Annotated in this window: 51 protein-coding genes and 3 pseudogenes (1 of these 54 running past the window's edge); 31 read left to right on the top strand and 23 right to left on the bottom strand. The window is 65.5% G+C overall.

Translation table 11 applies throughout. The features are described 5' to 3' along the window. The 3 genes in view from trpB to TFC3_RS16075 are tightly spaced (each overlapping or abutting the next) and all read left to right on the top strand, a layout consistent with a single transcriptional unit that may run on beyond the window. A protein-coding gene (gene trpB / locus TFC3_RS16085) for a tryptophan synthase subunit beta (RefSeq protein ID WP_369819626.1) crosses the window boundary here: on the top strand, positions 1–933 show its 3' portion. The gene continues 231 nt to the left of window position 1, outside the view; 933 of the gene's 1,164 nt are visible here — the last part of the coding sequence; the start codon falls outside the window, past its left edge; its stop codon occupies positions 931–933. Further along, entirely contained in the window at positions 930–1,730 is an 801-nt protein-coding gene (trpA, locus tag TFC3_RS16080) for a tryptophan synthase subunit alpha (protein WP_067500497.1), read from the top strand. The genes trpB and trpA overlap by 4 nt, the downstream gene beginning before the upstream one ends. After that, on the top strand, positions 1,717–2,436 hold the full coding sequence (locus TFC3_RS16075; RefSeq protein WP_082772095.1) for a GntR family transcriptional regulator: 720 nt from the start codon (positions 1,717–1,719) through the stop codon (positions 2,434–2,436). The genes trpA and TFC3_RS16075 overlap by 14 nt, the downstream gene beginning before the upstream one ends. Positions 2,437–2,564: 128 nt before the next feature. Here the strand turns inward: TFC3_RS16075 and TFC3_RS16070 are convergent, their stop codons facing one another. Beyond that, the gene (locus TFC3_RS16070; RefSeq protein WP_067500495.1) at positions 2,565–3,098 is read right to left on the bottom strand and encodes a GNAT family N-acetyltransferase; all 534 of its coding nucleotides are present in this window, start codon (positions 3,096–3,098) and stop codon (positions 2,565–2,567) included. A 54-nt stretch (positions 3,099–3,152) separates the two neighbouring features. On the opposite strand from TFC3_RS16070, the gene TFC3_RS16065 reads away from it, so the two are divergent. Next, the gene (locus TFC3_RS16065; RefSeq protein WP_067500493.1) at positions 3,153–3,704 is read left to right on the top strand and encodes a helix-turn-helix domain-containing protein; all 552 of its coding nucleotides are present in this window, start codon (positions 3,153–3,155) and stop codon (positions 3,702–3,704) included. On the opposite strand, the gene TFC3_RS16060 is transcribed toward TFC3_RS16065, so the two are convergent. From TFC3_RS16060 to TFC3_RS16050, 3 genes are read right to left on the bottom strand one after another with little or no spacing between them, the layout of a single operon-like run. Then, the gene (locus TFC3_RS16060) at positions 3,641–4,489 is read right to left on the bottom strand and encodes an ABC transporter permease (RefSeq protein WP_067500487.1); all 849 of its coding nucleotides are present in this window, start codon (positions 4,487–4,489) and stop codon (positions 3,641–3,643) included. The genes TFC3_RS16065 and TFC3_RS16060 overlap by 64 nt on opposite strands. Continuing rightward, positions 4,476–5,408 carry an ATP-binding cassette domain-containing protein gene (locus TFC3_RS16055; RefSeq protein WP_067500485.1) on the bottom strand — a complete coding sequence of 311 codons (933 nt, stop codon included), beginning with the start codon at positions 5,406–5,408 and terminating at the stop codon, positions 4,476–4,478. The genes TFC3_RS16060 and TFC3_RS16055 overlap by 14 nt, the downstream gene beginning before the upstream one ends. After that, positions 5,405–6,553 carry an outer membrane lipoprotein carrier protein LolA gene (locus TFC3_RS16050; RefSeq protein WP_067506833.1) on the bottom strand — a complete coding sequence of 383 codons (1,149 nt, stop codon included), beginning with the start codon at positions 6,551–6,553 and terminating at the stop codon, positions 5,405–5,407. The genes TFC3_RS16055 and TFC3_RS16050 overlap by 4 nt, the downstream gene beginning before the upstream one ends. Before the next feature lie 184 nt (positions 6,554–6,737). Here TFC3_RS16050 and TFC3_RS16045 point away from each other — a divergent pair, with 184 nt between their 5' ends. Genes TFC3_RS16045 through TFC3_RS16030 form a run of 4 tightly spaced genes read left to right on the top strand, consistent with a single transcriptional unit; the run spans position 6,738 to position 10,138 of the window. Further along, positions 6,738–7,403: a response regulator transcription factor gene (locus TFC3_RS16045; RefSeq protein WP_067500483.1), complete on the top strand. Its 666-nt coding sequence runs from the start codon at positions 6,738–6,740 to the stop codon at positions 7,401–7,403. A gap of 1 nt (position 7,404) precedes the next feature. Beyond that, the gene (locus TFC3_RS16040; RefSeq protein WP_067500481.1) at positions 7,405–8,805 is read left to right on the top strand and encodes a cell wall metabolism sensor histidine kinase WalK; all 1,401 of its coding nucleotides are present in this window, start codon (positions 7,405–7,407) and stop codon (positions 8,803–8,805) included. Between the two features lie 59 nt (positions 8,806–8,864). Further along, positions 8,865–9,599 carry a YcnI family protein gene (locus TFC3_RS16035; protein WP_067506829.1) on the top strand — a complete coding sequence of 245 codons (735 nt, stop codon included), beginning with the start codon at positions 8,865–8,867 and terminating at the stop codon, positions 9,597–9,599. Next, positions 9,596–10,138, top strand: coding sequence for a sigma-70 family RNA polymerase sigma factor (locus tag TFC3_RS16030; protein WP_067500479.1), 543 nt, complete (start codon positions 9,596–9,598; stop codon positions 10,136–10,138). Before TFC3_RS16035 ends, TFC3_RS16030 begins: the two co-directional genes overlap by 4 nt. A 3-nt stretch (positions 10,139–10,141) precedes the next feature. On the opposite strand, the gene TFC3_RS16025 is transcribed toward TFC3_RS16030, so the two are convergent. From TFC3_RS16025 to TFC3_RS16015, 3 genes are all read right to left on the bottom strand, one after another. Then, complete coding sequence (locus TFC3_RS16025; protein ID WP_067500477.1) at positions 10,142–10,777, bottom strand: SRPBCC family protein; 636 nt, start codon at positions 10,775–10,777, stop codon at positions 10,142–10,144. Further along, a complete protein-coding gene (locus TFC3_RS16020) occupies positions 10,767–11,129 on the bottom strand; it encodes a helix-turn-helix transcriptional regulator (protein ID WP_067500475.1) in 363 nt (120 codons plus the stop codon). Before TFC3_RS16020 ends, TFC3_RS16025 begins: the two co-directional genes overlap by 11 nt. Before the next feature lie 152 nt (positions 11,130–11,281). After that, on the bottom strand, positions 11,282–11,551 hold the full coding sequence (locus TFC3_RS16015; protein WP_067500473.1) for a DUF2277 domain-containing protein: 270 nt from the start codon (positions 11,549–11,551) through the stop codon (positions 11,282–11,284). A gap of 70 nt (positions 11,552–11,621) precedes the next feature. Here TFC3_RS16015 and TFC3_RS16010 point away from each other — a divergent pair, with 70 nt between their 5' ends. After that, the gene (locus TFC3_RS16010; protein WP_067500471.1) at positions 11,622–13,304 is read left to right on the top strand and encodes a glycosyltransferase family 39 protein; all 1,683 of its coding nucleotides are present in this window, start codon (positions 11,622–11,624) and stop codon (positions 13,302–13,304) included. Between the two features lie 617 nt (positions 13,305–13,921). Next, positions 13,922–14,140, top strand: a complete 219-nt coding sequence (locus TFC3_RS16005; protein WP_153040255.1) for a hypothetical protein — start codon at positions 13,922–13,924, stop codon at positions 14,138–14,140. Between the two features lie 144 nt (positions 14,141–14,284). Here TFC3_RS16005 and TFC3_RS16000 read toward each other — a convergent pair whose 3' ends face one another. Beyond that, a complete protein-coding gene (locus TFC3_RS16000) occupies positions 14,285–15,061 on the bottom strand; it encodes a SigB/SigF/SigG family RNA polymerase sigma factor (RefSeq protein ID WP_067500467.1) in 777 nt (258 codons plus the stop codon). Positions 15,062–15,215: 154 nt separating this feature from the next. On the opposite strand from TFC3_RS16000, the gene TFC3_RS15995 reads away from it, so the two are divergent. The 3 genes from TFC3_RS15995 (at position 15,216) to TFC3_RS15985 (ending at position 19,223) form a co-directional block, all read left to right on the top strand. Then, positions 15,216–16,019 carry an MBL fold metallo-hydrolase gene (locus tag TFC3_RS15995; RefSeq protein WP_067500465.1) on the top strand — a complete coding sequence of 268 codons (804 nt, stop codon included), beginning with the start codon at positions 15,216–15,218 and terminating at the stop codon, positions 16,017–16,019. Positions 16,020–16,096: 77 nt separating this feature from the next. Beyond that, on the top strand, positions 16,097–17,803 hold the full coding sequence (locus tag TFC3_RS15990) for a YncE family protein (RefSeq protein WP_067500463.1): 1,707 nt from the start codon (positions 16,097–16,099) through the stop codon (positions 17,801–17,803). A 4-nt stretch (positions 17,804–17,807) separates the two neighbouring features. After that, positions 17,808–19,223 carry a hypothetical protein gene (locus TFC3_RS15985; RefSeq protein WP_201787171.1) on the top strand — a complete coding sequence of 472 codons (1,416 nt, stop codon included), beginning with the start codon at positions 17,808–17,810 and terminating at the stop codon, positions 19,221–19,223. Here TFC3_RS15985 and TFC3_RS15980 read toward each other — a convergent pair. Beyond that, the gene (locus TFC3_RS15980; RefSeq protein ID WP_067500462.1) at positions 19,207–19,584 is read right to left on the bottom strand and encodes a DUF427 domain-containing protein; all 378 of its coding nucleotides are present in this window, start codon (positions 19,582–19,584) and stop codon (positions 19,207–19,209) included. The two genes, TFC3_RS15985 and TFC3_RS15980, sit on opposite strands and share 17 nt — an antisense overlap. A gap of 63 nt (positions 19,585–19,647) precedes the next feature. Between TFC3_RS15980 and TFC3_RS15975 the strand changes: the two genes are divergently transcribed. Next, entirely contained in the window at positions 19,648–20,106 is a 459-nt protein-coding gene (locus TFC3_RS15975; protein ID WP_067500460.1) for an aminoacyl-tRNA deacylase, read from the top strand. Here TFC3_RS15975 and TFC3_RS15970 read toward each other — a convergent pair. Continuing rightward, entirely contained in the window at positions 20,103–21,146 is a 1,044-nt protein-coding gene (locus TFC3_RS15970) for an NAD(P)-dependent alcohol dehydrogenase (protein ID WP_067500457.1), read from the bottom strand. The two genes, TFC3_RS15975 and TFC3_RS15970, sit on opposite strands and share 4 nt — an antisense overlap. 98 nt (positions 21,147–21,244) lie before the next feature. Here TFC3_RS15970 and TFC3_RS15965 point away from each other — a divergent pair, with 98 nt between their 5' ends. Beyond that, positions 21,245–21,823 carry a TetR family transcriptional regulator gene (locus tag TFC3_RS15965; protein WP_067500455.1) on the top strand — a complete coding sequence of 193 codons (579 nt, stop codon included), beginning with the start codon at positions 21,245–21,247 and terminating at the stop codon, positions 21,821–21,823. Positions 21,824–22,011: 188 nt separating this feature from the next. Here the strand turns inward: TFC3_RS15965 and TFC3_RS39340 are convergent, their stop codons facing one another. From TFC3_RS39340 to TFC3_RS15945, 7 genes and pseudogenes are all read right to left on the bottom strand, one after another. Next, on the bottom strand, positions 22,012–22,356 hold the full coding sequence (locus tag TFC3_RS39340; RefSeq protein ID WP_067500453.1) for a hypothetical protein: 345 nt from the start codon (positions 22,354–22,356) through the stop codon (positions 22,012–22,014). Positions 22,357–22,419: 63 nt separating this feature from the next. Further along, positions 22,420–22,605: pseudogene (locus tag TFC3_RS40475) on the bottom strand (TetR family transcriptional regulator); the annotation flags it as partial. A 288-nt stretch (positions 22,606–22,893) separates the two neighbouring features. Continuing rightward, positions 22,894–23,916, bottom strand: a complete 1,023-nt coding sequence (locus TFC3_RS35890; protein ID WP_236718402.1) for a trypsin-like serine protease — start codon at positions 23,914–23,916, stop codon at positions 22,894–22,896. A gap of 453 nt (positions 23,917–24,369) precedes the next feature. Further along, entirely contained in the window at positions 24,370–24,966 is a 597-nt protein-coding gene (locus TFC3_RS15955; protein WP_067500452.1) for a VanZ family protein, read from the bottom strand. A gap of 443 nt (positions 24,967–25,409) precedes the next feature. Then, positions 25,410–25,544, bottom strand: coding sequence for an NAD(P)H-dependent oxidoreductase (locus TFC3_RS40015; protein ID WP_161952601.1), 135 nt, complete (start codon positions 25,542–25,544; stop codon positions 25,410–25,412). Continuing rightward, positions 25,541–26,290, bottom strand: coding sequence for an alpha/beta fold hydrolase (locus TFC3_RS15950; RefSeq protein WP_201787170.1), 750 nt, complete (start codon positions 26,288–26,290; stop codon positions 25,541–25,543). Before TFC3_RS15950 ends, TFC3_RS40015 begins: the two co-directional genes overlap by 4 nt. Positions 26,291–26,321: 31 nt before the next feature. Beyond that, positions 26,322–27,452, bottom strand: a complete 1,131-nt coding sequence (locus TFC3_RS15945) for an NAD(P)/FAD-dependent oxidoreductase (protein ID WP_067500450.1) — start codon at positions 27,450–27,452, stop codon at positions 26,322–26,324. 656 nt (positions 27,453–28,108) lie between these two features. Between TFC3_RS15945 and TFC3_RS15940 the strand changes: the two genes are divergently transcribed. The 3 genes from TFC3_RS15940 to TFC3_RS15930 all read left to right on the top strand — a co-directional run bounded on the left by TFC3_RS15940 (position 28,109) and on the right by TFC3_RS15930 (position 31,733). Beyond that, positions 28,109–29,572 carry an MDR family MFS transporter gene (locus tag TFC3_RS15940; RefSeq protein WP_153040253.1) on the top strand — a complete coding sequence of 488 codons (1,464 nt, stop codon included), beginning with the start codon at positions 28,109–28,111 and terminating at the stop codon, positions 29,570–29,572. A gap of 413 nt (positions 29,573–29,985) precedes the next feature. Beyond that, on the top strand, positions 29,986–30,909 hold the full coding sequence (locus TFC3_RS15935) for an ABC transporter ATP-binding protein (RefSeq protein WP_067500446.1): 924 nt from the start codon (positions 29,986–29,988) through the stop codon (positions 30,907–30,909). Continuing rightward, positions 30,906–31,733, top strand: coding sequence for an ABC transporter permease subunit (locus tag TFC3_RS15930; RefSeq protein ID WP_067500444.1), 828 nt, complete (start codon positions 30,906–30,908; stop codon positions 31,731–31,733). The genes TFC3_RS15935 and TFC3_RS15930 overlap by 4 nt, the downstream gene beginning before the upstream one ends. Before the next feature lie 152 nt (positions 31,734–31,885). Here the strand turns inward: TFC3_RS15930 and TFC3_RS15925 are convergent, their stop codons facing one another. Then, positions 31,886–32,356: a hypothetical protein gene (locus TFC3_RS15925; RefSeq protein ID WP_153040252.1), complete on the bottom strand. Its 471-nt coding sequence runs from the start codon at positions 32,354–32,356 to the stop codon at positions 31,886–31,888. Here TFC3_RS15925 and pcp point away from each other — a divergent pair. From pcp to TFC3_RS15905, 4 genes are all read left to right on the top strand, one after another. Continuing rightward, entirely contained in the window at positions 32,337–32,984 is a 648-nt protein-coding gene (gene pcp, locus TFC3_RS15920; protein WP_067500441.1) for a pyroglutamyl-peptidase I, read from the top strand. The two genes, TFC3_RS15925 and pcp, sit on opposite strands and share 20 nt — an antisense overlap. 287 nt (positions 32,985–33,271) lie before the next feature. Next, positions 33,272–33,883 carry a TetR/AcrR family transcriptional regulator gene (locus TFC3_RS15915; protein ID WP_236718148.1) on the top strand — a complete coding sequence of 204 codons (612 nt, stop codon included), beginning with the start codon at positions 33,272–33,274 and terminating at the stop codon, positions 33,881–33,883. A 355-nt stretch (positions 33,884–34,238) separates the two neighbouring features. Continuing rightward, a complete protein-coding gene (locus TFC3_RS15910; RefSeq protein WP_067500439.1) occupies positions 34,239–35,270 on the top strand; it encodes a cyclopropane-fatty-acyl-phospholipid synthase family protein in 1,032 nt (343 codons plus the stop codon). Between the two features lie 1,015 nt (positions 35,271–36,285). Beyond that, positions 36,286–37,857, top strand: coding sequence for a bifunctional 3-(3-hydroxy-phenyl)propionate/3-hydroxycinnamic acid hydroxylase (locus TFC3_RS15905; RefSeq protein ID WP_067506820.1), 1,572 nt, complete (start codon positions 36,286–36,288; stop codon positions 37,855–37,857). A 286-nt stretch (positions 37,858–38,143) separates the two neighbouring features. Here TFC3_RS15905 and TFC3_RS15900 read toward each other — a convergent pair whose 3' ends face one another. Then, a complete protein-coding gene (locus TFC3_RS15900) occupies positions 38,144–40,825 on the bottom strand; it encodes a S8 family serine peptidase (RefSeq protein WP_082772091.1) in 2,682 nt (893 codons plus the stop codon). Positions 40,826–41,172: 347 nt separating this feature from the next. Here TFC3_RS15900 and TFC3_RS15895 point away from each other — a divergent pair, with 347 nt between their 5' ends. Next, positions 41,173–41,745, top strand: a complete 573-nt coding sequence (locus TFC3_RS15895) for a VanZ family protein (RefSeq protein ID WP_067500435.1) — start codon at positions 41,173–41,175, stop codon at positions 41,743–41,745. A 63-nt stretch (positions 41,746–41,808) separates the two neighbouring features. On the opposite strand, the gene TFC3_RS15890 is transcribed toward TFC3_RS15895, so the two are convergent. Both TFC3_RS15890 and TFC3_RS15885 read right to left on the bottom strand, forming a co-directional pair. Then, on the bottom strand, positions 41,809–43,335 hold the full coding sequence (locus TFC3_RS15890; protein WP_067500433.1) for a methyl-accepting chemotaxis protein: 1,527 nt from the start codon (positions 43,333–43,335) through the stop codon (positions 41,809–41,811). Between the two features lie 328 nt (positions 43,336–43,663). After that, positions 43,664–44,938: a GGDEF domain-containing protein gene (locus TFC3_RS15885; protein WP_153040251.1), complete on the bottom strand. Its 1,275-nt coding sequence runs from the start codon at positions 44,936–44,938 to the stop codon at positions 43,664–43,666. A gap of 1,293 nt (positions 44,939–46,231) precedes the next feature. Here TFC3_RS15885 and TFC3_RS15880 point away from each other — a divergent pair. From TFC3_RS15880 to TFC3_RS15870, 4 genes are all read left to right on the top strand, one after another. Further along, positions 46,232–46,954, top strand: coding sequence for a hypothetical protein (locus tag TFC3_RS15880; protein WP_153040250.1), 723 nt, complete (start codon positions 46,232–46,234; stop codon positions 46,952–46,954). A gap of 4 nt (positions 46,955–46,958) precedes the next feature. Continuing rightward, the gene (locus tag TFC3_RS35885; RefSeq protein ID WP_153040249.1) at positions 46,959–47,495 is read left to right on the top strand and encodes a histidine kinase; all 537 of its coding nucleotides are present in this window, start codon (positions 46,959–46,961) and stop codon (positions 47,493–47,495) included. 323 nt (positions 47,496–47,818) lie between these two features. Then, on the top strand, positions 47,819–48,145 hold the full coding sequence (locus TFC3_RS15875; protein WP_067500427.1) for a PadR family transcriptional regulator: 327 nt from the start codon (positions 47,819–47,821) through the stop codon (positions 48,143–48,145). A gap of 194 nt (positions 48,146–48,339) precedes the next feature. Next, positions 48,340–49,146, top strand: coding sequence for a hypothetical protein (locus tag TFC3_RS15870; protein WP_153040248.1), 807 nt, complete (start codon positions 48,340–48,342; stop codon positions 49,144–49,146). Between the two features lie 40 nt (positions 49,147–49,186). On the opposite strand, the gene TFC3_RS35880 is transcribed toward TFC3_RS15870, so the two are convergent. Continuing rightward, positions 49,187–49,717, bottom strand: coding sequence for a LytR C-terminal domain-containing protein (locus tag TFC3_RS35880; protein WP_161952600.1), 531 nt, complete (start codon positions 49,715–49,717; stop codon positions 49,187–49,189). 424 nt (positions 49,718–50,141) lie between these two features. Here TFC3_RS35880 and TFC3_RS15860 point away from each other — a divergent pair. Together TFC3_RS15860 and TFC3_RS15855 are read left to right on the top strand one after the other, a co-directional pair. Next, positions 50,142–51,394 (top strand): annotated as a pseudogene (locus TFC3_RS15860) (IS256 family transposase). A gap of 42 nt (positions 51,395–51,436) precedes the next feature. Further along, positions 51,437–51,979 carry a 2'-5' RNA ligase family protein gene (locus tag TFC3_RS15855; RefSeq protein WP_067500421.1) on the top strand — a complete coding sequence of 181 codons (543 nt, stop codon included), beginning with the start codon at positions 51,437–51,439 and terminating at the stop codon, positions 51,977–51,979. A 764-nt stretch (positions 51,980–52,743) separates the two neighbouring features. Here TFC3_RS15855 and TFC3_RS35875 read toward each other — a convergent pair. Beyond that, complete coding sequence (locus TFC3_RS35875; protein ID WP_153040246.1) at positions 52,744–54,027, bottom strand: sensor histidine kinase; 1,284 nt, start codon at positions 54,025–54,027, stop codon at positions 52,744–52,746. 638 nt (positions 54,028–54,665) lie between these two features. On the opposite strand from TFC3_RS35875, the gene TFC3_RS15850 reads away from it, so the two are divergent. Both TFC3_RS15850 and TFC3_RS15845 read left to right on the top strand, forming a co-directional pair. Then, a complete protein-coding gene (locus tag TFC3_RS15850; protein WP_067500419.1) occupies positions 54,666–55,322 on the top strand; it encodes a response regulator transcription factor in 657 nt (218 codons plus the stop codon). Positions 55,323–55,938: 616 nt separating this feature from the next. Beyond that, a pseudogene (locus TFC3_RS15845) lies at positions 55,939–56,140 on the top strand (ABC transporter substrate-binding protein); the annotation flags it as partial.

Here is a 56,140-nt window from a genome sequence, read left to right as displayed (position 1 = left end):
CGTGAGGACCTGGCCCACACCGGCTCCCACAAGATCAACAACGTGCTCGGTCAGGCGCTGCTCGCCCGGCGGATGGGCAAGACCCGGCTGATCGCCGAGACGGGCGCCGGGTCGCACGGCGTTGCGACCGCCACGGCCGCCGCGCTTTTTGGCCTGCAGGCCACGGTGTACATGGGCGAGCGCGACATGCAGCGGCAAGCGCTCAACGTCTTCCGGATGGAGTTGCTCGGCGCCGAAGTGGTTCCGGTGACCAGTGGCAGCCGCACGTTGAAGGACGCCACGAACGAGGCGATGCGCCAATGGGTCGCGGCGGTCGACGACTCACACTTCTGCCTCGGCTCGGTTGCCGGGCCCCACCCGTACCCGTGGATGGTCCGGGAATTCCAGCGGGTGATCGGCGAAGAGGCGCGGCGGCAGGTCGCGGCGGAACTGAGCACCGGCGTGCCGGACGTGGTGGTGGCCTGCGTCGGCGGTGGCTCCAACGCGGCGGGCACGTTCGCCGGTTTTGCGGACACGGCGGCCCGGCTCATCGGCGTGGAGGCGGCCGGGGGTGCGGCATTGACGAACGGTACGCCCGGCGTGGTGCACGGTTCCCGCTCGCTGGTCCTGCAGGACGAGCACGGGCAGATCGCCGAGGCGCATTCGGTAGCGGCCGGGCTCGACTATCCCGGCGTCGGACCCGAGCACGCCCAGCTCAACCGGTCGCGGCGGGCCACCTACGTGACGGTCACCGACGAGGAAGTGGTCGAGGCGGTACGCAGGCTGGCGCGCACCGAAGGAATTATCTGCGCCCTGGAATCGGCGCACGCGGTGGCCTGGGTGCTGCGTGCGGCGGGCACGGATGAGCTGCCCAGGGGCTCGACGGTGCTGCTCACCCTGTCCGGTCGTGGGGACAAAGACGTGATGCAGCTGCGGGCGGGGGTGACGGCATGACGCTGCGGCTTGCCACGGATCGGCCCCTGCTCATCCCGTACGTCACCGGCGGCCTCACCCCCGACTGGACCGGCTATCTGCTGGCCTACCAGGACGCCGGCGCCGACGCCATCGAGGTTGGCCTGCCGTTCTCCGATCCCATGCTGGACGGCACGACGATTCAGCAGGCCTCCGACCGGGCGCTGCAGCGAGGTGCGACCCCCGGCGCGATCCTCGACGACCTCGCCGCGATGCGCGACCGGCTGCACGTACCGATCATCGTGATGACCTACGCCAACCTTGCCCTGAAACTCGGTGTGGCCCGTTTCGCCGCGGTCGGCGTCACCGGCTTGATCGTGCCTGACCTGCCCTTGGAGGAGAGTGCACCGCTGGAGGCGGAGACCGAAGCGGCCGGCATCGACCTCATCCTGTTGGCCGCGCCCTCGACCCCTGACGACCGGCTGGCCGAGATCTGCCGCAGGAGCAGAGGATTCGTGTACGCCGTGAGCGTCATGGGCGTCACCGGCGAGCGCACCACCCTGGCACCGGCAGCGTTCTCCCTCGCCCGCCGGCTGAAGGACGAACTCCAAGCCCGGCTGCCGGTCCTCATCGGCTTCGGCGTCTCCACCCCCGAGCAAGCAGCGGCCGGGGGACGCGCCGGGGACGGAGTTGTGGTCGCCTCCGCGCTCATGCGTAGGGTTTTGGACGGGGCCAATCCCAGCGACGTCCGCCTCGACGTCGTGGCCCTGCGCGCCGCACTTGACGGAGGAGAGTCCGCTGCCCAGCCGTACGCCGAAATATCAGGTGATCGCCGATGACCTGACCACCAAGATCCGTGCCGGGGAACTGGCTCCGGGTTCGATGCTGCCTCCGCAAAAAGTGCTGAGCTCCCGGTACGGCGTGACGCTCGTGACGCTGCGCCAGGCGTTGCAACAACTGGAGAACGAGGGCCTTGTGTCCCAGGAACCCGGGCGTGGCACGTTCATCGCCTCACCGCGCTCGACGTACCACCTCAACTCGCTGCGGGGTCTCGCCGAGGACCTCAAGGCCCAGGGGCAAACGGTGACCACGCTGATCGTCGGGCAGAGCACCCAGCGCCCGCCGGTCTGGGCCGCGACAGCCCTGGCAATTCCGGCTACCCGGCGGATTCTGCGGCTGGAACGTGTGCGTCTGCTGTCCGGGCGGCCCGCGGTGCACCAGCTGTCGTGGGCACCGCAACCACCCGGACTTGCCCTGGCCGACGAGGACTTCAGCAACGCGTCGCTTTACGCCGCGTTCGCCGAGCACGGCATCGTGGTGCACCGCGCCACCGAGGTTCTGCGGCCAGGTGTGCTCGACGAGCACATAGCGGCGGTGATGCACCAAGAGGTGGGCGTCCCGGTGTTCGTGTCCGAGCGGGTCACGTACGGCCTGGACAACCGCCCGATCCTGGTGGACCGGGCAACGATCCTGGGCACCATGATGGAGATCCGCACCGAACGCGGTGCGGCGGGCATGTCGATGCAGTGGTCGCGCCAGCCCTAGCTGTTCTGACCACCTAGTCCGGGGCTGGCCGGCGTTCAGCGTTGCGGAGGTGCGGCGGCACGCTGAACCATCAGGTGCGACGAGCGTCCGTTCGGGGACTGCCTGATCCTTGACGTCTACCACGCCTGTCAGGGCATCGGCAGCGCTGAGAAGCTGGCCCTGCTTGCGAGCCTCTGTTCGAGTACCTGACCGGGCCAGTCGCCTCGGCGGAATGTGGTCGTACGCGTGAACCCCTGTCCTTCGTAGTAACGCACCAGCTTCTGGTCGTCACCGGCGTAGCAGTCGACGCGCAGTAACCCGGCACCGGCTGAGAGGGCCAGCCGGCGAGCATGATCAAGCAGGGCCGTGCCGATTCCCGAGCCCCCGCGGGTACGGTCGGTGACCAGGAGCCGGATGAACAGCTCAGGCTCCTCGACCGGCGGGATGCCCGAGCCGGCCGCGCCGACGGCCAGCGCCCCTGTCACCGCGTCGGCGTCGGCGGCGATCCACAGGCCATCGTGAGTCACATAGCCCTGCACCTGCGCGATGCGACGGGGGTCGGTCGACTGCGCCTGGGTACCCCACTGGCCGGTGCGGCCCTGCGAGCTCAGCCACGCGGTCGCCATGTCGAGCAGCCGCAGGACGGCGGTGACGTCCGCGTCGGTTCCCGGCCTGATCATCATGGGAAGCCATGAAAGCACCGATTGTAGAATGCAAGCAGCAAGGGGGAGGGTGACGTGCCGCAGGAACATCGGTCGGGGTGCCCGATCAATCTGTCGCTGGAGGTCTTGGGCGACAAGTGGTCGCTGCTGATCATCCGGGACATGATGTTCGGTAACCGGCGGCACTTCCGGTCGTTGCTGACGAACTCCGAGGAGGGGATCGCCACCAACATTCTGGCCGACCGGCTGCAGCGCCTCACCGAGCAGGGCATGATCACCTCGGTGGCGGATCCGCGGCACAAGCAGCGCATCCTGCTGAGCCTGACCGAGCCGGCCATTCAGCTCGTGCCGGTGCTGGCCCACCTCGGCGCGTGGGGGCGCCGGCACCTACCGGTCACCCCCGAGCTGGCCATCCGCGCCGAACTGCTCGAACGCGGCGGCCCGCAGCTCTGGGACGAGTTCATGGACGAGCTGCGCGAACTGCACCTGGGCCTTACGCGCTCGGCCGGTACGCCGTCGGTGCTGGAGCGGTTGACCGAGGCGTACCTGAAGGAAACGCAGGCTCAGCTCGTGATGTCCTTGCCGGCGAAGCGAGCCCACGCCGCGGACAAGAAAACCACCATGTAGCTCAGCGCCACCAGCACCCCCGGGCGCAGCGCCCCCAGCGACACCGGATCTCGCAGGAACTCGCCGAAGTCCGTCCAGTGCTGGGTCAGCAGGTACGGGTGCAGCCAGTCGAGCTGCGGGACCTGCCCCAGCACCGCGCTGGCCACCGAGAGCATCGCCAGCGCAATTGTGGCCCCCATCGGCTGCTCGGTGAGCGTGGACAGGAACAGGCCGACCGCACCCAGCGCCGCCAGGCACAACCCCAGATATAGGCACACCCCCAGCAACCGCAGCAGCGCCTCGCCGAAGCCGATCTGCGTGCCCGACAGCGTGGTGACATCGCCACCGCCGAACAGGATCAGCCCGGCGATGATGCCGGTGCCGGCCACGACCAGCGGAGCGAGGAACGCGCCGGCCACGATGCCGGCGTACTTGACCGCCAGCAGGCGCACCCGCCCGACCGGCACGGTGAGCAGGTAGCGCAGGGTGCCCTGGTTCGCCTCGCCGGCCACCGCGTCGCCGGCCAGCATGGCGATCGCGATCGGCAGGAACAGGGTCAGCTCGGCGCCCAGCGCGGCCAGGGCCACGAAGAAGCCGTTGCCGAGGATCTGGGCGAAGAAGTCGGGGCCACCGCCGCGCCGCTCACCGGTGCCGGGGGCGGCCACCTTCATGGCGATGGCCAGCACGATCGGGACCGCGGCCAGCGCCGCCAGACCGGCCTGGTTGCGCCGGCGTACCGCGATCAGCCGCAGCTCCGAGCGCAGGAAGCGCAGCGAGAAAGCCGGGCGCACGTCAACCTGAGACATCGAACCCCTGCCCGGTGAGCTGCACGAACACGTCTTCGAGAGAGGGTGCCTGGAGGCTGAAGCCGCGCACCGGCACGCCGTCGTGCACCAGCGCTGCTACCACCTTCTCCGGAGCCACCGCGCCGATCTTGCCGGTCACCTCGGCCGCGCTGCCGGTCACCTCGGTCAGGCCCAGCTTGCGCAGCACGTCCGCCGCCGCTTGCGGCTGGTCGGTGAGCACCACGGCCTGCGGGGTGGCATCCTCGCGCAGCTTGCCAAGCTGTTCCTGGGCGACCAGCTTGCCGCGGTGCATCACCCCGACATGCGTGCAGACCTGTTCGACCTCGGCCAGCAGGTGCGTGCTGAGCAGCACGGTTGCGCCCTCGGCGGCCAGTGCGCCGACCAGTGTGCGGACCTCGCGGGTGCCCTGCGGGTCCAGGCCGTTCGTCGGTTCGTCGAGGATGAGCAGGTCGCGGGGGACCAGCAGCGCCGCGGCGATGGCCAGGCGCTGCTTCATGCCCAGCGAGTAGGTGCGGTAGCGCTTGCCGGCCGCCGCGGACAGGCCAACCCGATCCAACGCGGCGGCTGTGCGGGCGGCTGAGGTCCGGGCTTCGGCCGTACGATCACAAGCGTCGATCCTGCGCAGATTGTCAGCGCCCGACAGGTACGGATGGAACCCCGGTCCCTCCACCAGCGCCCCCACCCGTGGCAGCGCCTCCGCGGCCCGGTCCGGCATGCCGCGCCCGAGCAGTTCGTGCCTGCCGGCCGTGGGACTGATCAGCCCGAGCAGCATCCGGATCGTGGTGGTCTTGCCCGAGCCGTTGGGGCCCAGGAAACCGTAGACCGCCCCGCGGGGGACAACCAGGTCGACGGCGTCCACCGCGACCTGGCTGCCGAACCGCTTGGTCAGCCCCTGTGAGGCGACCGCGAGGTCAGTCACTTGCCCGCTGCCTCGTACAACTTCTCCGGCGCCACGGCGCCCACCAGAACCCGGCCGTCATCGGTCAGCAGGGCGCTGAACAGGTTGCTCTGCAGCAGCCGGCCCTTACCCCACGCGCCGCTGACCTCGGGCAACGCGCCGGTCACGGCGTCGAGCTGAGCCCTCTCGCTGCCCTTTGCGCTCTCCTGCGGCAGCTTGGCCACCAGCACCGAGGTCCAGCCCTTGCCGACCACCTTGGTGCCCTCGGGTGCCTTGTCGGTGGGAGCCTTGCCCAGCGGACCCTTGCCCAGCGGGCCCTTGCCGATCGGCGTCTTGCTGATCGGGCCCTTGTCCGCGTCGGCGGAGTTCTGCTCGGTCACCTCGGTGCCGGGCGGGGCCTTGAACGCGAACTGCTCGGCGTCCGGAGTGTCAAAGCTGATCTGCTGGAACGCGATCCGCACGGCCGGCTTGGTGGCGTCCTTGGCGTACACGTCCACGCCCAGCGGGATGTGCTTCTCACCGTCGATGGCCAGGCGCACCTGACCGATCAGCGACGCGGTGTCGCGCGGCTGCAGGACCAGCTCGTACGCGTCACGCCCGGCCACCTTGGCCGCACCGGTCGTGGTGACCTGCGTGGTCGGGTCGATCGCGGCGAGCGCGGCGTCAGCGGCCTCCTGCGGCGTCGACGGCACGCCCTGCGGCAACGTCGTCGCGGGCCGCTCGTGCTGCCGACCGGCCGGGATGCTGTAGTGCGCCGCCTGGTTCTGGGCGCTGCGCCACAGCCACACGTCCGAGCCGTTGCGGATCACGTCGGTCTCGCCGAGCTTGCTCATCAGCGCCAGCCGGACCTTGTCGTCACCGGCGTACCAGACCCGGGCGGTGTTGCTGCCCGCCACCAGGTTCATCAGCTCCGCGCCGTTCGCGCCCCCGGTCACCCCGGGCAGCGACGGCAACCCGAGGTCGGCGGTCTGCACGACCGTGCCGGAGAACCCGTCCACCTTCGCGCTCTGCAGATCCACCAGCAACTGAGCGGCGCTGCGCGGCTCCAGCGTCGGGTCGGCGCTCGCCACGATCGTGCCGGCCGCGGCACCGCCCCCGATCACCACCACCGCTGCTGCGGTCGGCACCAGCCAGCGCAGCGCGGGCCGCGACTTGAAGACACTCACGATGTCCACCTCCCGTTGTTGTGAACCCATCGTGCGCGACAGCGCCTGTGACGGCGCTGAGAAGCTCCCCTAAGGGTCTCAACCCCGAGCGGCCGGGCGGACGACAATCTCGTTCACGTCGGCCTCGCTGAGGGCATGCTGAGATCGGATTCGCTTAGTGGGGCGCGCATGCCAAGGTGGAACAGTGCGGGTTCTGGTGGTGGAGGACGAGGAACGGCTGGCGATCGCGCTGCGGCGGGGTCTGCAGGCCGAGGGGTTCGCCGTGGACATCGCCGGCGACGGGCAGGACGGGCTGGAACTGGCCCGCCACGGCGACTACGACGCGATGATCCTCGACGTGATGCTGCCCCGGCTGTCGGGCTACCGGGTCGTGCGGCAGTTGCGGGCCGAGCACAAGTGGCTGCCGGTGCTCATGCTCTCGGCCAAGGACGGCGAATACGACCAGGCCGACGGGCTCGACTGCGGGGCCGATGACTATCTGACAAAGCCTTTCTCGTACGTCGTGCTGCTCGCCCGTCTGCGCGCGCTGCTGCGCCGCGGCACTCCCGAGCGACCCACAGTGCTCTCGCACGGCGATGTCGAACTCGATCCGGCGTTGCGCAAGGTGACGGTGGCCGGCGAGGAAGTGGTGCTCACCGCCCGCGAGTTCGCGCTGCTGGAATACCTGATCCGGCGTCCGGGTGAGGTGGTCAGCAAGACCGAGCTGCTCGATCACGTGTGGGACGCGGCGCTGGAGACCGCGGCCAACGCCGTCGAGGTCTACGTCGGCTACCTGCGCCGCAAGATCGGCCGCGAGCGGCTGGAGACCGTGCGGGGGGCCGGCTACCGGCTGGCCGTTGCGGGAGCCTGAGATGCGCTGGTTCCGGCGGCTCAGCCTGCGGGCGCGGCTGCTGCTCGTCTCGGTGGTCACACTGTTCGCCGGGCTGGCCGGAGGCGGTGTGGTGCTGGTCGCCACGATGCACTTCACACTGCAGCGCACCGCCACCGACGAAGCCCTGGACACGGCCAACGCGGTCGCCGGGCTGGTGAACGACGGGTCACTGTCGGATCCGGTGCCGGCCGCTCCCACGGTACGGGTCCAAGTGCTCGATCGCGCCGACGGCATCATCTCCGCGTCGCCCGGGGCGGACCGCCTCGTACCGATCCTCTACCCCGGCGAACGAGCCGGGCTGGCCGACCACGAGGGCACGTTCATCCCCGGCGACCGCATCGGGCTGCAGGGTCAGGCCCGGGTGGTGCTGGTGCGGGCCGGGCCGGCCAACGCGCCCGTCACGGTGCTGGTCGCCCGGCCGATCGGGGATCTCACGCAGAGCGTGCACCTGCTGCGGACCACGCTGCTCGTGACGTTCCTGCCGCTGGTGGCGCTGCTGGCGCTGGTGTCGTGGCGGCTGGTCGGCGCGGCCCTGCGACCGGTGGAGTCGCTGCGCTCCGGCGCCGAGGACATCACCGGTGGGGCGAAGCCGGGGCGGCTGCCCGTACCGGATTCCCGCGATGAGATCCACCGCCTGGCCGTGACCCTCAACGACATGCTGCACCGCCTGGAAACCGCCCGGGCCCGGCAACGCTCCTTCGTCGCCGACGCGGCGCACGAGTTGCGCAGCCCACTGACCAACATGCGCACCGAGCTTGAGGTAGCGCAGTTGCTGCCCGGCACCACCGACTGGCCCGCGCTCGCCGGTGACCTGCTCACCGACGTGGAACGGCTGAGCCGGCTGGTCAACGACCTGCTCCTGCTGGCCCGCGCGGACGACGCAGCACCGCGGTCAGCAGCCCCGGCCGGCGGGACAGCCGGTGAAGAGGTCGAGCTCGGCCAGTTGCTTGCCGAGGTGTCGGCCCGCTACCCCAGCGTCGACTACGAACGCCCCGCCGTGCCGCTGCGGGTCACCGCCGACCGTGACGCCCTCGCCCGGGTGGTGGCCAACCTGCTCGACAACGCGGTGCGCCACGCCCGCTCCAGCGTGCGCCTGGCCGTTTCCCCCGACGGGGCGTACGGCAAGATCACCGTGACCGATGACGGACCGGGTATCCCCGCGGCCGATCGCGACCGCGTCTTCGACCGGTTCACCCGGCTCGACGACGCCCGCGCCCGCGACGCCGGCGGCTCCGGGCTGGGCCTGGCCATCGTGCGCGAACTGGTCCGCCGCCACCACGGCACGGTGACGCTGACCGGCACGGTCCCGCCGCCCGGGCTGCAGGCCGAGGTGCGGTTGCCGGCCGCCAGAAACTCGCGGGAACTATCCGGGACGCTGTGACGACCAATGAGGCGAGCCCGGCGCAGATGCCGGGCCGGCCCGAGTCGGAAGGTTCCCTGATGTCCCTGCTGAAGCGTTCGGGAGTGGTCGGCGGCCTGGTTGCCGTCTTCACCCTCGCCCTCGCTGTGCCCGCGTCCGCGCACGTGACCGTGAACCCCAGCACGGCCACCAAGGGCGGCTACGCCAAGGTCACGTTCCGGGTGCCGAACGAGATGGACAGCGCGAACACCACCAAGCTCGAGGTCACCCTGCCGGCGGAGACGCCGTTCGCGTCGGTGTCGCTCAAGCCGCTCAACGGCTGGACCGCGGTGGCCGCCACGGCGAAGCTGGCCAAGCCCATCGAGGCCCACGGCAGCCAGATCACCGAGGCCGTCAACAAGATCACCTGGACCGCCGCCGGCGACGCCGCGATCAAGCCGGGGCAGTTCCAGGAGTTCGACGTGTCGCTGGGCCCCATGCCCGAGGCCGACCAGGTCGTCTTCAAGGCGCTGCAGTTCTACTCCGACGGCACCATCGTGCGCTGGATCGACGAGCCCACCACCGATGGCACCGAGCCGGAGAAGCCCGCGCCGGTGCTCAAGCTGACCGCGGCCGCCGCCACCGGCACCGCCGCCGCGGCGACCGGCTCGTCGGCCGCCCCGGCCCTGACCGCCACCTCGTCGGATGCCGGCAAGGGCGACGGCAACGGCACCTGGGCCGGCGTGATCGGCATCGTGCTGGGCCTGGCCGCGCTGGTGCTCGGACTGCTCGCGTACCGCCGCTCGGCCGGCCCGGCCGCTGCCGCCGGTAAGTGACAGATGATCAGGTGACCCGCTGGGCGCTCGCCGCCGGCCGTGGCGACACGGACGCGGCGGCAGCGTTCATCAGGGCCACCCAGCGCGAGGTGTGGCGCTTCCTGCACCACCTCGCCGCGCCGGGTGAGGTGGAGGACCTGGCGCAGGAGACCTACCTGCGGGCGCTGCGCAGCCTGCCCGCGTTCGCCGCCCGATCCTCGGCCCGCACCTGGCTGTTCACGATCGCCCGCCGGGTGGCCGCCGACCAGGTGCGCTCGGCGATCAGCCGGCCGCGCGTGGCCGCTGTCGAGGACTGGCAGGCCGCCGCGGACGCCAGCGGGCACCGGCCCCGCTTCGAGGACGAGATGGCGCTGCGGGATCTGCGCGGCGGGCTGGCCCCCGAGCGGCGGGAAGCCTTCGTGGCCACCCAACTGCTCGGGTTGTCCTACGCCGAGGCCGCCGAGGTGTGCGCCTGCCCGGTCGGCACGATCCGCTCGCGGGTGGCCCGGGCGCGCGAGGAGCTGATGGGCGCCCTGGCCGACCGCGGCATCGCCGTGTGACCCTCAGCCGCCCGTGTAGGCGCCGTACGTGCGATCGGCGCCGGCCCGGGCGGCTTGCGGGTCGTCCCCGCCCGCGATCGCAGCCTCGGCCCACGAGTCGGCCGACAGACGCATGAACCGCTTGCCGTCCTCCGAAACCGTCCACGCGGCGGCCACGGCCGGGTCGAGTTCGGGGCGCTTGTCGCTGCTCATGTAGTTGGCCAGGCCCATCAGCCCCATGTCCCAGCCGATCCCGGTGGCCGACGGGCCGTACTGCTCCCACAGTTCGGCGCTGACGTGCGCAACATGCTCCAGCTCGAAGCGGGTGCGCCCCGCCCCCTCGCTCGACAGCCGCACGGTCACCCAGCTGACCTCGTTGTTGTACTCCCAGGTCGCCTCGAAGCTGGTCGGCGCGTCACAGCGGGTGATCGTGCCTCCGGCGTTGCCCTCGAACTGGTAGTGCCCGCCCTGCTTCAAGTCCCCGGAGATCGGCAGGAACCAGCGCGGGATCCGCTCGGCGGTGGTCACCGCATCCCACAAATCCTCCAGGTCGGTGTCATAGACCTGACTGATGGTCGCGACGCGTGCCTCCCCGGCTTCCACCAGGCGGCTTGCGACCGTACGGCGAACCGCCCGGACCTGCTCATCTTCATTGACCATCGGTGTCTCCCTCGTGGATTCGGTCCAGTCGGCGCTGACGTTTTCCGCGCGCCACCTCGGTGGCCAGGGCGTCCAGCCGGGGCTTCCAGAACTGGCGAAACCGGCTCAGCCAGGCGTCGGCCTCTCGCAGCGCCGTGTCGTCGACCGCGTACAGCCGCCGCGTCCCGTCGGCGCGCACGGTCGCGAAGCCGTTGTCCCGCAACACCCGCAGGTGCTGGGAGACCGCCGGCTGCGAGATCCCGAACTCGGCCCGGATGACCTCGGTGACGGATCCGGAGGCCCGCTCGCCGCCGGCCAGCAGCTCCAGGATGCGCCGCCGGACCGGGTCGCCGAGCACGTCAAACGCGTGCATGCGGGCAAAGGTATCAGGTGCGGCTTATATAAGCCAGAAGTGAATATGGAGGGCGCGCTGGACTCCAAGCCGCCCTCTGTGCTGCCTGCCGCGCTGCCTTCTGGTCTGCCGCCCGCAGTGCCGGTTTCCGCCGGCGCGAGCTCGAGGGTCGGCTAGGAGGCGTAGCGCTCGCGGGATCGTTCGCGTGCCTTCGCGGCCTCGACCTCCCGATCCTTGGGCGGCGCCGCGGTGACAAGCTCGTCGAGCAGCGCCGAGGTCGCAGCGGCCACCGCGGCCACCGCCTTGTCGTAGGCCGCCTGGTTGCGCTGCGACGGCTTGGCGGCACCGCCGACCTTGCGCACATATTGCAGCGCGGCGGCGTGCACCTCCTCGGGCGTCGCGGGCGGTTCGAAGTTGTGCAGCTGACGGATGTTCCGGCACATGCGGGTGAGCGTAGCGCCCGGCGGCTTGCTGCCATAGCTGATCGGCGGGGCGCCGGGTAGGTTCGCTGCCGTGACCGTGCAGCTGCAGGAACCCTCGACCGGCGCGGCGGCCCTCCCGCAGCGGCCCCAGCGCCGCCGCTGGGTGGTGGCGCTGCTGGTGGTGGTGCTGCTTGCTCAGATGGCGGGGGCGATGGTGGTCACCGCGGTGCAGCAGACGCCCACCATCGACGAGCCGGTGTACGTGGGCACCGCCGTCACCTACCTGGAGCAGCACAGCCTGCGCTACAACCCGGAGCACCCGCCGGTCGGCAAGCTGATCATGGCGGCCGGGCTGGCGTTCGCCCACCCGCACCTCGATCCGGGGTTCCGGGGCAACCAGAGCGAACTCGGCCGGCATGTGCTGTACGAGGCCGGCAACGATCCGTACCGGCTGATGTTCCTGGCCCGGTTGCCGATCATCCTGCTGACCTTGCTGTTCGCTCTGGTGGTGTTCGCGTTCGCCCGGGAGCTGACCGGGGCCGGCGGGGGAGTGCTGGCGCTGGCGTTGTACGCGTTCTCCCCGGATGTGATCACCCATGGGTCGTTGGCTACTTTGGACGTACCGGCGATCGGGTTTCTCCTGACCACGGTGTGGCTGTGCTGGCGGGCCCGCAGTTCCCGGCCGATCCTGCATCTTGCCCTGGCCGGGGTGGCGCTCGGCGCGGCGATCGGGACGCGGATGAGCGTGCTGCCCGCCGTGCCGGTCGTGATGCTGCTGGCGTTCCTGGCCGCTCGGCGGGGTGGCTCCGCCGCGCCCCCGGAAGGCGCGGCCCCTCGTAGCGATCGGTGGGTGCGGGCGGCTGCGGTGGCGGTCGGGGTGGCCGGGGTTGCGGTGGCGGTCGTGTGGCTGAGCTATCTCGCCGTTGACCCGTGGCTGCGCTGGCATGAGCCGACCGGCATGCCGCAGATCCACGGGGTACGGGCCCTGTTCGTCGATCTGCTGCCGCTGCCCGAGCCATACCGTGACGGAATGCGGATCCAGTTCGGGTTCGAGGACTCCACTTTCAGCGGGTTCCTGTTCGGGCGGCTCTATCAGGGGTCGCTCTGGTACTACCTGCCGGCGGCGCTGCTGGTGAAGACGCCGCTGGCCATGATGGTGCTGTGGATCGCGGGAGCCGCTGCGGTGCTGGCCGTGCCCCGGCTGCGCGCCGCGGCGCTGTACCTGCTGGTGCCGCCCGTGTTGCTGCTGGCGATCGCGATGACCGGGGCCCGCGACTTCGGCAGCCGCTACGCGATCTTCATGCCGATCTTCCTGGCCGTTGCCGCGGCGGCGGTGGTCACCGTGCGCTGGCGGTGGGCGCCGCTGACAGCCGGGGTGCTGGCCGCCACGGTCGCGGTCAGCTCGGTGCGGACGTTCCCGCTCTATCTGCCGTACTCCAACGAGGCGTTCGGCGGGCCCTCCAAGACCCACCTGCGCCTGCACGACTCGAACGTCGACTGGGGGCAGGACCTCGGGCGCCTGGCCGATCACCTGCGCGAACGTTATCCCGGTGAGCAGGTGTGGCTGGTGTACAAGGGTGCCGGGGTGCCCTCGGCGTACGGCATCGACTCGAAGTATCCGCTCAGCGTCCCCGCGTCGCAGGTGCACGGTCTGCTTGTTGTCTCCGACAGTTCGGTGGCCAAGGCGACCGGGCGGTTGCAGGCGCTGCTCGCGACCAGTGGCGACCCCATCGACGAGGTCGGCCACTCGATCAGCATCTACCGCCGCCCCTGAGACTCTCAGGCGGTCGGCGCCCACGGGTGGGTACCCAGGATCAGCAGCCGCGGCGCATTCACGCGCGCCGGTCCAGCCCACAACGACCGAGCGGCAAGAACATGATCCGACCCTGTTTCGCGTACGGCCAAAGCGTGCGCCTGTCGAGCGAAAGGCGTCCACCCCGCCAGGCACACCGCGAGCACCACCGACGGCAGACCCGGCCGAGCGGCGCAGCCGGCACGGGCAGCCACGTCGCGCCCCGGTTGATCGGTGCCGAGCCAGTGCTCTCCTGACGGCAAGGCCAGGAGGGCGTCGAAGTGCGTCGTCAACGGGTCAGGCAGCACGGCACGGCAGCGCAATCAGCACGGCCGCGAGGGTGAGCAGCCCGCCCGCGAAGCCGTAGCCCCGCTTCACGGCCCGCTGCCGTGCCGGGTGAACGGGTCGAGCCGGAGGCGCGGCCGATCCGCGCCGAGCCCGGCCCATCGTGGGTGAGGCGTTTGAGCCAAGCCGGAGAAGCGCGAGCCTGCTTCATTCGCCGCGAAGAATCGGATCACGGCGGGTTTGCTCACTTCGTGCAGATAAGGGTTGGCTCACTGCGCGATTGACCCGGGTGCGGCGGGGTATCGAAGGCGCCCATGAATCATGAGCACGACCGGATGCGCGAGAAGGCCTCGGATCTGATGCAGATCAATGCGATGGCCCTGGAGGAGACCGAGCAGAGCCTGCACGCCAGCGCCGACTGCCGCCAGGACCCCCGGGCCGGAATCCGCCTGCACCGCCTCGCCGACGAAATCACCCGCACTGCCGCCGGCATAGCCTCCCGCGCCCGCCGTCTCACCTCTCGCCACGGCTGAGTCTCTACTGCCGTCGCCTTCTCGCCGTGGCTGAGTCGATCTGGCCGTCCCACCTGTCGCCGCAGCTGAGCCGCGTCTTCCGTTTCTCTTCTCGCCGCGGCTGGGCCGCGTCTTCCGTCTCCCTTCTCGCCGCGGCCCGAGCGCTCAGCCGGCGTCGAGCTGGGCCCGCAGCTTGGCCAGCGACCGCGTGATCAACCGCGAGATGTGCATCTGCGAGACGCCGATCTTCTCCGCGATCTCCGACTGGGTCAGGTTCCCGAAGAAGCGCAGCGACAGGATCGTACGTTCCCGCTCGTCCAGCGTCGCCAGGGCCGGCCCCAGCGCCACGCGCATCTCCGCCAGCTCCAGGTCGTGGTCCGCTCCACCCAGCGTGTCAGCCAGCGTGGTCGACCCGTCCTCGGTCACCGGGGTGGACAGGCTGCGGGCGCTGTAGGCCCGGGCGCCTTCGAGGCCTTCGAGCACCTCTTCTTCGGTCGTACCCAAATGATCGGCGATGTCGGCGACTGTGGGGGAGCGGCCCAGTGACTGGGTGAGCTTGTTGCTCGCCTCGGTGATCGAGATGCGCAGCTCCTGCAGGCGCCGGGGCACCCGCACCGACCACGTGCGGTCGCGGAAGTGCCGGCGGATTTCGCCCAGGATCGTCGGGATCGCGAAGCCGGCGAACTCGATGCCGCGGGTCGGGTCGAAGCGGTCGATGGACTTGATCAAACCGAGGGTGGCGATCTGCAGCAGGTCGTCGTCCGGCTCGCCGCGGCCGGTGTAGCGGTGGGCGAGGTGGCGGGCCAGCGGCAGCCAGGTGCGGATCGCCTCGTCGCGCAGGGCTGTGCGGTGCGGGCCGGCGGGCGTCTCGTGCAGCGTACGGAGCAGCACGGAGCCGCTCTCGGGAACCCGGGTGGCCGGGATCGTGCTGGTCAAAGTCATGACGCATTCCTCTCGACGAAGCGCATGCTCACTACCCCTCGTCCCGCAGCCTAAACGACGCAGAAACCGACGCAACCCGTGGGGGTGCCTCCGGCGTGGCTTCGCCGGGTTCGGTGCTGACATGAAAGGGCCTGGCAGGGGTACGCGCGGGGCCATGACCGTGAACGCAAGCGTCACCTTCGTCGGCAACGCCACCACCGTGCTGCATCTGGGCGAGTTCACGCTGCTCACCGACCCGGCGTTCGGACCCGCGGGCAGCCGGGTGTACCTCGGCAAGGGGGCCTGGACGCGGCGGCTGAAGGACCCGGCGCTCGAAGTGGTCGACCTCGACGCGCTGGACGGCATCGTGCTGTCGCACCTGCACAGCGATCACTTCGACCGCTTCGCGCGCCGTGACCTGCCCAAGGATCTGCCGATCATCACCACGCCGGTCGCCGCGCGCACCCTGGCCAAGCGCTCCACGTTCTCCGCGGCCGACGGGCTGGCGACCTGGGACAACCGGGAATGGACGCGCGGGGAGCAGCGGCTGATCATGACCTCGGTGCCGGGCAGGCATGGTCCGGGACTCATCGAGAAGGTGATGCCCGACGTCATGGGCACAGTGCTGGAGCTGATCGTCGCCGGCCGCCGTGCGCTGCGGTTGTACATCACCGGTGACACGCTCTATGGGCCGTACCTGTCGGAAATCCCCCGGCGCTGCGGTGAGATCGACGCCATGCTGATCCATCTCGGAGGGACCCGGCTGCTCGGTGTGCTGCTCACCATGGACGACAAACAGGGCGTGGAAACGACGCACCTGATCCGGCCCGGGCTCACAATTCCGATCCACAACGACGACTACAAGGTGCAGAAGTCGCCACTGTCGGCGTTCCTGAACCGCGCCAGCCGGCAGGGATTGACCGGTGTCAAGCCGATCACCCGTGGCGGCACCCTGGAGTTACCGGTCCGGGTGCCTTGAAGCAACGGTAGGTGTCAATTCTTCGCTGACACTTCCCAAGCGCCCCCTCGTCACCCCATAGTGATCGGGGGGGCACTATGAGTGAGAACCTTCTTCCGAACGACGTGCTTATCGAGATCGGCAGTCCGGTGCGGGAGTCCCGGCTCACCGTGGTGGACGAGCTGGCCCGGCTGGCCCTCGCCGCCGATCTCGCCATGGCGGCCGCTGCGCGCCAGGCCCTGCTGCGCCTGGCCGAGGACGACAGCCGCAGTGTCTCGACGGCCGCGGTGGCCGCGCTGGAACGTACCGCCATCCGCTTGACCCCGGATCGGGTCGACTTCGGACAGGTCGCACCGGGGGCGTCGCAGCTGATCGCCGATGTGCTGGTCGGCGAGCCGGCGCTGGCCGCGGTGTCCCCGACGGTAACGGTCTCCGGCCCCGGACTGCGGGCCATGATGGTCGGGCGCCGGCTGCGGGTGGTGTGGAACCCCGAATCGGACTGGCTGGATGGTTCGGTCACGGTCCGCGGCCCCGCCGGATGGGCCGACGTGCGGGTGACGGGTGCGGTGTCCACCGAGGATGCCGCGATCAGGGGGTACGAGAACCTGCCCGCCGACCGCCTCGCCGTGATCACCGACCCGGAACCGCCACCGGTGAAGAAGCCCCCCAACCGCCGGCGCCGCGCCCGGGTCACCGCGCTGACCGCCGGCCTGGTCGCGTTCGTCCTGCTCGGTGGGGCCGGGGTCGCATACGCGATGAACCAGGGCGGCGACGAGACCCCGGTGGCCGCGCCGGTTGCCGAGCATTCGCATCCAGCCGCCGAGCAAGCGCCGCTGATCCCGCAGACCGCAATTCCCGTGCCCCCGGCTATCGAACGGGTGCCCCTGGCCCGGGGCGTCAAGAGCGTCGCCAAGCCCGCCGTAGTCGCCACGGTGAAGGTGGGTAGGGAGCCTGAAGGCGTAGCTGTCTCCCCGGACAACCGCACGGTGTACGTCGCCAACCAGAACTCCCACGAGCTGTCGGTGGTGGACGCGCGCAGCCGCAAGGTGACCCCGGTGCAACTGCGTGCCACGCCGCGCTTCGTGGCCCTGTCCGGCGACGGGCACACCGCGTTCGTGTCGATGTACGAGAACGACAAGAGCGGCAGTGGAGTGGCAGTGGTGGACACCGCGAGCCGCAAGGTCGTGCGCTACCTGAGCACGGGGGTGCAGCCGTACGCGCTGGCGGTCGGCCCGGACAACCGGGTGTGGGTGCCGATCCACAGCAAGCAGATGGTCGAGCTGTACGCGGTCAGCGACCAGCGCCCGGACGGCCGGATCATGGTGCCGCCCAACCCGCACGCGGTCGCGTTCTCCACCACGTACATGCGCGCCTTCACGCCCAACCACGAGTCCAACGAGGTCGGCGTCATCGACATGAAGACCGACAAGGTCGTGGGCACCGTGCCGGTCAGCAAGGCGCCGCACAGCGTTGCGGTGTCGCCGGACGGCGCTCGGGTGCTGGTCGCCGGTTACGACGCGGGCAGCGCCGACCTGATCGATGCGCGCACACTTCGCCGTACCGGTCCCTTCCAGGTCGGAAACAAGCCGCAGAGCGTGACGTTCGCGGTGGATGGCGCCCACGCGTACGTGGTCAACGAGGGCGACGGCACCGTCTCGGTCCTGGACGGCCGGACCGGCGCCGTCACCGCGACCGTGCGCGTCGGAGGCAGCCCCCGCTCGATCGCGGTCTCCCCGGACGGCGCCATGGCGTATGTGTCCAACGGCGACGACAACACGGTCTCCGTGCTGCGGGTGGGGGAGTGACCCGATGAACTCCGCCGCCTCGATCGCCCTGGCCATCACCATCTTCGGAGCTTTCGCGTACGCCGCCGCCTCGATCCTGCAAGCAGTGGGCGCCCGCCGCACCGTCGACACGGTCCACACTCTCGGCCACCCGTTGTACCTGTTGGGGGCGGGCCTGGATATCGCGGCCTGGGTCGGCTCCATGGTCGCCCTGGGCACGCTGGCGGTGTACCTGGTCGAATCGGTCCTGGCCGGATCGCTGGCGCTCACGGTCCTCGGCGCCCGGATCTTCCTCCAGTCCCACCTGCGCCGCCGTGACGCGGCAGCCGTGGGCATCTCCATCGCGGCGCTCACCGTGCTCGCCATGTCGGCCGGTCCGCAGGAGAACGTGCCGGCAACCACTGACCTGCGCATCGGCTTCTGCTTAGCAGCGGTGCTGCTCGTAGCGCTCGGCATAACCGCAGCGCGCACAGCAACCCCCGGCATCGTCGCAGCAATCGCCGGCCTGTCGCTGGGCGGCGCTGCTGTGACGGGCCGAGCGCTGCCGATACCCAGCTCGGGCGGCGCCGGCTCGATGATCGTGGCCGTGCTCACCGAACCCCTGACCTGGGCCCTGGTGATGTTCGGCATCTCCGGCATGCTGCTGTACGCCCACGCGCTGCAGAAAGGCCAGGTCGGCCCGGTTACCGCGGTGCTATGGATCGCCGAAGTCACCGCACCCTCAGCCGTAGCCCTGACCCTGCTGGGCGATACGGTCCGCCCCGGCTGGGAGTACGCTGCCGGTGGCGCCGCCCTGGTCACCGTGGTGGCTGCCGTGGTCCTCGCCACCGCCCCGGCCGCCGATGACACCGCCCGCATCCAGGAGGAGATCCTGGCCACGGTCCGCCCGGTCTGGACCAAGGTCACCACCTCCGCCAACCGCCGCTTCATCTGGTGGGGAGCCCCGCCGGTCTGGACCCCACCCCCTCGACCTGGCGTCCTGGCCCTGACGGCCGGCCCGGCAACACCGGTGGCTGAGCTGACATGGAGTCCTCCGCAGGTTGAGCCGTTGTGGGCCGAGCCGCAGTCGATGGATCCGGATGCTCTGGCTGATCTGATCAGGGCGCAGGGTGCGCGGGCGACTGACCGGTGGGCGTCGAACGCTTCGCCCGCGGCCGGGGCGCCTGCTTGGGCCTCACCTCACTCGGCTGAGAGGCCGGCGCCTGTTCGGGCCGATGCCGCACTTGACCCGTCTGCCGAGTCCGACGCGTCTGCTGGCTCGCTCGCGCCCTCCGTTCTGGTAACGCCCACCGCGCCGACCGCGCCCGCTTGGGGCGAGGAGAGCGCGCCGGCTCCGGTAGGACGCGCGCAGCCCTCGTCGGCTCCGGTGGGGGTGGCGCCCGGCGAGCCGGTGCCGGTGCCGCGCCACCCCTGGGAAATTCCGGTCAGCCGCCAACCCTGATCTCGTCGACCCGGTCCGGGTAGAACGCTACGTAGTCCTTGATCGCGGCTACCGCTTTGCGGGGCTGCTCATAGACCCAGATCGCGTCCACCGCGCGATCAGCGCCGGCGGTGATCGAGTAGTAGCTGGCGTCACCCTTGTACGGGCAGTACGACTCGGTGTCGCTGCGCTGCAGCAACGACGTGTCGACGTCGCTCATCGGGATGTACTGCACCGCCGGGTATGACGACTCCTGCAGCGTCAGCGCATCGGTCGAGTCGGCGACAACCTTGCCGGCGACGGTGACAACGACCCGTTGGTTGGTCGGGGTCACGGTGATGGGGTGGTCCGGACCTGGCTCCAGACGAGGCTTCTCTGTCATTGTGGTTCCTCCTCCGGCTTCGCTCTTGTGCTGCTCATTATTGCGCCGCGTTACTGTGATCTTGTGTCCGCAGCCCTTACCGCAGTCTCCTTGCTCGGCATCGACCACCGGGTCATCAGGCACGGTGCGGTGGCCAGCGTCGAGCAAGCCGCCGAGGCCCAGGGCGTCGAGGTCCGCGACCTGGTCAAGACCCTGGTCGTGCGTCGCAGCGACGACCACTACCTGTTCGTCCTCGTTCCCGGCGACCGGCAGATCTCCTGGCCCAAGCTGCGCACCCTGCTCGGTGCCAACCGCCTGTCCATGCCCAGCGCGTCCGTCGCCAAGGACGTCACTGGGTACGAACGCGGCACCATCACCCCCTTCGGTTCCCTGCGAGCCTGGCCAGTGATCGCCGACGAGCGCCTGCAGGGCCGCACGATCAACCTCGGCGCCGGCGAGCGCGGCATCGGCCTTCAGGTTGCCGCTGACGAGGCGGTAGCGGCGTTGCAGGCCATCTGGGCCGACGTCACCGAGCCGAACTAGTCGAGATCGGCCAGGTCGAGCACGAATCGGTAGCGCACATCACCCTTTTCGAGCCGGCCGAGCGCCTCCTCGACCTGCGTCGACGGCAGCAGCTCGATGTCGGCGGTGATGTCGTGCTCCGCGCAGAATGTCAACAGCTCCGCTGTGAGCCGGGTGCCGCCGGTGCCCGACGAGCTCAGGTTCTTGCGTCCGAAGGTCAGCTCCATGAGCGGCACCTCGGTCGGCAGCGGCAGGCCAAGCACGCTGAGAGTGCCTTCGAACGCGAGCAGGCGCAACAGCTGCGTGAGGTCGTGCGGCGCGGCGATCGTGTCCAGGATCAGGTCGAAGCGGCCGGACGCCTGCTTGAGCTGCTGCTCATCGGTGGTGACCACCAGATCGGTGGCGCCGAGGCGGGCCGCGTCGTCGGCCTTGCCGGGCGTGCGGCTCAACACCGTGACCTCGGCCCCCAGCGCAGCGGCTAGCTTCACGCCCAGGTGCCCGAGCCCGCCGAGACCCGCGACCGCCACCTTGCTACCCGCCCCGACTCCGGCGGTGCGCATCGGCTCCCACATGGTGATGCCGGCACACATGAGCGGTGCTGCGGCAGCTGGATCGAGGGCGGCGGGCAGGTGGTATGCGAACTTGTCCCGCAGCACATACTCCCTGCTGTACCCACCTTTGGTGACCGAGCCGTCGACGCGGTCCTTGCCGCCGTAGGTGTAGGTGGCCACCTCGTAACAGAAGTTCTCCTGGCCGCCCTGGCACATGGCGCATTCACCGCAGGAGTCGACGATGGTGCCGGCGGCCACGCGGTCGCCGGGCACGAAGCGGGTCACTGCAGAACCGACGGCTGTGACGATGCCGGTGAACTCGTGGCCAGGCACGAGCCCTTCGGTGGGCTTGCCGGTCGACCCATGGATGGCGTGTAGGTCACTGTGGCAAACACCGCAGTAGTCGATGCGAATGGTGATGTCGTCGTTGCGCGGGTCGCGGCGCTCGATGGTCGTCTTCTCCAACGCCGTCGAGGTGCCGTTGCTTTGCCATGCCTGTGTAGTGTGCATTGCCGTCCCTTCGAGACAGACTATTCGGTCTGCGCTTGACCGTAGCTCCTGCCCGGCGGAAAAACAAACCAACCCGTCTGTCTGCTAGGGTTGGAGGCATGCCAGCCCTGCCCACATCGCTGAAGGGTGCCGCCACCAGCAGGCGCATCCTCGAAGCGGCTGCCGAGGAGTTCGCGGCCCGCGGCATCGCTGGCGCCCGGGTCGACCGCATCATCGCCGCTGCGCAGACCAACAAGGCCCAGCTCTACAGCTATTTCGGCAGCAAGGACGGACTGTTCGACGCGGTGGTGGCCGACCGCGCCGACCGCTTGCTCAGCACGATCGGCTTCGATGCCACCGACTTGGCCGGATTCGCCGTGGCCGTCTACGACGAGAACCTGCACCGCCCCGACCTGATCCGGCTGACCGCCTGGCTGCGCCTCGAACGGCGTCCCGGTGGTTACCTGACCGACAACCCCGAACACGAGCCGAAGTTCACCGCGATCGCTCGGGCCCAGGCGGCGGGCCACATCCGCGACGGCGACCCGAACGAACTGTTCGCGCTGGTCCTCGCGATGGCCTGCGCCTGGTCACCGGCGTCGGGTTTCTACGCCGCCACCCTCGACGACCCGGCCACCGATCATGACCGTCGCCGGGCCCTGTTGCGCGAGAGTGTCGAGCGGGCCCTTGCGCCCTGAGGCGGCATCCACGTCTCACCCACTACCTGCCGATGACCTCGAAAGCCACCCCTGTCAAGAGCAAGACACGGAGTCGGCGGCGACGGAGGACGGCTGGGTGGATGCGAAAGGGGCGGCGCGATCGCTGAGGCGCCAGCCATACGAGTGGGAAGGCGCCGGCGAGCATACCCGGCGTCGGGTGCTCACCCTCAGCGGCGGCGATCGCGCAGTACCGCCATGACGTTTGCCACGATTCGCCGGATGTCCGGGTCATCGATCGGCACCGTCTCGTTTTTGGGTAGCGCCGACAGCAGACCCCACATCAGTACGGGCGCGAGAACAAGTTCGAAGACGTCCAGGGTGTTGAGTTCGGTGACGCCGGCGGCGTCGAGCATGAGTTGGAACTGGGCGAGGCGGGGCGCGGTAAATTCCTGCGCTGATCCGGTGCCGCCGGCCGTTGACGCCGCCACGATGGTTTGGAAGAAGCCCAGGTTGCCTGGCTGGGCGAGTTCGGTTGCCAGGCGGCAGGTATAGGTCGTCAGGTCGGCGGCCAAGTCGCCCGTTGCGGGGACGGGGGACTGCTCGGCAAGCTCCTCAGCCGCAAGATCAAGAAGCAATGCCTCCGGCGTACGCCACCGTCGATAGATCGTCGCCTGGTGTATGCCCGAACAATCCGCTACCAGCGGAATCGTGACCGCGCTCGCGCCTCGTTCGGTGATGAGCTCACGGACTGCGGCATGGACCGCTTCACGGGTACGCGCGGTGCGCCCTCCTGGTCGCGTCGTCCCTGTCTCCTGGGTCACCCACCCATCTTAACGCGAGATATCTTGCAGCAACACCGAGAAGAAGGCTGTTCGAGGCAGGAGACTTCGGTCGGTTTTGCCACCCTGGTTGATCGTCCATGGCTGGGAGGCCGGTGAGGAGCACCGGCCGGGTCCTCGAACAGGGGCGCGATCAGGCGGATCTGGCCGAAGGCCGGGCCAGCACTGTGGTCGCTACCATCCACCACGGCATAGCCGTGCCAATCACCGCATCGACACTGACCGGTTCGCCGTAGACGGTGTGCATTTTGAAGGTGTACTCCTCACGTGTCAGCGAGATTGAGCTTGTTCTTCGGCAAACTCTCGCTGAACTCGAATCGTTCCTCCACCGTTGGAGGCCTCGATGTAGCAGTTGAAAAAACGTCCTGCCGTTCGAGGAGTAACTCTGACGCTGGGTCCTTTCTCATGAAGAATTTCATCATCTCCAGCCCAACCGTAGGTAACCTTCGTGGGTTTGATGTCCCACTTGGGCAAGGCGCAGGTCATGAAAGATCCGACGCGAGCGTCGCCTATCAGCTTCGGCCGGCCCTTTGTCCAAGGGGCGAGCACGTGCGCCGGCGAGGTAAGCCATCGGCGCAAATGCACTGCATCGGCGAAGCCGTTGGCATAGCCGTTGCCGCAGTCTCTTCCGACAACTTCGCCGGCGAAACTGGTGACTCCAACAAGCCTCGGGCCCCGATTTGTGTTCTTGATAAGAGGAGACCCGCTGTCGCCGGAGCAGATCATGGTTGTCGGGGACTCGGCGCATAAGACACTGGGACCGTCAAAGGCGCCGCGAAACCTGCTTCTACAGGTCCGATCCTCAATGACGTCGAGCTTCCCCCTGCGCAATGCATCGCTTGTGTATGCAGGGGGAGAGGTCACGCCGTGGCCGTAGGTCATGACCGAAGAGCCGGGCGCCGGTGGTTCGGTCGCGATCGAGAGCGGGCGAACGTCAATCACCGCAGTTTTCAGCTCAACGATGGCCACGTCGTTCTTCGCGGCTGCGCTTTGAGGGTCTTCTGGGGCAACGGGAGAGGGGATCAAGCTATAACCTGGGTGGGTGCTGAACCCGCGAATTTCTACGATATCGCCAGGGTCCCGAGACAATGATGATGTTCCGACTCTGACCTGCAGAAGATTCGGGTCGTGTTTGTCCAGGCAATGAGCAGCCGTGACGACCACCACAGGGCTCACCAGGGCTCCGCCACATAGGACAATGGGAAGTGGCGCTTCTGGATCAGGAAATACTATTGTGGCGTACCAATCCGGAGCATCCCGCTGCGAAACCTTCTCACCTCCCGACAACGCCATGGCGGACGTCGCAGGGACGGCGGTTGATGTCACTGTTGCCAATAAAGCCGCCATCGGTCCAGCGATGTGCGTTTTCCAACTGCTCATAAGGCAATCCTAATGACGCGTCAATGAGATCTCATCGGCACTTCTGCTGATTGTGAGACCACCCGCCGCGACTAAGGTTGTAGGTAGGGCGTGAATGAGCCGGCCGGGCAGAGCCGCGGCAGCGTGATCCACGGCGGCCGAGAGGCGCGCCACGACGGCACCGACCATCACGACTGTGCGAGCAGCCCCGTCCCGTCTCCACGCTTGCTGTGCCTCCGGCGTGCAGCGGCGCCCGATCGGAAGTCTTCATCGCTGCCGTTGTCCCATGCTGCGGCGGGCAGTGGTCAGGTCGAAGCGCCGCCCGCAGACTGCGACGATCTCGACGGCGTCACCTGCCGCAGCGTTCAGCAGTCCCTACATAGTTCCTCACCGGGTCGCCGGCGGTGAACAGGCAGTACTTCTCGCTGGACTGGTCGCAGCGCTTGAGGGATCCCGGGTGGAGGCGGTCGAGTCCAGTTTCTGTTTACGGCGCATCTGGAGAATGATGATGGCGGCGATGCTACCGATGATGGCGCCGATGGTGTTGTTGCGAAGGTCCATGATGTCGCCGCTGCGGCCCATGAATGTCTGCCACACCTCAATGGCGAGGCTGAAGCCCGCGCCGAAGAAGATTGTGCGGAAGATGCGACGGGTCAAAAGGCAACCCAAGAATCCGATGGGTAAGAACATTATGATGTTTGCCTTGTCTTGCGGCATGGTGTGCGATGTCAAAAGGTCGCGGTAAGCCTCTCCGTGTGTATACCAGTCGATTACTTCGCTGGCGGGAAGGCTCGTACCAGGTGGCGCCGTGAGGGCCATGACGCAGCCGACGGCAAGAATGAACAGAACCGCGATCATCGTGGGGGAGTTGTAACGTGCCGCCAGCCGGCGTCCGAGTGCCGCCGCGGCCACGGCACTGACCAGCAGAATTTTCCAGACAGCCGTCATGGCCAGGTAGGACAACACCATATCTTCGTTCAGCATGCCGAGATGATGGCACGGTCACACAACCATGATCGCCCGGCGCGGAGCCGGACAAGCGCTGACTCTTGCATTGCGGGTCGAGAAACGAATTCCCGGGGCTGAACGCCACTGTCTGACGGTTTTAGTAAACTTTGCGCAGCTCAGGAAGGCTACGTAGCAAGGGTTTCAAGCCAGCCTTGTGTCCGTCTGCATCGGTTATGCCGCGACCTGGACAGGCGCTGGGGCGCGAGGTTGCCGGCAAAGCACGGCGGTCCCTGCTTCACCTCAGTACCTGGGGGATGAAGATCGGTACTTGAGGAGGAGAGGGATCCGTCTCGAGACCAATTATCTTGGAGTATGTCCATCGCGGCCGGCACCCGTCCTGCGGCGACAATGAATAGGTTTTTCCTACGTGTCAGACGGGTCGAACAGAGGAATGATCGGCGGGGACACCGGCCAGGGTGTCAGGAGTCGGCCAGATCCAGGAGATCGAAGGTGGCGTCGGCGCGCTGCCGGGCGTGGCCGAGTACCCGGTGCGCGACGGCTTCACCGCGGCGGCTTGGCCGGGTGCCGCCGGAGATGACGGCGGTTGTGATCATGCATGACCTTCCCGCGGGTCGTTGAGGAAGCCGTCGAGCGCAGCGTAGGTCAGTTCCGGCGCTTCACGCATCGGAAGGTGGCCGGCGCCGGGGATGAGTGTGAAACGGCCGTCAGGAAAGGCCCTGGCATAGGCGCGGCCGAAGTCGGGAGTAACGATGGGGTCGTTCTCACCCCAGAGCAGCAGGGTGGGGATCGTGATGCGGGTGGCACGCTGCAGCAGGGTGGTGTCCTGCATGCCGTCGCCGGTGTAGGCGCGAAGTGCGGCGAGTGCTGCTGGCGAAGGACCGCGCCGTGGTTGTTGCTGTGCCGTCGCACCGGCCGGGTTCGGCTTGGGCGTGGTGATGTCATGGCCGGGAATTTGCGGGCCGATGGCGTCGATGAGTACGAGTTTCTTGATGCGGTGATGGTCGTCTGCGAGCGCCATCTCGGTGGCCACCCATCCGCCGAAGGATGAGCCGATCACGGTCGTGTCGCAGGCCTTGATGTGGTCAAGCAGGTTGAGGTAGGTGTGTGCCAGATCGCCGGCGCTGTTGAGGGTTTCTGGACGTTTGGTGTCGCCGAAACCAGGATGGATGGGAGCTAGCGCCCGGTGGTTGGCGGCTATGTGGGTCACAACAGAGTCGATGCTGTCAGGCCCCGCGCCCCCGTGCAGAACAAGCACGGGGGCACCGTGGCCGGCCTCGCGCAGGGTGACATCCAGGCCGGGCTGCGGCTGCATCACCGTTGTGGTCGGGGAGCCGGTCATCATATTGGTCCTTCGGCGGGCTGGGAGTTGTTCACTGTGCGTATGAAGCGAACTGGTCGGCCAGGCGCCGCGAGCCGCTGTCGCTGAAGCACAGCTCCAGATTCTTGGCGGCCTCTGCTGCGGCATCAGCGCTGCGGGGAAACAGATTCCGCTCGTAGGCGCTCAAGGCGGCTTCGACATCGCCGGGATGCGCGGCGATGGCCTCACCGAGTTCGGCGCCGTCAAACATCGCGAGGTTGGCGCCTTCGCCGGCGAACGGAGACATGACATGCGCGGCGTCGCCCAGCAATGTAACCCCGGGAACACGCTCCCAGCGGTGGTCGACGGGCAGCACGTTGATGGGACGGGGCACCAGGGGGCTGTCAGCCTCGCTCACCAGAGCGCGCAGTTCGCTTGCCCAGCCGGGGAACTCGGCGAGGAGCGTAGCTTTCGCCTTGTCGTTGTCACTGCGGTCGATGGTGGAAACCCACTGCTGGCCGGTCTTCAAACCGATGTAGACGTGCAGGCTGCCGTCGGTCTCGCGGTGCGCAATGAAACCCCGGTTGTCGTCAAGCGCAAACAGAATCCCGCCGCCGACTACTTCTGCGCTGCGGGGATGGCGGTCGTCGGCCTCGAACAGATCGAGTTCGACGAAGGACACCCCGGCATACTGCGGCGAAGCCTTCGACACCAGGGGCCTGATGCGCGACCATGCGCCGTCTGCGCCGACCAGTAGCTGCGTGGTGCGCGTGGAACCATCGGCGAAGCAGAGTTCGTACTCCCCATTGCCCATGGAGCGGGCGCTGGTCACCTTCATCCCCCAACGGATTGTGTCCCCGGGCAGGGAGTTGAGCAACATACGGCGCAGATCTCCGCGGTCGACTTCCGGGCGGGTGCCGTCGCCGTCGTCCTGCTCTTCCATCAGGGCTGTTCCGTGCTTGTCGAGGATTCGCATTGCTTCGCCGCCAGGCAGGATGAGGCTGCGAAACTCCTCGTTCAGCCCGGCAGCCTTGATTGCCAGTTGCCCGTTGTAGTCGTGAATGTCGAGCATCCCGCCCTGTGTTCGCGCTTGCGGGGAAGCATCGAGTTCGTAGATCGTGGCGGGGATTCCCCGAACGTGCAGGACACGGGCAAGCGTCAGCCCGCCCAGTCCGGCGCCCACGATGGTGACTGAATCAGTCATGACGTCCTCCCATAGATGGTGTGGCTCCAGCCCACGCTAGTGAGCGCGTTCGCCACGAACACGTTCATCTCGGATATGGCAACCGTACGGCAACCTGGCTGGCGCCCTACCGAGCAGATGTAAGGTGCGTCGATCGCCGGTTACCGCCGAGCTGAGACGGCTGCGTGAAGTTCTCCTGCGTCTCATAGACGTGCAGTGATGCGGGACCGGTGTCGAGTTCGATCACCAAAGCGGCGCATCGTCGCCCGCTCCAGTCTCTCGTCCCGCAGCCCGCCGCTTCGAAACCCTCAGGGCTCAGCATCGGCTTCGCTGCACGGTCACGTCGCCTTACGGGCACATGACGAGCTGCCATAACGCGATCGTAGCGAACACGTTCGCTTGATGCAAGAACCGTCGGAACCCTCCCGCGGGGCTGGCGTTCCCTCCGCAGCGCTGAGGAGGTCGATGACGAGGTACGACGGCGAAGCAATGCCCGCGCCCTGCGCCCAAGCGAGATCAAGACGCTCGGTTGGATGCCATACGCCGCCGGCTGCAAACTGCGCTGTCGTTGAGGTCGATTGGCAACCCAACTGCACCAACGACGTTCGTTGCGAACATGTTCGTCACGACCGTACGATATGACGAACGCGTTCGTCACGTCAGAAGAAGAGGGTGCCATGAGTAATGCCGTTGTTCCGAGTGGTGGCGAGACCAAGCATGTGCGCCTGGCCGTGCTCGGTCTGATGTTCGGTCTGTTGTTGTCGATGCTTGACGGCTTCATAGTTGGCACCGCGATGCCGACGATCGTTCACGACCTGGGTGGTGCGAGCTTGCTGTCCTGGGTGGTCACCGCGTATGCGTTGACCACTGCGGTGACAACGCCGGTGTGGGGCAAGCTCGGCGATCTGTTCGGCCGCAAACGCATGTTCCAATCGGCTGTTGCGGTCTTCATCGGCGGTAGCGTGCTGGCCGCTGTGGCACCGACAATGGTCCTGCTGATCGCTGCCCGGGCCGTGCAGGGCATCGGAGCGGGCGGCCTGGCGGTGGGAGCATTCGCCGTCATCGGTGATCTCGTGCCGCCGCGGGAGCGGGGGAGGTACCAAGGGCTGACCGCGATCGTCGTAGCGGCGGGAACCATCGGAGGACCGCTGGTCGGCGGGTTCATCACCGATGGACTCGGCTGGCGGTGGGCGTTTTTGATCAACTTGCCACTCGGCGCGGTCACCTTGGTGTGGGTCGGGCTTTTGCTGAATCTTCCCGTCGTGCACCGGCGTGCTCGTGTCGATTGGGCGGGCGCCGTCTTGCTGGCTGTGGCGATCGCGGCGCTGGTCCTGCTGACCACGTGGGGAGGCTCTGAGATCGCTTGGATTTCGGCGGCCAGTTTCGCGCTGGCGGCTTTGACTGTGCTGGCGGGCGCTGCGTTCGTGTGGCGGCAGCGCCGCGCCGCCGAACCGCTGGTACCGCTCGGCGTCTTCGCCTCCCGCAGCTTCACGATGGCTTCAATCCTCGGCTTCACTTCCGGTGCCGTGATGTTCGCCTGTGTGCTCTACCTGCCGCTGTTTCAGCAGACTGTGCAAGGCGCCTCCGCGAGTGCGTCTGGTCTGCTCCTGCTGCCGATGATGATTCCGGTTGTACTCGTGTCGCACATCGCCGGTCGGACGATGACCCGGACCGGGCGCTACAAAGTCTTCCCGATCATCGGCGCAATCTCGACGATTGTCGGGGCCGTTCTGCTGGCGACCATGACGGTCAACACCCCGTCGTACGTGACCGCGCTCTTCATGAGCTTCATGGGTATCGGGTCGGGCCTGACCCAGCAGATGACCACCACCATCGCCCAGAACAGCGTCGAGCAACGCGACATCGGTGCCGCCTCGGGCGTCGTTACCCTGCTGCGGACGCTGGGTGGGTCCATCGCGGTAGCCGTCTTCGGCACCATGTATGCCGCCCACGCCGCAGGGCGGGTCGCAGCGCAACTTGATGCCGGCGTCGCTACCAGCACCCGGATGATCTTCGCCGCCGTCGCAGTCACGGCCGCTGTCAGCCTGGCCGCCGCTCTCGGTGTCAAGGAGGTCCCCCTTCGCGGCCGTGCTGCCGCGGATGCGTCGTCTCCGGCAACCCTCTCGTCCGGCGCCCGATAGCCACGCTCAACCATCGCTGAGAGGCAGAGCGAGCCGGTGAAGGGGAAGGCATGGACGGCGACAGCCGGCCGGCGGCAGCCGGGGACACCCAGCAGGCTTCAGCCGGCACTCTTGCCGAAGCTGTCATCGAAGGCGCGCCATAGATGGAGAAGAGGCTCGCTCAGAAAGTCCGGGTGGCAGAACTGGACCTGCGGGCTTGTTCGACTTTAGTCGTAAGGCCATGCCGCAGAAGTAATACTTTAGCCGACAGTTTCACGGCACTTGAAAAACTATTATGGAAGCGAGCAATTCGCGATGGGTATCCGCGCATGATGGTATTTCATCATTTCCGAATTTTGCGCATGCCGCGACGATGTGACAAGAGCCGGCGGCAGTTCCGAAGACCCGCTTGATCCCTACGAGAGGTCTTGTACATGATCGAGGCCAGAAACCTTACGAAACGCTACGGTGAGAAGTTCGCCGTGAAAGATTTATCCTTTACGGTACGTCCCGGAATCGTTACCGGCTTCCTAGGGCCGAACGGCGCCGGAAAATCGACAACGATGCGCATGATTTTGGGCCTGGACCGCCCGACCTCGGGCGAGGCGCTGATCAATGGGAAGCCATACGCGACTGTCCACGCGCCGATGCAACTGGTCGGCGCCCTGCTCGATGCCAAGGACGTGCACGGCGGCCGCACCGCCCGCGCACACTTGACCGCGCTCGTGCAGTCCAACGGCCTGCCTGAGCGCCGAGTTGCCGAGGTGCTGGCGATAACCGGTATGACCGAGACGGCCGGTCGCCGGATCAAGGGTTTCTCGCTGGGCATGTCGCAGCGGCTGGGCATCGCGGCGGCGATGCTTGGCGATCCGGAGATTCTCATCTTCGATGAGCCGGTGAACGGTCTCGACCCGGAGGGCATCCTCTGGATCCGCCGGTTCATGCAAGGTCTGGCCGCCGAGGGCCGCACCGTCTTCGTCTCCAGCCATCTGATGAGCGAGATGGAAAACACAGCCGAGCATCTGATCGTGATCGGGCTGGGCAAGCTGCTGGCCGACATGAGCACCAAGGATTTCATCGCGGCCAATTCGGCTGGTCGGGTCAAGGTCCGCTCGCCGCAAGCCGACGAGCTGATCCGCGCGCTGCGCACAGCCGGGCTCGAGGCCACCGAGGTCGACGGGCATCTTGAGGTGCTGGGCACGAGCACCGACGCAGTGGGCGACCTAGCCGCCGCCAGCCGGCTGACCGTGCACGAGCTTTGCATTGAGCGATCCTCCCTCGAACAGGCGTTCATGGAGATGACCAAAGAGTCGGTCGAGTACCAATCCACTGAGGCCACCGCAGGGAGCACGCAGTGACTACCTTGACAACCAACCCCGCCCCTCGTGCGCCGTCTCGCCAGGCCGGCGGTGCGACGCTGCCGCGGGTGGTCCGCTCCGAGTGGACCAAGCTTCGATCGCTGCGCTCGACCTGGTGGATGCTGCTCATCTCGTTCGTCCTGACGATCGGGTTTGCCGCTGTCAATGCCGGGAGCGAGTCGAGCGGCCTTCCCTATATGTCGCCGGGCGAGAGGGCCTCGCTCGATGTCACCAGCCATGCCATGGCAAGTGTCCTGTTCGGGCAGCTCGCTTTGGCGGTGCTGGGCGCATTGACGATCTCCAGCGAGTACTCGACAGGCGGGGTCAGATCGACCTTCGTCGCGGTGCCCAACCGGCTGCTTGTGCTGCTCGCCAAGAGTCTGGTCCTCGGGTTCATAGCCTGGGTGGCCGGCACAGTCTCGGCGTTCGTCTCGTTCTTCGTGGCGATGGCCTTCTGGCCCCGTGACATGGCAACCAGCCTGGACAACCCGGCAGTGTTGAGGGCGGTGTCAGGGGCCGGACTGATTGTGCTGGCCGGTGGGTTGCTCGGGCTCGCGCTGGGTACGCTGATCCGGCACACGGCGGGGTCGATCACTGCGGCCTTCGGGCTGCTGTTTGTGCTGCCGCCACTGGTGACAGCGCTGCCGGGCGGCTGGGGCCACGCAGTCTCAAGTCATTTCACCGTTAATGCAGGAAGGCGCATCACCGAGGTTATACCCGAGCCGGGCCAGCTTTCCCCCTGGCTGGGTTTTTCATGGATGCTCGCCGAGAGCTTGACGGCGCTGCTTTTCGGCGCTTGGCTACTTCGCCGCCGCGACGCGTGACCCTCCAACCGCTGACGTGGTCTGCTGAATCGATGCCGCAGACGGCTACTTGCTCGCTGGCAATGACGTCGTCGCCACGAGGTTCTGACACAAGCTCCAGGCAGCGCGTACTTCAGTGAGCACCTGCCGGAGCCAGCGAGCCAAACCCTTCGTCATTTTTCGCCTCGATCCACCGGTCGTACGCGATCTCCCAGACGAGAGTTCCCACCCTTGCGGCTACGAGCGCGGTAAAGGTCGGCGCACCGCGGGTGGTCGAGGGCGTCGATCATCGAAGCGGTGAGGTCGTTTCTCTTGATAGCTTCGCGTTCTGAGAAATCCGGATTGGCTGCTGGTACAGCTTGGCGTCGGCTGCTGAACTCGCGGCGCTCGTCAGCGAAGTCGGTTCGGCCGAACGCGTCCAGGGCAGTCGCTACCGCCTCCAGCGGCCCGGCCTCCGGGGGCGCCTGGGTGATTGCTTCGACGAGAACGTATCCGATGGTTCCCCCGTCGAAGAGCACCTCGCGCTTGGCAGGAAGGTGCCGGAAAAACTCGCTGTATTCGCACGCGTTCACCCGGGCCGCCGCGCTGATCCTTGTTACCAATGAAGAATACTGGAAAAAATCTATGGCTACGGTATTGGTCACGGGTTTCGCGCCGTTCGGCGGTGGGCCGGTGAATCCGTCGTGGCGGGCAGCATCGTTGTTGGCCGCGCAGCGAGACGATGCAGTAGCGGTCGAGTTGCCGTGCGAGTACGCGGCGTCGCTGCCTGCGCTGTGGGGCGCAATCGAGGAGCACCGGCCATCGCTTGTCGTGTGCGTCGGTCAGGCCGGTAGCCGGTCGGAGGTGACGCCGGAGCGCGTAGCCATCAATCTCATCGACGCTGGCATCCCGGATAACGTGGGTGCGCAGCCGGTGGGCGTCCCAGTTGTTCCCGGCGGTCCAGCAGCGTATTTCGCGACGTTGCCGGTTGAAGAATGCGTGGCGGCGATCCGCTCGGCGGGTGTCCCGGCGTCGGTTTCCAACAACGCCGGCGCGGTTGGGTGCAACCAGGTCTTCTATGGGTTGATGCATGTGCTGGCCACGAAGTTTCCAGGCGTACGTGGTGGCTTTGTTCACGTTCCGTTCAGTCCGGAACAGGTCGCGGCGTCTGGCAAGGCCGGTCCGTCATTGGGAGTGGACCGGAGCGCGGAGGCGTTGGCCATCCTGGTGGAAACGGCCTTGAAAGCAGAGGCTGACAACCTCGGCGGCGGATCAGCGAGAAGTCAAACGTGATCGGCTTGTTGCGCCGACCCCACCGTGACGCCAGTCAGGCGCGATAATTGTGGCCTTACGGCCTGCTCGTGCAGGGCTGACGCTGCCAGGTGCAGGGCGTTGCGAGATGCTCAGCATCCATCCGGCTACCGGCTTGGCCGAAGCAGCGGGTTATGCCGTTTGTGCGGCCTGTCATGGTCTTTGCGCACGAAGAACATGTTCGCTACGATCGTGATATGAGCCCCCGTCGCGTTCCTGTCAGTCGCCGTGACCGACCCGCAAAGTCTCCCTTGAGCCGTGAGGTAGTCGTGACGGCGGCTTTGCGGATCATGCGCGAAGAGGGTCTCGAACGCTTGACCATGCGCCGGCTGGCGGCTGAACTCGATACCGGCCCAGCATCCTTGTATGTCTATGTGCAGAACATGGCGGAACTGCACGCGGCGTTGCTGGATGAGCTGTTGGCCGATATTGCTCTACCTCACACCGGTCCCGTCGCCCGTTGGCGCGACGGCTTGATCGACATCATGACTGCTTACACGGTGCTGCTGTTCCAGCATCCCAGCTTGGCCCGTTCGGTGCTGACGCTGCGCCCCTCCGGGCCGAATTACTTGCGCCTGATCGACACTTTGCTTGGCCTTCTCAACGCTGGTGGGGTACCGCAGCGTCAGGCCGCTTGGGGCGTGAATCTGTTGTTGCAACATGGCACGGCTACCGCCGCCGAGCAGGGAACACGCGGCGAGTCGGTCGAGGCCGATGGTGAACAGCTTGCTTTGATGTGGTTGGTGGAAGAAGCCAGTAGCGAAGATTATCCAAACATCGACCGTGCCCGATCAGAGATTTTCTCCGGTACTGGCCCCGAGCGCTTGTCCTGGGCGCTTGGCGTGCTCATTGACGGGATCGTCACGACCTCTGCGCTGTAGGTCTGCCGCGCAGCAGCAAGCACTGTTGATCATGTTCCAGTCGTCCGCCATGTGCGAGCGCTCGAGGCCCACGACTGCAATGGCCAGCTCGCGGCCAAGACGGCTGCTTCCCGGCCGGCGGACGCTCACCGCGTCGGCATTGACACCGGAAACCCGGAAGCCCTCACAACTTAAGTTGTACGCCATCATCATTCTTTGTGCTGACGGCTGCCAGGCGCGTGGCCTGTAACGTCCATCCGGATCTTGAGCACACTGTCGGTTCTTTCCGCATCACAGGCCTGCTCGACTTACGTCACAAAGGCGCCTTCCGGATGCGAGAGCAGCGGAGAACCCACCAGAGCCCCGGGGGTTGAGGATGAACGAGAATGACTGGAAGCTGACCTTGAAGGCAGTGAATGAGCTCAGTGCTCAAGTCGAGCTGGCAGGGCTGTTGCAAGGAGCCATTAGGTCAAACTTTCTTCAGTACTGCCGGAAGCCGACGACCGTCGACGAGTTGGCAAAGGTGACCGGACTGCCGACCGGCATTGTGGACAACGCCTGCCTTGCACTGCAGTACCTCGGGGTATTGCGCCGCGGCGTTGACGACCAAGTAATAATCAGCGAAGTTTATGCGCCGCTTCTCGACCGTGGTCTCGATCAGCGCGTTCTCGACCGTCTGACCGCCGCACCGGTCAGAGCGTCGATCTTGGGTAACGCGTTGGACAGCGCTCACTCATCGTACTGGAGTATTGACAGCGCCTCGCGGGTAGCGCTGGCCGCCAATGCGACGGCGGATCCTCGAACTGAGTTCGGCCGAGAAGCCCTCGTCGCCAGCGTTCGATCCGACCAGGCCCTGCATGAGGCCTTCACTCGCGGCGGTCGTTTCCTCGATCTCGGATGCGGGGTGGCCGGCGGAATTATTACATTCCTGTACTTCTACCCGTCTCTGAGCGCTGTTGGCATCGACATCGCCGACGACGTGTTGACCGTTGCGCGAACCCGGGCTCAGACCGTCGGAGTCGACGACAGAGTTACCTTCTTGGCCGCCGATGCGGCGAATTACCGGGACAGTGAGCCGTTTGACTTCGTTTTCTGGCCGCAGAACTTTTATCCAGAGGCGAGTCGCGCTGACGCACTCTCCACTGCATTCACGAATTTGCGCCCCGGAGGGATGCTGCTGACCGTGCACTTGCCGCGGCAAACATCACACTCTCCTGGGGTTACTGAACCCGACGCCGCTAGTGCGGGACCGGCTCTCGACCGCCTGCTTCTTGGTCTGTCGGGCATCGAAAGGCGACGCCTTGACGCACTGACGACAGAACTATCGGAAGCCGGTTTTGTCGACATCACTGCCGGGGCAGCCGTGCCGCCGGTTCTGCCGCTAGTTCAAGCACGACGGCCTCAATAGAGAGGTGGGGATTCGCCGCGAAATGGCGCGATCAGCAGGAATCCGCGCTGGTGTGGCTGATGGGTGCTCCTGGTGACGATTGCCGGGCGGCAGAGGAGGCGTGTAAGGCAATTCCGATTTCTGTCCGTAAGAATGGTGTGTGGACTTGCCCATTCGCGGTAGGTGTTCTCTCGGCCGGTCTTGGACAAGCGGACCAACGTGGCCTCATTGAGGCAAGTGTACAGCGGTATGCAAGAGCTGGTCTCGATTATCGCGGTGGCCCCGGTGGCACGCTTTGTGGTGAATCTTGAAGCCGTGAGGCGTCGCATGCGCAGGTCGTATTGCACGCCGTTACCCCAGCCAGAGGCTTGCATCAGCCGCATCATTCGTTGTGCTTGTTTCGCAAGGTCAGCAATGAAACTGAAGTAGTAGCGGCTGTCGACATCGGGGGACTCCGGTCGAAGCGCCAGGAGTAGGACGATTAGCACGAGTGGCAAGAACTTCCCGCTATATGTATCGCTCCGGCAGCTTCGGTAGCCATGTGACGGCGTCAGCTGTGGTTCCCAGCTCCGCTACCTGACCCAGGACGCAACGTCGAGATGCCTGCGTAGCCGCTATGAGGCAGGGCCGGATTCGACCCCGTAGTGCTCCTGTGCATCGTGGTGAGCGCCGGACGGACAGTGAGCCGGCGAGCCGCGATTTCGCGTGGCCCTGTGATCCAGCACTCCGTCTGGCGCCGAAGAGAATGAGCCCGTCTCGATTCTTTCGTTGCATCCTGTCAAGTGCGTCGGACGCAAGAAGTAGTTCAGAAATGCGCACTGTCAATTCGGCGAAGCGTAGATGATACTGGCATCAAGCGCGGATTCTCATGGCGCGGTGGCTCTTGAGAAGCCGAATAACTTGTCAAAGAAAAAGTAATGCCAGCTCCAAGGCGAGCACTGCACCAATTCCTGGTCATTGCGAACAAGGATGAGGTCGAGGTTGTTCACGAAGCGCTGCACTCATGCCTGTGGTCAGCTCGGGAAGGGAAGCGATGATGAATGAATCGGACGTCTCTTCGTCGTCGGTAGACGTCGACGTTGCTGTGGTCGGTGCGGGGCCGGTTGGCCTGACGTTAGCCGCTTTTCTGGGCCGGTCCGGCCACCGTGTTGTCGTTTTGGAGCGATATCCTCAGCTCTACGGACTTCCCCGCGCCGCCAGTTTCGACGGTGAGATCTTCCGGCTGTTCGCTGAGCTGGGTATCGCTGAGAATATCCGGCCCTCCCTCCATGTTCAGCGTGCGTATCAGTGGAGCAATGCGGACGGCGAGATCCTCCTGGATCAGCAGAGCCGGGATGTGGGTGACAGCGGCTGGCCCGACCTGGTGATGTTCCATCAACCTCTTCTGGAAAAAGAGTTGCACGCGCTCTGCGCGTCGATTCCTTCCATCGACATCCGTCTGGGTGCCACCGTAACCGATGTGGTTCCAGCCGGGGACTTCGTCGTCCTTGAGTCAGCCGATACAAGTATGGATGAGAGCGGAGCTGCTGTAGTGTCGGCGACCGCCGGCCGCAAGAATGTCACCGCACGCTTCGTTGTCGGTTGCGACGGCGGAAACAGTTCTGTACGCAGCACACTGGGTATCGGGCAGGACGACCTTGGTTTCTCCGAACCTTGGCTGGTCTGTGACTTCAAGTTACGACGTCGAGCTGAAGAATTGGGTCTGCCGTCCGCGCTTCAAGTTGGCGATCCCGCAGAACCCATGACCATTTTCACCACGGGCGCCGGGCATCAGCGTTTCTGCTTCATGCTGGACGGCACCCAGGCAGGCCATGCACCTTCGGAGGATGAAACGTGGCGACGCGTCCGGCGGTACCTACGGCCTGAGGATGCCGATATTGTGCGTGTGGCCACCTACACGTTCCGGTCGGTGATTGCCCAGCGCTGGCGGGACGGTCATATTCTGCTTGCTGGCGACGCCGCACACCAGATGCCGCCGTTTCTGGGCCAAGGTATGTGCTCGGGGGTACGCGACGCGGCGAATCTCGCATTCAAGCTCAATCGTGTTCTCAGCGGTGAGCAGAGCGCTGATCTGCTCGACACCTACCAGAGTGAGCGGGAACCTCATGTGCGCGGCGTCATGAAAACCAGCATGACGCTGGGGCGTCAGCACACCCTCCGCGATCCCGAGCTCGCACGGCAGCGCGACGACATGCTGCGGATTCGTCGTGATCGCCTCGCTGCACCCGAGCGCATCCAGCTTCCTCCGCTCGGCCCCGGAATGCTGGGAACGGGCGGGGGCGGCCTGAGCACTCAAGGCCGTGTTCATGACGGCACCCGGACGGGATTGCTCGACGATCTTGTTGGAGGTGGCTTCCGGCTTCTGGTGCGCGCTGAGCACCTGACCGAGATCGATGTTGCCAACCTGCAGACCTTGGGAGTCACCGTGGTCGGAATCGGCGACGTACCGGGAAATGGCGTGGTCGCCGACCTTGACGGCACCATCAAGCGCTGGCTCGAGCATCTCGGTGCCGCTGCTGTCGCGGAACGGCCCGACCACTACGTGTTTGCCGCCGGCCCGGATGCGGCCGAGGTCGCCAGGCAACTAGTGACGGCCCTGCGGAGGTAGGTCCTTACTGCACATCGAGGTTAGCTCGACGGCCTTGGGAAGCCTCAGCCCTCGATCACGTTGATCGCGCATTCCACAAGCGGGTTCTGGTTGAAGCGGTGGCAAGGCCTGCAAAACAGCTAGCGCCAAGAGGGCGTCCGGTTGTGCACTGGACGCCCTCTGACGCCGCCTCTCGGCAAACCAGCCCCGGCGGTTGACGCCTCTCGCGGATCAGGAGCGGGGATGGTCTTCGGCGTGCGCGTGTCTCATCGGGGCATATGGCATGTGCCTGGTTGAGTTCGGTCGCCTACGGTATCGGTAGTCGCCAGGTCTCGGTGGTGACTTGTCCTGCAGGGTAGGTCCGCCTCGGACTTCTGACGCGAGCGAGCCCAGCCGTAGATTGAGCATCTACCTCCGTGGCCCAGCCGAGCTCGCGGTCCACGCTGATGTGCTCGGTGCGACGGAACGGCATGTCGAACTCGACCAGGCCGGAGAAGCCGTTCCAGCTGTCGTCGTCGCCGAGTGTGCCTTCCCACGTGCGGCTGCCGACCGCGGCGGGTGCATCCGAGGTATAAGTCGCATCGATGGTTGCCAGTTCGGTGTCCCGCACGGCGCGGCGATACCCGTTGGGCACTGCTCCTCGGTTGATGAGAAAAAGCTCGTAAAGGTACGGGCTGTTGCGGCCGGGGCGAGCGAAGGTGCCGGTGAGGGTCGTTGCAAAGCCGGGTACGGCGCGGCGGGAACCGATCGAGCCGATCGCCACCTGGTGGAACGACGGCACGAAGGCGCCACTTTGATACTCCGGCCAGCGGAAATTGATCATGCCCTCGTTCTGGGCGGCGTCGTGCGGCGGAACCGAAATTGCGACCGGCTTGCCCAAACGAGCATCCATCTGCACCGTCATCGAGTGGTTCACAATCAAGCCGGGCTGTCCGAGTACGGTGGACTGGTCGTCCTTGGCCGTCTCGGTCTCGCGACCCTGGAAGACGTATCCAGCTAGCCCGTACGTACCGCGAGGCACCCGGAACGTCATCGAGGATTCGTCTCCCACGTCGAACCACGATGACCTTACATCCGTGCCTTCCAGCGCAGTGCCGACGTCGTTTGCAGGAGAGCCGTCGCGGTTGCGGTAGTTCAGGCGCACGGTGTAGCTTTCCACTTCCTTGTCGACCGCGTACGGCGTGTGCACCTGAACCCCGCCGGCGCCGGTCGCCGCCAAGTAGCCGTCCTGAACGCCGGTTCTGCTGGGTACCCGGGTGTCCACTCTCAACGAGGTCGACGCTGTGCCGCCAGCCCGTACGGTGAGGGTCCGTGTGGTCAGTGTGAAACCGGGGCGAGCCGGGGTCAGAGCCAGTCTCAGCGTGACCGGCTTGGTGCTGGAGTTGCGGTAGGTGACCCGTTTGGTGAGAGGTTTGTCGTCGGTGTGGGGCCAAGCCTGCCTGCCGAAGTTCAGGTTGCCGCCGTCGACGGTGATGTTCTGGGTGATGGCCCGGGCTACGTCAAGCCGGCCGGCGCCTTGCTCGAGGACGCCGAAGGGGTTCAGCCATCGCGTCGAGCCCATGAGCGCTTCCTTGCGTCGTGCAGCTGTCCATGAGGGATGCTGGCCGGTCAGAATCGCTGCCGCCGCGGCTACGTGCGGAGTCGCCATCGATGTCCCGGACATCATGGTGTAGCCCTCGGCCGGACCTTCGTCGGTTTCGCTGCCATGGACGGCGCGGGCCGCCACAATGCCAACTCCGGGTGCGGCGATGTCCGGCTTCATCGCGGCGTCGCCGACGCGGGGGCCGTGACTGGAAAACTCGGCGATGCGATCGCTGGAGTCCGCGGCGGCGACAGTCAACGCCGCGTCCGCGCTACCCGGAGAGCTGACGGTGCCGTCGGAGTTTGCACTCGCGCCGTCGTTGCCGGCAGCGATGACGAACAGGCTGTCATATTTGGCGCTCAGATCGCCGACCGCTTTTTCCACCGGGTCCAGTGCTGGGGTGTCGCGGGCGCCGAGGCTCATGTTGATGACGCGGGAGCGCTGCGCAGCCCACTGCATGCCGGCAATGATCGCCGAGTCGGTGCAGCCGTCGGACTCGCAGACTTTGCCGATGTTCAGTCGTACGCCTGGAGCAACCCCGCGATACTTTCCGGCTGAGGCAACACCGGTGCCGGCGATGGTGGATGCTACGTGGGTGCCGTGGCCGACATGATCGTCGACGTCGGGGTCGGTGGTGAAATTGGCCGTTTCGGCGATGCGTCCGGCGAAGTCCGGGTGGGTCATGTCGATACCGCTGTCGAGCACCGCGACCGGTACGCCGGCGCCCGTGAGGCCTTTGCGCCAGGCTGCGGGTACACCAATTTGTGCGTTGCTGATGTCGTCGGCCAACTGCCGCTTGCCGTCCAGCCAGATGCGAGACACCCCGCCGGCAAGGGTGCGTGCTTGACCACCGGCCGGAACCGTCGTTTTCCACAGTTTGGCGCGAGCAGCGTTGTTCGCCTGCAGCGCGGTCAGACCCAGGGCCGGCAGATCACGGGCGACGGCGGTCTCGGCGCGGGCGGCGACCGCCCGGCCGTTGGCGGACTCCACCAGCACCGGCAAGGCTGGCGTGCTGCGATCGTCGTAGCCGTCGCGGTGCAGCGTCGTCAAATCGAACAACCTGATATCTACCCGGCCGGAGCGGATCAGCCCGAAAGCGTCCACTGGGATCACGTAGTGAGCATCATCTGTCCATTTCGTAATGAATCGCATCGCAGCCCGTCCGGGGCCACGCACAATCGTGATCGCACCGCTTGGGGTCTCAGATATGCGGTCGCCGGTGATCAGCGTGAAAGTCAATGGTGAGCTGGGGGACGGCACAGGCGCCGCATCCGCGGGCGCGGTCAGGACGGGCACCATCGCCGCAACCAGGGCAGTGGCGGCAAAGCCCGCGCCAACTGCCCGTCGTCTTCTTGAAAACCCCACTTTGAACATTCGGACAGGGTCATCGATGGCGATGGTGGGCACATCAGTCGTGAGATGGAGGCAGCTCCTCCTCAAGTATCAATTCCGCCTTCTCGAGTATCGATCTCCCCATCCGAAGTACCGTAAAAGCGGGTGACGGTTCTCGTTAGCCGTGAGCGAGGCCGCTTGGCGGTACTCAGCGCAGGGTGTGCAAGGATTGTGGTGGCCCTTGTGGCCTTCGATGTCTTTCCTCGGCAAACGTTCGTGTTGAGCTGTGAAAACAGCCCAGAGAGCTCCCGGAATCTGATCGCTGTAAGCGTTTTTTCTCGTCGATCACGGAGGGGAGCGACGGGCATGCAGCAGCTGGAAGGGGTGTATCGCCAGTTGCGCAGCCGTGCCATCATTCCGGCATGCTGAACGAAGAAATGGCGTTGCGTTATCTCGCCATGCCGGCCGTCTGGGCCATTCTGCTGACCGCTGCTGCAGCCGCGGCAGCGTTCGGTCGTAGACTGGCCGCACGATACGGCGCTCCGACTCTGACAGGGGTTCTCTTCATCCTGGCGGTCGGCTGTATCGCCGCTCTCACCGCGCCGCTGGACACGTCGCAGGAGATTGAAACGACGCGCATTCCCTTCAGTTACGTGGTGGATACCTACACACACAGTGAGATCTACCGGGAACTGCTGACGCTGCCGGTCTTTTCGGAGCGGTGGGCCAACGTCGTACTGTTCCTGCCGATTGGAGTGCTGGGCTATCTCCTGAGCCGGCGTTTTCTCCGGACAACCGCATTCGGTGCCGCGTTCAGCCTCGCTATAGAGGTATGGCAGACAGTCATCGGACGTATCGGCGACATAAATGATCTGCGCAACAATGTCATCGGCACTGCTCTCGGTGCTCTCGTTGCTCTCGTCATCCTTCGAGTACCGGGAGTGAGAAGAACTCAGGCGTCAATGCCCGTCCCGGCGGGTCGAGGCCAAGTCTGACCGAGCCGCTGGACAACCTACGGCTATAGCGGCAAGCCTTTCATGGCACCGGCAGATCAGGTCTCAGTAGCGGAACTGCGAAACCAGGGTACGCAATTCGCTGGACATCCGCGCGAGCTCGGCAGTGGCCTGCTGCGTCTGCGTCACACCATGAGTTGTCCGTTGTGCGGCCTGAGCGACAGTGCTCGCGTTGGCAGCGATCTGGTCGGCGCTGACGGCGGTGTCGGCGACGCTGCGGTTCATTTCAGCAGTGGTGGCAGTCTGCTCCTCCACGGCGGAGGCGATGGTGGTCTGATAATCGTTGACTCTCGCGATGACCGAGGCGATCTCTTCGATGGCTCCTACTGCGCTGCTGGTTCCGGCCTGGATGGCGTCGACCCGGCGGATGATGTCCTCGGTCGCGCGCGCCGTTTCCTGGGCCAAGTCTTTGACCTCACTGGCGACTACGGCGAAGCCCTTACCGGCCTCACCGGCTCTGGCTGCCTCGATGGTGGCGTTGAGGGCGAGCAGGTTGGTCTGCTCAGCAATGGCGGTAACGGCCTTGACGACATCGCTGATCTCCCGTGACGACGCGCCGAGCGAGGCGATTGTGGCGTTGGCGGCCTCCGCGGCCCGTACCGCTGAACTGGCGACGTCGGCGGCCTCGCTGGTCGAGTGGGCGATCTCGCGGATGGAAGCACCCATCTGCTCGCTGCCGGCCGAAACGGTTTGTACGTTGGAGGAGACCTGCCCGGCCGCGACCGAGACCGCATGGGCTTGCACGGTGGACTCCTGCGCGGACTCCGCGATTTGCGCAGAGGTAACAGACATCTCCTCCGCGGCGGCCGCCAGGGAGGCCGACGACTCGTCGATGGTCTGCATCATTGCGCTCAATGACTGCGAGCTGCGGCTGAGGGCCTTAGCTACCGCGGCAATCTCGTCGCGCCCCGCAATTTCCAGTGGCGTAGCCAAGTCTCCGTCGGCGAGCAGGTCCACACGTCGACGGACGCGCGCGATGGGCGTGGTAATGGACCGGGTGACGACGAAAGCGAGCAGGAGAGCGATCAGCGCCGCGGCACTGCCCGCGCTCCACACCACGATCGTGCCCGTGCGCCGGGCAGCATCAGCATCGCGCTGGGCGCTCGCCGCCTCATCTTCCGCAGCAACGGCCGCCTTGTCGAGCAGCGCGGCCATCTGCTGGAAGAGGTCGATCTCACGGCCGATGACGAGGCGATTCGCCGCTGCCGTCGAGGCTGGGTCATTGCGGATGTACAGCGCGGCGATCTGGCTGTCGACGGTCATGAACTCGTCGAGCAAGGCACCGATCTGGCCGACCTCAGCGCTTCCGGGCCCCGAGATGGCGGCCTGTGCAGCCGACGTGGTCGACCGGAAATTCTGCACCGAAGTCAGGAAGGCTTTGCGGGACGTACCGGTGTCCGTCGCAGCATTTTTCTCGCCTCGAACAGCGTCGAACGCGTACGCCGTCTGCCAGCCGTTGAAGTCTGCTGATCCGAACTTCGCGTCTTTGACCAGCGCCACTACCCGCTGGGCCCGCTCGGCCCTGGTGTTGGCTTGCTTCAGCTTGCCCGACGAGGTCAGCGCGGCTGCCATCACAACTACGAGAAGCGTTACGACCAGGGCGAAGGCACAAGCCAGCCGAGACCCGACCCGAATACGGTTCAAAGCGTTCACAACGCTTGAATCGGCAACGAAGGTGTCCGCTTTAGGGACAATGCTTGACTGCTCCGCCGAGTCGGCGCGGTGAGACCAGCCGTCTCCGAACAGGCATCAGCCGAAGCCCTCCGTTGCCCGTGGGCGCCGCCCGGCTGGCGATCAACGTGCTGGTGTACCGCTGACGCAGGACCGCCCTACCCGCCGCCATTGCACTGGTGAAGGGCGGCGCCACCGTCGCGTGTTCACCGCCGAAAAGGCCGCGGGGTTACGCCAAGGGCGTTGTTGCCAGGACTTGCGTCTGCTTGTGTGAAGCCTTGTCGGCATACATGGCTTTGTCCGCAGCGGCAAGCAGTGCGTCAGGGCCTGCTTGGTCCACGTCGATGTAGGCGGCAACGCCGACACTGGTACCGAAGTGAAGCGTGTTGCCATTCCACACCACGGGTGCTTCGGCAAGTGTACGCAGCCGGTCGGCTAAATTCCGCGCCCCGATATCGGTCTCGACCTCCGTGGCCAGTACGACGAATTCGTCGCCCCCCAGCCGAGCGGCAGTGTCGCCGGCGCGCACGGTCCTGCGCAGCCGGTTGGCGAATTCGGTCAGGATGGCATCGCCAGCGGCATGCCCGTAACTGTCATTGATCTGCTTAAATCCGTTAAGGTCAAGGTAAATGAGTACGGGTCCATATCCGGTGGCCCCGTACAGTGCCAGCTCGACCTGGGCTCGAAGCGCCGCCCGATTGGCCAGTCCCGTAAGCTGATCGTGCTCAGTCTGATGCATCAGCGCGGCTTTGATGCGTTCCTGTTCCCGCACCACGAACAGGAAGCGCGCCAATACGAAAGTGGTCAGCAAGCCGATGGAGGTCAGCAGCGAAACCCGGCTGATGACGGAGCCGAACGAGTTCAGGCCGCTCACCGTGGGCAGGGTGATCAAGGCGACGCCGAGAAACGCCACTCGCGCGGGATGCAGGCGCTGCGACGCCGCCGGGTCCGCCTCGATCACTCTGGCCGCGTCCGGGTGCGCCACCGCCGCCGCGATAAGACAGTTCGCGAGCAGTAGTACTCCGTCGAAGCGATCCGTCTGGCTCGCCCAAGTCGCCTCCGGGAACAGCACCGGGAGCAGGGAGGTGCCGATGTCGCCGATCAGCATCAGGGTCAGGGCCGAGACAAGGTAGCGGGCCGGCCCCCGGGTGGAGCCGGGTGCAAAAACCAGAATCGCGATGGCGGCAAAAAACATCACATCGCCGATGGGATAGAGCGCGGCAACGACCGTTGACAACGACAGCGTTTCTTGCTCGGCCGCGGGCAAGATCATGAATTGCCATAGCAGCCACGCCATGACAATTGTCATGGCAGCCGCATCGAGAATGGCGTCTCGTATGCGCCCAGGAGCGCGCAGACGCACCAGCTGTATCATTCCGGCGAACATCAGAGGGTACCCGGACAGCCACAAGATGTCGGAAGGTGTAACGGCATCTGACGCGGCCGGCATGGGCAGAATATCGAGCAAGATGTCACCGGCAAACCAAAGGCTTTCCGCGATCATAATGAGTCGGAATGCTGACCGGCTGGGTCCGATAACAGACCGTAAACCCGCCCACCCGGCTGCCACCAGGGCGGAGAAGCCGATGAGGTAAGCGATGTGAGCGCTCGGGCTACCTGGCTCGGAAAAGGCCACTGACCCAGCTGCTGCACCCAATACAGGCACAACGGCCGTCCGGACACGCCTCATGTCGTCCTCATCGGCACCCGGTTGTCCGCGCTGAGGTACAAGTTCACATTCGCCGAGGTGGCGTTTACCGCAGGCGACAGCTTGCGAGTCAAGGTCTGCTGGCAAGAGTATCGACCAGGCGAACAATAGTTACCGACCTTGCGCTTTCACGGCGATGCAAGTGTCTTGCGCTCTTGGCGCAGAGCGTCGCGCCGAGGGGTACGCAGGTAGGAACGAGCTGGCCCCTGCGGGCGCGGGCGACGAGGCCGGCACTACACAGAATAGCCAGACAATCGCCAACTGAACCCAGGCTCAGCCCAGCGCCATGAGATGAGTGGTGCTGGCCGGTTCGTCGAGAGCCCGCAGGATGGGTGAAGCCGAGCAATCGGTCGATGTCAGGGTCGGCACGGTGGGGCCGGTTTGTCACTGGGTCTGCGCAAGATGCGCAGCGCTTGAGGACCGCATGCCTGGCAGTCACTGTCTGAGCTACCAGGCCACCGTTGACTGCGCGACTTGTCCTACCAGCGTACGCGCGCCTTGTGAGTGGAAGAAGCCATACAAGTGCCGGCATCGAAGCGCATCAGCCAGCGGAGTCACCACCCGCGAGAGCTCAGCGGCGTCTACCTGGGCCGAGCTCTGGGAGATGCTAAGACGATCTTAGTATATAGTCCGACCGTCGTAGTGTAGAGGGGAGCAGGGGATGCGAGAACCACCTTCTGGGGATCTTCGCTGCTCTGGCGCAGCAGATGCGGCACGGATACGGGCCTGCCCGAAGCCTCGCGCAGCTGACGGCCGATGTGGTCGAGCCTCCATCGGTGCGCGTCTGGTGTTGTCTGCGCGCGCGGGCGGGGTGGTGCTGGAATGAGTTCTGGTTACCAGCGCTGGGTGTGGGCGTATCCGCCTGGGCCTCGGCGTGACGAGATTGTCGATATGTTGATGTTGGCGGGGGGTCCTTCGGGGGCGCCGCCGTGGTCGGTGCGGGTCAATCTCGTGTGGCATGGTTTGCGTGCGCGGCTGGGCCGGCCGGCTAGTAGAGGCGTGGTGTGTGCGGCTGTTCTGGTGAGTGTGGTCACGGGTTTTTTGGCGGTGTGTGCCGCTGAGGCTGTGGCGTGGTCGGTGGGGCCGGCTGTGCCCGACCTGAAGTCGGTGGCGCCGCTGGTGTTTGCTGGCCAGTCCGTGCAGCAGTCCCGCGACAGGTCTATGATCGTGCCCTCGGGGAGCTGGAAGGACTACTTCACCGGCAGCGATGACCCGGGTCGATACGGTGTTCAATCGGTATGGGCATCGTTTGAGGTGAGCGATTCCTCGGTGTGGCTCAGTGCGGTGCGGGATCGGCTGCAAGCCGCCGGGTGGGAGTACCGCGGTGCCGGGAGTGCCGAATACCCTCATTCGCTGTGGGCAACCCGCGGCGGCTACGCCGTCGAGGTGGACATCGATGATCCGCTCCAAAACGAGCCGGTAAGTGCTTCCGCAGTAGTGATGCGGACTTCGCCCTGGTGGATGACGGTGACAACGTCGCTTGCCGGGATCGCCGGTGCTTTTGCCGGGTGGTTCTTCACCGGCTGGGTGAGCCGGCGAACCGAGAACTGTGGACGGCTGTTGCGTACCAGCATCACCACAATGACTTCGATCGCTTTGGTGATGATGGTTGCTCATGCAATGGCGGGTCTTGGTGGGAAACTGTTTATTTTTCTTTTGCTGGCGCGACCCACCGCGCCGCCCTGGGCTGCCCTGTTCGAACTGGTTGGCTGGCAGATGTTTTTGACGTCGCTGGCGTTGACCGCCGTCATCGTGGCCCTGGCCATGATCCGGCCGAAGGTGACAGACAGCCCCCTTCGCATCGCGCCGTAACTTCGTGGTGACGTGGTTACGTACCGGTGGTATCGCCTGTTCATGTGTTGGATTTCTTGCCGTTGCATTGGGTCATTTCATGCTCAATTTTGTTTTGGGAAACGTTTCGGTTCGTTCTGCCTCTGTGTCAGTGGGGGTTATCGTGGCTAGCGTTCTCCTGGCGGTTATGGCAAGAACAGCCGTAAAGCGTCATCGCCTTCTGTATTCTCTGCGGAAATGCAACGGCCTTCTGCAACGTGAACGTGATCTCGTGGTGGCCGAGGCCTGCTCACGAGAGCGGTCTCGTATTGCGCGGGAGCTTCGTGACTCGCTGGGCCATCACCTTGTGTTGATCTCGATGTATGCCGCGCAACTCGACTCGCGGCCCGATATGTCTGGTCTGCGGACTGCCGCTGCGCTTCGTTCGACTTCAGCTTCTGCCATGCTTCAGTTGCGGACAATCCTTGGTGTCCTGCAGCCGGGAAGCACAGATGACCGCAGTACCGACTTGCAGCCGGACAATCTGCTGCCGGACAATCTCGACATGCTTCATAGAATATGAGGAAGGGGCACGGCTGTCGTCAGCCCACGTTGCGCCGGACCACAATGAGGGGGTCAATTCAATGGTTGGAACGGCTGAGCATCGAGGTCGCACCTTTCACGGCAGTTGTCATTTCGTGATTTGTATCAGTTGTTGTATTGCGGGCGCGGCGGCCGGGTTATGCCGATGACGCGTATGGGCAAACAAATACTGAACTCTCGCCAAGACGAGCCGGGGTTTCGTGGACAAATGCGAACCCCGGCAGGAGTGCTCGTCTCTGATTGATGTTACGACCATTTTGCTATAAAGTGGCGACTGATCTTGGTTGAGGAGGGGGGTAGTAAATGCAGGAGCCAACTTTTTGGATCCTCACCGCTCTGGCGCAGCAGCCGCGCCACGGATACGGAATATTTCAAAGCGTCGTGCAGTTGACAGACGGTGGGGTCAAGCTTCAGCCGGGCACGCTGTATGCGGCCCTGGATCGTCTTACGGCGCAGGGTGATCTTGAGATCGATCATGAAGAGGTTGTTGATGGGCGTCCTCGCCGTTACTACCGGTTGACCGAGCGTGGGGCGGCGGCTCTGGCACGGGAGAGTGAGCGCTTGGCTCTGAAGGCTGCGACTGCGCGTCTGGTGTTGTCTGCGCGCGCGGGCGGGGTGGTGCTGGAATGAGTTCTGGTTACCAGCGCTGGGTGTGGGCGTATCCGCCTGGGCCTCGGCGTGACGAGATTGTCGATATGTTGATGTTGGCGGGGGGTCCTTCGGGGGCGCCGCCGTGGTCGGTGCGGGTCAATCTCGTGTGGCATGGTTTGCGTGCGCGGCTGGGCCGGCCGGCTAGTAGAGGCGTGGTGTGTGCGGCTGTTCTGGTGAGTGTGGTCACGGGTTTTTTGGCGGTGTGTGCCGCTGAGGCTGTGGCGTGGTCGGTGGGGCCGGCTGTGCCCGACCTGAAGTCGGTGGCGCCGCTGGTGTTTGCTGGTCAATCCGTGCAGCAGTCCCGCGACAGCTACATCATTGTGCCCGGCGGAGGCTGGAGGGGCTACTTCACCGGAGTCGACGACGAAGATCGGTACGGAGGCCAGACGATAGCCCCTCAGTCACTACCGGCGGGGACCGACCCTGCACGGTGGCTGGACACCGCACGTGCCGGCCTGCAGGCCGACGGGTGGAGATACCGTGGTGACACTTCCGACCCTACTTATGAGCACTCGATCTGGCTGACGCGTGACGATTACACCCTTGAAGTTGGCTCCTGGGACGAGGCCGTCGACGGCGAACCAGTGAGTGCCGATGCGGTGGTGGGCAGGGCTATGCCGTGGTGGATGGTAACGACCACGGCGCTGGCGGGGCTGCTCGGCGCCTTCGCTGGCTGGCTCCTGAGCGGCTGGGTGAGCCGGCGGACCGAACGTTACGGGCCGGCTTTGCGGACGGTGGTGACCACGTTGACGGCCGTTGTGTTGTTCCTGATGGTTCCTCATGCACTGTTCGGTCTGCACCTCGCGACGTCGAACGCCTTGTTACTTGACGTGCCGTCTGCGCCACCATGGGTCGCGCTTTTCAGCATGTACTTCACGGGCGACATGTTCGTGGCTGCAGTAATTTTGACATGTGTCATTCTGGTTCTTGCGTTACTCGGCCCATCACGGGAACGCGGCTCGTCCGCCGTCATTTCTTGACACAACGCCCGAACAATGGCCGGGATTTTTGCGCGGACCTCTAGCGTAGAGTGCGGCAAGTGCCAGGCGGGAGTTTCGGCTCCCCAAGCTGAGCCATGGCTTGGTTTACTTCAGTAGTGGATGCCAACTCGCGATACCGGTCGCCGAGGGTGACGTCAATGACGTCACCCGTGCGCGATCTGTTGAACTGCGACGTGGCCTCGCCCAGAAAGAATGCCTGGATCCACTGAGCGGCACCAACCGTCTCGGGACCGAAATAAATGACCGCGATGTCCGCGTGCAGTTCATTCGCGCTTTGCAAAGGCTTCTGCACCGCAAAACCGCGGTTCTTGAATTCTTCGCTGACTTGGACAGCCAGACCTTCGGTGCGCGTGCCGTTAATTATTCTGAGCTTGACTTGACCAGCCTCTTTCGGGAGGGTCAGTCGTACTTCAGTCATGCCCTTGGGACAGCCGGCACCAACGTCAGCGTCAGCCTGTGAATCATGCAGAACTGCAATTATGGCGACCGTGATCGCCATCAAGAAGCTAAAGGCGATGGCAAGGGATGCACGTAAACGAGGGAAGCTCACACCGTCTAGACGTTTGCAGGACGAGATTGGTTGGTGTCCTTGCATCGTAGTTTTCAATGATCATCCGAGATAGCAGCTGACGAGCCCTGTCATCGAGAGCACTCGGCAAGACGTGCACGATCGCCGGAAGTACCCCTGACGCGGATATCACGGCGGTGCTGAAGGCACGCAGCCTTGCGCCCTATCGGCAGCCTTTGCGGCCCTCGCGGGTCGCTTCCCCTTTCGTCCGGGTAAGGTTCGCCGACGCGCTTGAGCCGCGCTGGATTAGCTGAACTTCGCACAGGTCATCGAGGCGTTACGTTGGAGCAATGCTCAGAACCTGTGGATCGGATCTGGGGGATGCGAGGGGCGTACCTTCCCGATTGATCCCTTGATGGTCACCGAGTAGGCCCGCGTTGCAGCGCGGGTGGGGAAGGCACGTCTCTTGCTCAGCGTCGTTAGCGAGAACGGCTCCACTCAGTCCGGCTCCCTGCTCGACGAGATCGTTCGCGAAAGCGCCCGACGGATGCTTGCCGCCGCCTTAGGAGCGGAAGTCAACCAGTGCATAGCCGAGTTGACGAGCGAGATCGACGCGAACGGTCACCGCCTGGTCGTCCGCAACGACCACCACCGCGCCCGTACCGTGGTCACCGCCGCCGGGCCGGTCAAGGTCACTGCACCGCGCGTGAACGACCGGCGCGTCGACGCGGCTACTGGCGAGCGCAAGCGGTTCTCCTCGGTGATTCTGCCGCCGTGGTGTCGTAAGTCCCCGAAAATCTCAGAAGTCTTGCCGCTGCGCTACCTGCACGGACTATCGTCCGGAGACTTCGTCCCCGCGCTGGAACAGTTTCTCGGCGGCACGGCCGGCCTTTCGCCGGCCACCGTCACGCGGCTAACCGAGCAATGGCGCGACGACCACACCACATTCCAAGCTCGCGACCTGTCCTGCCGCGACTTCGTCTACGTATGGGCCGATGGCGTGCATCCCAAGGTCCGACTCGGCCAGGCCCACTCGTGCGTTCTGGTCCTGCTCGGCGTCCGCGTCGACGGCACCAAGGAGCTGATCGCGCTCGCCGAGGGCCTGCGCGAGTCCACCGAGTCGTGGGCCGATCTACTTCGTGACTGCCGTCGCCGCGGCATGCGCGACCCCGCCCTCGTCGTGGGCGACGGCGCCATGGGTTTGTGGAAAGCTCTAGCCGAGGTTTTCCCACAGCCCGGCATCAACGGTGCTGGGTCCACAAGGCCCGCAACGTCTCGAACGCTCTGCCGAAGTCCGCACAACCCGGCGCGACGAAGGCCATGCAAGAGATCTATAACGCCGAGGGCCGCGACCATGCCGACAGGGCGATCGAGTCGTTTGCCCGGACCTACGGCGCGAAGTGGCCGAAGGCCGTCGCGAAAATTACCGACGACCGAGACGATCTGCTGGCGTTCTACGACTTCCCGGCCGAGCCCTGGATTCACCTACGAACCACGAACCCCATCGAGTCGACGTTCTCCACGGTCAAGCTCCGCACCAAGGTCACCCGCGGTGCGGGCAGCCCGGCCGCGGCTCTCGCGATGGTCTTCAAGCTCGTCGAGTCTGCCCAAGCCCGCTGGCGGACGATCACTGGAGCTCATCTGGTCGCACTCGTCCGCGCCGGCGCGCGGTTCGAAAACGGCGTCCTGAATGAGCGGCCCGTGACCATGGCGGCATGAAACCGGTAGCGCATCCACCTCGCCGTCCGAGATCATCCAGCGGTGTCCCATGATGACGAACCAGAACGCTACCGAGCGGGCCAAACCGCCTTGCTGGCAACCGTGGAAGAGCTCGAGCCGCTGGTTGGGCACTGGCGTCGACGCTTCGATTCGTCTGCATCGGCCGGGGTTCCCGCCCACGTCACGGTGCTGTTCCCGTTCCTCGACATCGACCGCATCACCAACACGGTCGTAGGTGACCTCGAGATCCTGATCGGCGCACACAGCCCCTTCACGGTCCGATTCGAGGAATGTCGCCGCTTCCCCGACGTGCTCTACCTCGCCCCGACGCCGGACCAGCCGTTCCGCGCTCTTACCGAAGAAATAGCTAAGCGATGGCCGGAGGCACCGCCCTACGAAGGTCAGTTCACCGAGGTCATTCCGCATCTGACCATCGCCCACGGCCAGCAGCCCGCCATCTTCGAAGAGCTGCAGGCAGAACTGGCCGACCAGCTACCCGCCACAACAACGATCTCGTCCGTCAGCCTCTTCGTCAGCGACGGCCACCGCTGGCGACGTCACACGGAGTTCTCGATGCTCAGATAGCGTCCCCGGCGCAACGACGCGCCTAACCGACCCACAACTCTTGACAATTACTCAGTACGTTGACACGGGCTGGCTCAGGCGTGAACCACGCGGCGAGGCAAGTTTCCGACCCTCGAACGGGATGTCCCACAAGCAGAGCGCATCAGACGCGCCCCAAACCGCTGCTGAGGGTGCCCCCGCTTAACCGCCATGTGGCCGTGAGCACCGGTGATGCGACGGAGGATCATGCCCGTGGCGCCGCCGATTGAACGCCGGTGACGATTATCCAATTCCAGCGTAGCCGGCTGCTCGACGAAGATGGCCGCGTGCGAAGCCAGCCCGATTGCGCAAGGTGTTCTGACCTCCAACGGCGGGGTAGGCAGCTGATGAGGCTGGGCCGTCAAGTCCGCGGCAAGGACAGGGGAGTCTCGTACTGCCCAGACGATCTGCCAGTCGCCGCGCCCGCACGATTACTGCCAGCTCCTCGGGGGATTCTCCTGCCCACTGCGCTCCGTTTTTTGGACAAGGACATACGACTTTCGTAGTACGGCGCTATCAAGAAATCAGACATCGTGACGACGCAGCCAGAAGGCAGTCATGGATAGCATTGCTTCATGCGGGTCATGGCGCGTGGTCACGGAAAGCGCCGGAATCTGTCGTTCGGTTGAGCACGCCGATCGGCCGTGATGTCGATGGCCGGCCGCGGCGCTGGCACAGTGCTCGATCGAGCGTTGGTCATCAAGCCGGCGGTTGCGATTCGATTTCTACGGATGGAGCCAGCCTGCTCAATGCTTGGATGCATAGTAGGCAAACATCCAATATAAAGCTGTTGCTGCTATCAATACCAAGCAAGAGGCAAGTGTTCCCCAACGGAAACGTCTATTTGATTCTTCGATGTAGCGTGTCATGTCCATGCCGCCAATTTCCATAGCGGGTACATCGTAGGGAAGAAAGGCAGTCAGACGAAAACTGTTTGTATCTGTCATGCCGTAGTTCAGGATGCCCCCGGCTAAGCTGATGCGCTCGGTCAAACCTGCCAGTCCGCGGCGGCTTGAGCTCATGGGCAGGGCTGCGGCGGTCAGATTGTTGACGACCTCAGCATGCAGGGCATCGGGTTCGTACTGTACGGAAATGTAAACGGTCGCTCCTGGTGCATGTTTGAGCGCATTGGTGATACCCTCTTGGATTGTCCGGTAAGCGGCTCGCTCGATAATTGATGGCAGTGGCCATTCTTGGTTGCTGCGAGTGATCACCACGGAGGGACCTGCTGAACGCACGCTCTCGATGAGGCCATCAATTCTGATCCGCAACGGTGCAGCACCCTCGTCGTCCTGTTCGCTGATGGGTAGGACATCGAGAATGTGCCGTAGCTGAGTCATGGCCGACGCCGAAGTGTCACGTAACAAAGCGATGGTACGCGCTCGGTTCGCATCGGACTGGGAGTCGAGTGTCGCTGTATAGAGTGAGATGAGAGTCAGCTTGTGCCCCAGTGAGTCGTGCAGATCGCGTGCAATGCGCGAACGTTCGCGTATCTGTGCCTGTGACGCTGCAGTATCGCGTTCCCGGTGCAGCCGGGAGTTGGACTCACGCATCGCGATGATCAATGACCGACGCTGAGCAAATGTCCATGCAACAACTGCTGGCAGCACGCCGGTAAAGGCCAGGATTGCCAATAGATCCATGGCGTAGGCAAAGTGCAGTGACGTACTCAAGGTGGTCGCCGCGAAGGCAGTTCCCACGATCCAACTTCCGAGTGTCGCGGCGAAGGCAAGACTTGCCGGCCGCCAGGGAGTCTGCTGACTTCCCAGCGCAACGCTGAGCAGAAACAACACGAGAGGACTCATCCCGCCGACAAAAATCCCGATCACGGCGGCTGTTATCAGTGATTGCACGGGGTGCCGTCGACGGAGCGGGACGATCGCCGCGGTCACGGTGGCAGCAATCGCCGAGAGCGCCACCGGGTGAGGCAAGAGGATTGGGTTCGCCAGCACCGTTGCTACTGCACACCCCAGAGCGAGCAGAACTTCGTATGCGATCCGGTTTGGAGACGCCGATCTGAGAACAGCCACCCAAGGTGCTATGCATTTGCAGACAAAGGCTGACACCTAGCCGCCTCACTTCTGATCACTTCTCTTATCTGCCTGCGAGGCAAGCCCCACAGTTCGCCGGCACGCGGATCCTACTCGTGGATCTTCGCGCAAGGTCTGCCGACCGAGTCGAACGGCCTCCTCCCCACCGGTGGCACGTCCGTCGCCCAGCTACCGTCGACGAAGGAAATGGCGTTGCCCCACGGTTCGGCGCAGCGCGCCTCTGGCGCTACGGTATCGGTTTCTCTGCCTTACGAGGCCTTACGAGAATGATGCGCTACATGCGGAAGTCTGCAACGGAGCGGTGCTCGGGATGCGGCTCGCCGGCTCCACCGGGCGAGGCCTGATCGGTCTGGATGAACGTGTCAGACTGGCCGGAGGAGTGCTCCATCACGGTTTGACGCAGACGGGCAGCTACCGGTTGGCCGCTGTGCTTCCCTTTGACGGTCCTCAGCTGGGCACCACTGACAGAGAAGCGCCTTGACCACTCGAGGAGTCAAGACGTCCGTTTCGCTTAGGATTGATCATGGTGGCTGCTGTCCTGCTGTTCTCCATCGCCTTGGGCTGCATCGCTGCGCCGAGGTGACACCCAGCGCCCCCGCTCACCGAATCGAGGGTTCATGACCAGTGGCCGTATTCGTGTCCTGATCGCCGATGACGATCAACTTGTCCGGACTGCTATAGGGCTCATCCTGGCAACGCTGACCGACATCGAAGTGATAGCCGAGTGTGCCGACGGTCGTGCCGCGGTGAACCAGACGGTGAAATACCGTCCCGAGGTGGTCCTGCTCGACATTCAGATGCCGGTTCTCGACGGCCTTGCGGCACTGCGTCAGATCCGTGCCGCAGCCCCCACCCCAGTTTTGATGCTCACCACATTCGGCGAAGCCGCGTATGTCGATCAAGCCCTCGCAGCCGGGGCGGCCGGGTTCCTGCTCAAGGATTCCGCTGCGGACGAGCTCCCTGCCGCTATCCGTGCTGCGGCGGCCGGCAAGGCCTTCCTGAACCCGGCTGTTACTCGTGAGTTACTCGATAGGCTCCCCGGCCACGCGGAACCGGTTGTCGACAACACCGCCGCGCTCGAGACGTTGAGCGAACGTGAACGCGAGGTGCTGATCCTGATCGGGAAAGGCATGACCAACGCGGCGATCAGTGCCGAACTATGGATTAGTGAAGCCACCGTGAAAACCCACGTCAGTCGAGTGCTCACCAAACTCGACTGTGAGAACAGGGTGCAAGCAGCACTCCTGATATATCGGACGGGGCTCACCCGCTGAGCCGGATCTCTGCACCCTTCCGGCACCCTCAAGACCCAGCCGGCCGCCCTCCGGGCGGGTTGACCCGTGTCCTCCCAGCAAGTTTCATCAGGGCATCCTGCCGACGCCAGCGTGAGCTCTGTTGCGATCGGCGCGGTCACTTGCCGCAAACGAACGTTGATCCGGAGCCTGCGCTGCAGCGTCGTTCGATTCGCCCAGCGACCTCGACCTGTACGAGAGGGACCTCGCCTGAGTGGTGCTTCGATGGCGGGCCGACAGCAGTAATACTTTAGTCGCATTGATTGATTCACAAACTCATCACTTTGTATGACGCGGCCATCGTAGAGCGCTACTAGCTTTACTGCATGCGCATCGCAGCACCATGCCCTCGAGCTTTCGTGCCGGCGTTCCGTCCCCGGCCTTCAAAGCCGCTCAGCTGACTATGGCGTCGAAGTGGGCACGCCTCGATACGCACCTCACGCAGGACCACTGCTCCTAGTGGTGCGTTAGCAATTATCGTGAGTGTAACGGTAGCGACGTAACTCACGGCCGAATACTTCAGTGGACGTGCTGTCGGCCTCTTCTTCGTAGTTTGCTGGCAATAGGAGTTCCTGTGTTTCTGAAATTTGCGTGGAAGATGGCGGTCGGCGCGACCGCCATCGCCTTGTTGGCCGCTGGATGTTCGAGCGGTGGGTCGGAAGACAGCGACTCGTCCGGCAACTCGATTATCGTCGGCATCGCCGAGCCGCAGCACCTGATCCCGACCAATACGACGGAGACCAGCGGTGCGCAGGTTCTGGCCGCGCTGTTCTACCCGCTTGTCGACTTCGACGACAAGA

The organism is Actinoplanes sp. TFC3, assembly GCF_001553785.1.
Taxonomy (GTDB): domain Bacteria; phylum Actinomycetota; class Actinomycetes; order Mycobacteriales; family Micromonosporaceae; genus Actinoplanes.
Note: the sequence above shows the minus strand (reverse complement) of the source record. Positions and strands in the feature narration are given on the sequence as shown.

Bases quoted from the DNA above. Each gene is read 5' to 3' on its own strand.
- trpA (WP_067500497.1), top strand. From the start codon at position 930: ATGACGCTGCGGCTTGCCACGGATCGGCCCCTGCTCATCCCGTACGTC.
- TFC3_RS16070 (WP_067500495.1), bottom strand. From the start codon at position 3,098: ATGATGATCAGGCCGGGAACCGACGCGGACGTCACCGCCGTCCTGCGG.
- TFC3_RS16060 (WP_067500487.1), bottom strand. From the start codon at position 4,489: ATGTCTCAGGTTGACGTGCGCCCGGCTTTCTCGCTGCGCTTCCTGCGC.
- TFC3_RS16040 (WP_067500481.1), top strand. From the start codon at position 7,405: ATGCGCTGGTTCCGGCGGCTCAGCCTGCGGGCGCGGCTGCTGCTCGTC.
- TFC3_RS16035 (WP_067506829.1), top strand. From the start codon at position 8,865: ATGTCCCTGCTGAAGCGTTCGGGAGTGGTCGGCGGCCTGGTTGCCGTC.
- TFC3_RS16025 (WP_067500477.1), bottom strand. From the start codon at position 10,777: ATGGTCAATGAAGATGAGCAGGTCCGGGCGGTTCGCCGTACGGTCGCA.
- TFC3_RS16020 (WP_067500475.1), bottom strand. From the start codon at position 11,129: ATGCACGCGTTTGACGTGCTCGGCGACCCGGTCCGGCGGCGCATCCTG.
- TFC3_RS16015 (WP_067500473.1), bottom strand. From the start codon at position 11,551: ATGTGCCGGAACATCCGTCAGCTGCACAACTTCGAACCGCCCGCGACG.
- TFC3_RS16005 (WP_153040255.1), top strand. From the start codon at position 13,922: ATGAATCATGAGCACGACCGGATGCGCGAGAAGGCCTCGGATCTGATG.
- TFC3_RS16000 (WP_067500467.1), bottom strand. From the start codon at position 15,061: ATGACTTTGACCAGCACGATCCCGGCCACCCGGGTTCCCGAGAGCGGC.
- TFC3_RS15995 (WP_067500465.1), top strand. From the start codon at position 15,216: ATGACCGTGAACGCAAGCGTCACCTTCGTCGGCAACGCCACCACCGTG.
- TFC3_RS15990 (WP_067500463.1), top strand. From the start codon at position 16,097: ATGAGTGAGAACCTTCTTCCGAACGACGTGCTTATCGAGATCGGCAGT.
- TFC3_RS15985 (WP_201787171.1), top strand. From the start codon at position 17,808: ATGAACTCCGCCGCCTCGATCGCCCTGGCCATCACCATCTTCGGAGCT.
- TFC3_RS15980 (WP_067500462.1), bottom strand. From the start codon at position 19,584: ATGACAGAGAAGCCTCGTCTGGAGCCAGGTCCGGACCACCCCATCACC.
- TFC3_RS15970 (WP_067500457.1), bottom strand. From the start codon at position 21,146: ATGCACACTACACAGGCATGGCAAAGCAACGGCACCTCGACGGCGTTG.
- TFC3_RS15965 (WP_067500455.1), top strand. From the start codon at position 21,245: ATGCCAGCCCTGCCCACATCGCTGAAGGGTGCCGCCACCAGCAGGCGC.
- TFC3_RS35890 (WP_236718402.1), bottom strand. From the start codon at position 23,916: ATGGCGTTGTCGGGAGGTGAGAAGGTTTCGCAGCGGGATGCTCCGGAT.
- TFC3_RS15955 (WP_067500452.1), bottom strand. From the start codon at position 24,966: ATGCTGAACGAAGATATGGTGTTGTCCTACCTGGCCATGACGGCTGTC.
- TFC3_RS40015 (WP_161952601.1), bottom strand. From the start codon at position 25,544: ATGATCACAACCGCCGTCATCTCCGGCGGCACCCGGCCAAGCCGCCGC.
- TFC3_RS15950 (WP_201787170.1), bottom strand. From the start codon at position 26,290: ATGACCGGCTCCCCGACCACAACGGTGATGCAGCCGCAGCCCGGCCTG.
- TFC3_RS15945 (WP_067500450.1), bottom strand. From the start codon at position 27,452: ATGACTGATTCAGTCACCATCGTGGGCGCCGGACTGGGCGGGCTGACG.
- TFC3_RS15940 (WP_153040253.1), top strand. From the start codon at position 28,109: ATGAGTAATGCCGTTGTTCCGAGTGGTGGCGAGACCAAGCATGTGCGC.
- TFC3_RS15935 (WP_067500446.1), top strand. From the start codon at position 29,986: ATGATCGAGGCCAGAAACCTTACGAAACGCTACGGTGAGAAGTTCGCC.
- pcp (WP_067500441.1), top strand. From the start codon at position 32,337: ATGGCTACGGTATTGGTCACGGGTTTCGCGCCGTTCGGCGGTGGGCCG.
- TFC3_RS15910 (WP_067500439.1), top strand. From the start codon at position 34,239: ATGAACGAGAATGACTGGAAGCTGACCTTGAAGGCAGTGAATGAGCTC.
- TFC3_RS15905 (WP_067506820.1), top strand. From the start codon at position 36,286: ATGAATGAATCGGACGTCTCTTCGTCGTCGGTAGACGTCGACGTTGCT.
- TFC3_RS15895 (WP_067500435.1), top strand. From the start codon at position 41,173: ATGCTGAACGAAGAAATGGCGTTGCGTTATCTCGCCATGCCGGCCGTC.
- TFC3_RS15890 (WP_067500433.1), bottom strand. From the start codon at position 43,335: ATGGCAGCCGCGCTGACCTCGTCGGGCAAGCTGAAGCAAGCCAACACC.
- TFC3_RS15885 (WP_153040251.1), bottom strand. From the start codon at position 44,938: ATGATCGCGGAAAGCCTTTGGTTTGCCGGTGACATCTTGCTCGATATT.
- TFC3_RS15875 (WP_067500427.1), top strand. From the start codon at position 47,819: ATGCAGGAGCCAACTTTTTGGATCCTCACCGCTCTGGCGCAGCAGCCG.
- TFC3_RS15850 (WP_067500419.1), top strand. From the start codon at position 54,666: ATGACCAGTGGCCGTATTCGTGTCCTGATCGCCGATGACGATCAACTT.